Origin of the sequence: Legionella cincinnatiensis (assembly GCF_900452415.1) — a bacterium.
GTDB classification, from domain to species: Bacteria; Pseudomonadota; Gammaproteobacteria; order Legionellales; family Legionellaceae; genus Legionella; species Legionella cincinnatiensis.
On the sequence record NZ_UGNX01000002.1, the window covers coordinates 1 to 57,671 of the forward strand.

Here is a 57,671-nt window from a genome sequence, read left to right on the forward strand (position 1 = left end):
ATGTTTAAAAAAATAAAACGATGGCTGACGCTAAAGCCTCAAAACGCCAATAAACTGGCTAAAAAGGAACAATTGAAGCACGCGGCCATTTTATTACTAGTGGGTGGCGCATCCTATGGATTTTATTGTTACTCATCAGCTGAGAAAAAAAAACCAGTCCACCAGGAAGAAGCTCCGTTCGAGAGTATTTTTGAAAGTACTTTTAATCAGGGCAGTGACGAAGCACTCCTTCTGCAACAGCAGCAACAAATTGATTCTTTAAAAGAGTTAGTGGCAGAACATCATAAAAATCAGCAGAAAGCAGCACCTGTGAATACAGAAGATTCGGAAACAAAAGCCTTGGTACAGGCCATGAAAGAACAGCTTGCACACCTTGAAGAAGAAAATAAAAAAATGAACGAACAATTACAGGTTGCACTGGTTTCTACCCGTCAGGCAAGCCTGGTCACCGTTAGGCCGCCAACTCGTGAAGAAATGGAAGCACAGCAAAAGAAAAAGCATCTGGCAGAGCGCGAACTGCTAGCAAAATCAGGACTGGAAACAGTGCAATTTAACAACCGGAAGAAAAGAAACAAAGAAGTACGAACCGCTAAAAATTACGTTTGGGCGGGAACCTTTGTTGAAGGGGTGTTGCTGACTGGGGTTTTAGGTGATGCAGGAATAAACGGCTCAAAAAACATGGGAACTGCTTTAATCCGCCTTACCAGCGGAGGAATCATGCCCAACAACCAGCATTCTCATCTGGAAGACTGTGTCGCCCTGGTATCCACTTATGGTGATTTATCAGGAAGTTCCGTGGTGATGCATTTAGAAACACTGTCTTGCGCAGGAAACAACATCAATTTTGAACAAAAGGCCTACGGCTCTGTATTTGATTTGGATGCCATGCAGGATTTACGCGGAACTTCCATTTTAAAAACAAAACCTCTGTTAACCTATTCGGCAGCGGCAGGCATGCTGGCAGGATTTGGTGATGGGTTAAAGAATTTAAATACCGCTCAAACAATCAATCCCGGGGCTGGCACCATTACAACCTATGGGCAGGCATCAACCCTTGCTCAATCGGCTGCTGGTGGTGCGCTTAGTAATCCTGCCAATCGTATTTCAGACTATGTAATGCGCATTGCTGATATTTATCATCCACTGGTTGTGGCACGTGCTGGTCGTCGTGTTTCAGTTTTATTTACTAAAGGCTTTTGGATAGACAAAGAACATCAGGTGTACGAGTCAGGACGCGCTATCAACGAAGGACATGCTCAAAACGAATCTGGGGTTACAACCACTGTAAGCCGTGCCTATGAATTAAATACACACCCTGTGAATGGCGCTTCATTGATGCAGTCCAATAATCAAGAGCCCATGGTTCAAACCGTTAATCCAGTTGAGAATCCCCTCTTAAATCAACCAGGACAACCCACTACCCCCTTATTTTCAACCGTACAAAATGAGGAGCCACTTCATGATTAAACCTCTATTTTTATTGATTACTCTTTTCTTAGTGTCGCAGTTATCTGCCTGCTCCAAATCCATCCTGGACAATGAGGATGCCAGATGTCCCTTTGCTGACAGGGGTGGTTGTCAAAGCATGGAAATGGTGAATCGCATGGTACAGGAAAAACGCTACACACCCGATGGTCAATTCGTGCAGCAGGCAAAAAGCCAGGTTCTTTATTCAGGTTATAAGTAGGCGCCGACCAGATCACAGGAGAAAAGCCATGTTTACAAACGCTATAGAATGGGTTCAAGATACTTATGAGTTGCTTAAGGATGCCTGGAATGACAAAGAGCTAACGGACAATGAATCTGATTTTGACCTCAAGGCACATCAATATCCTTCTTTTACTGAAAAAATAGTACCTTATCAATATTTTGATGAGGAATCGAAGCTGTTTTTTAATGAATACAACGCAGGATTAATTTATCGCATTATTCCTTTAACAGGTGCGAATGAACACATAGCGGAACAACTGGATACGCTGCTGCAATCTAAAGTGTCGCATGAGTTCACCTTGCAGTTGATTTGCGTCAAACACAATCAAGTTGGGAATGATATTGAGGCGTTTACTTCCCAGTTTTCAAAAAGCGAATTTGAAAATTTAAGTCTGTTAGGAGATAACCTTAAGGCCTTTTATCAAAAAGCCGCCATCCATGGTTTTAAAACCAACACGATGCTTTCACCTCGATTAACGCATACAGATTGCTATATCGTTATTGATAAAATCAAAAAAGAATCTGAGAGTGATTTAAAAGCCTGTTTTGGTCAGTTTCGCGTTTCGTTTGAAGCATCTTTAAGTGCTGCAAAAATTGGATTCAAGCAAGCAGATGCAACTGATTTTTTGCATTTGCTTCATTTTTACCTGGATAATTGTCCTGATGTCATTACTCCATGCCCTGTTATTTATGATAAAACCAAATTACTCAAAGAGCAGGCGCTGTCTCATGACTTTGATATTGAATTTAAAAATAATGAAGTAGTGATTCAAGGGGTTAATGAATCTGGGCATGCTTATGAAACAGCCGTATCAGTTCTGACCATTGATCGCCTGCCTCGCCAATATTGTTTATGGGAGAATATTAATAATACCAGCAATATCTTTCATCCTGATAAAAGAATATCCTGCAACCACATCATCTCGGTCATCTATCTGGTTGAAGAGCAAGGACGTGCTCAGGGTAGGGCGAACCGTAAAACCCGTGATTTGGATAAAAAATCTAAAAGTGATTACGCATTAAATGTGGCGGGAACGGAGGAGCAGGCACGGGTATGGCGTACCTTTCGTGATGATTTATCCTCACAAAAGACTCGCTCTGTAAAGATGCTTTATAACGTGGTTCTTTTTTCCAGACCTCATGAGAAAGAGCGTGATGTAGAAGCTGCTCGCACAGTATTTGCGTTTAATGACATTAAACTGGCATTGTGTAAACGCATGCAATGTCCCTATTTTTTAGTCTCGATGCCATTTTTTTTCACAGGAAATCTGGTTAAGGATTTTTCTCTTCCCACAATGATGTGGCCAATTTCTTCATGGAATGCAACCCAATACATGCCCATTCTTTCTGACTGGCGCGGAGTAGGTAAGGGTATCTTGTTGCCTACCATGCGCGATCAATTTGCCTGCATCGATCCTTTCTCTGGTGTATTTGGAAGCAATTACAACATGGCTGTCACTGGAACCTCGGGCGGAGGAAAAAGCTTTTTCATTCAGATGCTGATGCTCAATATCCTGTTTAATGGCGGAGATATTTTCATTATTGATGTGGGCGGGAGCTATAGAAAACTGTGTGAGGCACTCGGTGGGACTTATCTTGAATACAGCAATTTGGCGATGAATCCCTTTACCCATGTAACGGACATTTTACGGGAAATTGATGACATCATTGCCTTGTTTGAATTATTAACCTGCCCTACCAGCGGTGCTACAGATGACGACCGAGGCACTTTAAGAGAAGCTATTTTAACCGCTTTTGGAGCAACTCAGAATCAAACGCGCATTGATGAAGTTGCAGGAGTCTTATTGTCGTTGTACGAGCACGACCGCGAAACCTATCCTACAGCGCGCATTTTGTCTAAGAACCTCCAGCGCTACTGTTCTGCCTCAGAGCATGGCAAAGCGTTTAATGAGCCATCTCAACTATCACCTGATGCCCGTATGATTGTAGTTGACTTGAAGGAAATTGAAGACAATCAAAGCATTCGTGCACCGGTTCTTCTGTCCGTTATCTCCCAATTTCAAAGACGTATGTTCAACTCAGACAGGAACAAACAAAAGATGTGCATCATTGATGAAGCCTGGTCATTTTTTACAGGAGATTCAATTGCGGTGAACTTTATTACCAAAGGCTTTCGTACTGGTCGGCGACATAAAGCATCATTTGTCACGATTACCCAGGGGATTGAGGATTATTTCGAATTTTCAGAAGCGCGAGCCGCCTGGGAAAATTCCGCATTAAAGCTTGTTTTTTTACAAGAGGAATCACCGCTTTTAGAGCATCAAAAAAAGCATGAGACTTTTTCAGACTACGAGATGACTATTCTCAAATCATTCCCAATAGCGAAAGAAGCGGGTTTTTCTCAAGTTTTGCTGCGTGCTAATGGTATTTCCTCCTTTCATCGCTTGTTTGTTGATCCGTTTACTCGCGTGCTTTTATCTTCCGATGGTGATGATTATCAGGCAGTCATTAATTATGTGGCACAGGGACTGTTATTTCTTGATGCCGTATCGCGAGTGGCAAAGGAGCATTATGGGAGGTCTTATGCGGCTTAACCAGATCAAAACCATGCACTGGGTCTTTGCAGGAATTGGCGGATTAATTGGAATTCTGGCGGGTATTTTGGTGATGTGGCCTAAGCCTTTTCCTCTTTTGGTGGTTGACATGAATCGAGCCATTGAAGCGCCTTCGGTAATGCTTGCTCGTTCCAAACTGACTCATGAAGAACAATTAAAAATAATGGAGCGCTTTTCGCGCACCCTCCCAGAAGTCATCAAGGATTATGGAGCGTCACATCGGGTAACTCTTGTGAGTGCGTCCGTATTGGCGGGTTTCAAACCGTCCCCTGTGGATGTGACGGATGAGCTTATTGCCTTGACCATAACAAGGATAAAACATGAAGCGCGCTAGTAAACGATTGTTTCTCCTTATTCTAGGTTTTTTCTGTCTATTAGAACCTGTGGGTCATGCAAAAAATATAGGTCATTATGGTCAGACATTCCCTGTCAAGGAAGAGGATATAAGGAAAGTCATTATGAACAAACTCTATGCATTGCAGCAAAGCGGTGATTTAGAGCATGTTCAGCGCGATTTAGAGCAGAAAGCCGCACGTCAGGCGATGAGGCCAACCCCTTTGGCATTGAGCACGACTCGCAAGCCTAAGACGTTTCGCATTTCACCGGCAGTGACTGTATCTCATGATGTCTGGACACCTGATGGGCACTTAATTGCAAAGGCAGGAACTCGGATCAATCCATTTGAGCGCGTTCATTTCCTTAAAACTCTGATTTTTTTTAATGCAGATGATGCAGGACAAGTTGCCTGGGTTAAAAAACATTACACCGACTTTAAGCACGTTAAATTTATTTTGACCGGCGGGGATGTTCGAGTTGCTGCAGAGCTTTTTGGTCGAATTTATTTTGATGTGAACGGCAACATTTCATCCAAACTTCACCTTCAACACGTTCCAAGCGTAGTCAGTCAGGAAGGTCTTGATTGGCAGGTCAAAGAAATAGGAGTGAACGATGAATAAACGATTCTTCTATTCGATTGTTGTGGGCTTATTCTTCATAGGTTCACTACATGCATCACAATGTAAGGGGCATTTTGTCAATCCTATAACCGACATTTGCTGGGATTGTTTGTTCCCATTAACCATTGGCTCCTCCGAAGTGGTAAAGAGCCAATATCCTGATACGAAAAACCCTGGCAATCCTATCTGCTCCTGCCCAAACAAATTACAACTTTTAGGAGTTACCATAGGTTATTGGGAACCCTTTGCGTTAGTGGATGTGACACGAAAGCCTTATTGCATGGTGAATCTTGGGGTGCAATTGCACATTAAAGATCAGGGGCTGGGTGGTTCACAAATGCCTGATACTGATGGGCGTGGCGCATTTTATTACGTGCATTGGTACAAATACCCACTGATGTATTGGCTGCAGGTACTCACTTCCATCGGCTGTATGGAGACAGAAGATTTTGATGTGATGTATTTGAGTGAACTTGATCCAACATGGAATGACTCTGAGTTTGCTTTTGTTCTTAATCCTGAAGCCACCTTATTTACCACACCGCCAGTGCGTGCGTCTTGTGCTGCAGATGCAACCAAAGCATTGGCAGGGACGGCCATGGATTCTTTATTCTGGTGCATGGGCGCTCAAGGCTCCACCTATCCTCTCAATGGTTTTGTTGCCAATCAGGCAAGTCCCATTAGTGCCGCAACGCTTCTGACAGAACGCACCGACTTTAAGCTTCATCGCCTTGGAGCAATTAAAGATTCCGTTGGTAAAGATTGGCCTGCACTTTGTAGCACTTATCGCTCTTCCATTTTACCTAAAAGCCGGTATCGCTACCAATTAGTCAACACATTACCTGATGCAAAACGCTGCCAGCCCTTTGGCCGTTCAGTCATTACCTGGGAAGCCGGACATACCTATCCTGGGGACGGGGATAATTTTGGTTTCATGATTTGGCGCAAGAGAAATTGTTGCTTTTTATAAGGAGGCCTTTCATGGCGCACTACATTAAAATCATTATTCTGTTTCTAACTGGGATTGGCGGATGCTTTGCAAACACTAATGATGAGTTAAGGCATTACCAAGAAGAAGGGGCTCACCAGGTATCAACCATTTCGAATAAGACAATTGAAACGCTAAAGCGCACGTCCTCACGGAATCAATCAGAGCATCAATTATTAATTGATACACTCATGCAACGCAGCACAGACGGTTTACAAAGCAATCAAAAACTGCAGGGGGCTGAAGGTGCCATTTTATTTGTATCCTTTTCCATGCCCGACTCACTTTTATTTGCATTAAGCGATGAAGCAGCACGGTTTCATATTCCTGTGGTCATTAATGGGTTAGTGGATGGGGATTTTAAACAAACCATAGAAACATTTAAACGCCTCAATAGTGAAGCCCAAAAGCAGCATTTAAACTTTAGGGGAATTTCTATTGATCCAGTCTGGTTTAATCAATTCCACATTACAACGGTTCCAGCGCTTGTAGTAACAGAGCCCTCCAGGTCTTGCGGTTCAGGGCAGCCCTGCGCCAATCAACCGTTTGATGTAGTGTATGGCAATGCAAGCATTAAAAAAGGACTTGAGCTCATCGTCCAGAAAGGAGACGCAGGAGCGACATTAGCGGCCACCATTTTGGAGAAAGGCCATGTTTAGAAGTATGTTGGCTATCGCCTGTATTTTTGGCTTTTGCACTTTCTCGGCTGCCAATACAACAGCCCAGGACTTTCAGAAGTTAAAAGAATACGCAAAATCTTTGGGGAATCAACCGCTGAGCGCCATGAATGAATTTAAGCCCCAGAATACCTTCAAAGACTATACGGAAACTCCCTCGCAATCGCTTCATTATCAGGGGGTTGAGACAGAAAAAACAGATTTAAGTACCTTTGCTGCCAATGCCTTACAAAATGATGCCGGTGGACATACTGTGACCGAGCATTTTGGTCAGCGCCAATTTGAAATCAATACTAAAAATGAAGCGATTAAAAACGCTAAATTAATTGAAGAAGAAAGTTATGCAATTACTCATGGACAATCTAATGAGCGAGTCAAATGTGATGAAAAGCCACAGGCTTGTGACATTAAATCGCATGAGGAAATCTGTCATACATCAAGGCAATTGCCCGAGCAGCAGTGTTTTAAAAAACGCAAAGTAACCGTGAACACCGAGCGTTTAAGTCAAAGGGCTGATTTTGAGGTTTGGGTTCATAAAAAATGGACGGGGTTCATTGCGGTTAATCTTATAACGGGTGCCATGACCAATAGCGCAGGCGGTCACTTAACCAATCCAGTGAAATTAAATCATCCCTGTGAAGAAATGAAAGCCACGGTTCACTCCATTTTAAATAATGGTGGCTCTGCTCATTGGGTGCGTGTTGTGGGACTTCCAACCTGCCAAAATGGAGGCGTAATCACTTTGTATATTTCAGATAAGTTCAGTCGCTATTACCCAATTCAGGTGGCATTGACGATTAATGCTCATTCGAAATCCTATGTGGAAGAAGAGCACTGGGATAATGAATGCGCCACTCTTGAGACAAACAACCTATGTCAAAAAACACAAGAACAGTGTACTGATTCCAATCCAACCCGTGTCATTAATGGCCTGCCTGTCACCCGTGATTGCTGGGAGCTTAATGCACGATACCAGTGCGCATCCGCTGCAGCCGATGAATGTAAAACGCAACGTGAAAAAGGATGTTTACAGGCAAGCTCGCGCTGCATATTAATGAACAATAATGCCTGCTCACTCTATGAGCAGGTATATCGTTGCGATGAGACAGTCTGCCCACAGCCTGTGCCCTGTGTGCGTGATCTCTTTTGTGCCGATGGAGACTGTACGGAACATACAGCAACTCAGAATGATGGTTTTGGAGAGGCGATGGCACCCATGGCCGTTGCAGGGGCTGCTGGCGCTGAGTTTGGTAAAACGCAAGCCACCTTATTTTCAGGCCATCCCGTGCAGTGCAAAATCTGGGTTTGGGACATTATTGATTGTTGTTCGAATGAAGGCTGGGCAGACAAGCTCCATATCGATTTGTGTCGTGAAGAAGATAAGGCTTTAGGCAAAGCCAAACTCAATTATCTGGCTCATTATGTAGGCGAATTTTGCAGTCAGAAAGATCCCATTTTTGGCACCTGTCTGGAGCACAAACGAACCTATTGTGTTTTTGACAGCAAAATGGCACGCATTATCCAGGCCGAAGGACGTTTAAGACAATTAAATCCCAATGCTTTAGGAGATGCAGAGCATACACGCTGCGCGGGGCTCAGTGTGAATGAATTACAAAGCCTTGATATGGGGCGCATCGATTTTTTAAACCCTGTCTATCCATTTCCCCAAGGACAGCCAACAAAAGAAGCAGGAATTGTAGGCGATGTCGTTTTAAATAGCCCAGATCCTTCAAAAGCCATGGATGAAATCAAACGGCGAGTCCAGAAAAAGGCGGAACAAAAATGAGATTATTCACTATTATTTTAATGTTACTTTCCATGCCGGTCATGGCTGATTTAGTAAGTCCACCCGCTCATGGGTTTCATTGGTACAGTACAGAAAACAAAGAGCCTCAGATGAAACCTGTTCAAAATCCAAAGGTGCCAAAGCCTTCGCTGACTCCTTATGAGCAGCTCATGGAAGTCCGCAAAGCCACAATGAATAAGCTCGCATCGGCATTAATTGCCCCATCATTTGATGCAACTTATGAGTACATGAAAGCCCAGCAGGTGTATGCCAAAAACAATCAGAAATTTGTCCAGTACTGGCAACAGGTGCTGTTGTCTCATCCCGAGCTGGATCATTCCTTAAATTTTCCAACCGACAATACGGCTGTGGCCATTCGCAATGATTCAATGAATCTTTTAATGGAGAGGGTAGTCAGAGAAGGGGCGAAACGTTATGGATTAATCCTTTTTTACAAAGGGAACAGTTCCATTTCGCAAAAATTCATCACTCATCTTGTGCCATTCGTCAATCTGACCCACTTTTCCATGATTTCGGTCACGACAGATGGACAACCCATTGAAGGTCTTCCTAATCCTAAAAACATACCTCTTCATGAAATACAAAAAACAATGAATTTGCAGTCACGCTACATGCCAGCACTGTTTCTTGTTGATTTAAAAACACAACAAATGTTGCCCTTGTCCTACGGTTTTGTCTCCACAACCGAATTAAAGGAACGTCTGCTGGATGTGGCGACTCATTACAAACGATACAGCTATGAGGGGTTTGAAGCATGATTGTCCGCATCATTTTTTTACTGCTTTGTTCTGTAATTAATCCATTGCACGCCAATGTCGCAGTTGAAGAACTCAATGCATTGTTATTGAAAAAGCAAGCCCCTAAAGCTTTTGCACAGAAGGAATCAGCTGAAGCTAAAGATTTATCTAAAAATTATTATTTTGCATTTATTTATCGAAGCACCTGCCCGCATTGTAAAAAATTCTCCCCTGTTTTAAAGGATTTTTCAAAAACATTTCATATTAAGGTTCGTGCTTTTAGCCTGGATGGAGAATCCCTGGATGGACTCGATACCACACCATTAACACCTGAACTTTTTCAAACGTTCTATGTATCAGGAGGGTATAAGCCTACGGTTCCCGCCTTGTTTTTAGTCAATCGACATACCCTGGAAGCCTACGCTGTCTTGTTTGGAGAGGCAACACCTTATCAGCTGGCACAAAGAGTTCATGAATTAAAGCAACACATTGAGGAGAAATTTAATGATTAGAGCTCTTGTGCTAACCGTTGTTGCGTCTTTTACTTGCGTGGCAGGAAATGGTGTTCATGCATCAGCCAGTACCGATTTAAATCATTTTTTTAATAATCTTGGTTATTCTGCGAATGTCACAGGTAGCCATTCCTATGAATCACAGGCAGCAGGATTTGCATCATTAGGTTCTGTCTATGCCAGAAATCAGGTGCGCTCCATTCAGATAGCTCACGTTGATGTACCTGGTTTTCGCTCAGGATGTGGCGGAATTGATATTTTTGCAGGTGGTTTTTCCTTTATTAAATCAGAGCAGATTGTTTCATTCATGCAGAATATTTTAAGTAACGGGGCAGGCTATGCAATGAACCTTGCACTCGAGACCGAACTGCCTGAAATTGCTCATGCCATGCAGTACATGCAAAAACTGGCAAATGATATTAATGGGACTAATTTTAATTCGTGCGAGATGGGAGAAAATCTGACTGCAGCGCTTTATCCTAAAAATAGAGCGGCACATCAGCGTTTGTGTGAGGACATCGGGCGTAATCGTAATGTATACACCGATTGGGCAGAAGCCCGACATAAATGTTCGACAGGAGGGGAGATTGAAAAGCGATTAGAACAGGCAAAAAACGATTCGGAATATAAAGACAGAGCTCTTTTGGATACCAATGTCGTTTGGGATGCATTACAACTGAATGAATTCATCAAATCAGATACAGAAATTTCAGAAGTCTATATGTCAATTTCAGGAACGCTGGTATTTGATGCCAAAGGAGGGATGCAAACGTATCCCTCTTTAGCGACTAATCAGGATTTTGTAAAAGCCTTGCTTTATGGAGGCAAATTACCCAGCTATAAGTGCACTGATTCGAACAAGCCTATAAAATGTGTTGCCATCAATGTGAAAGGAAGCCAGGAGATTAGCAGTAAAGATGCACTGGTATCTCAAGTACAAGCCATCCTGCAGGGAGTTTATGAGAATATCAAATCAGGGACTGCCTTAACGCCCCAACAAAAAGGGTTAATTGAACTCACCCAGCCGTCCGTATTTCAGCTTATTTCAGCCAGCGCACAGCAGAATATTGGCATACAAAGTAGTTATGAGCTTGCCCAGAGTGTAGCAACGGATTTGCTTGCCCAATATCTTGCAAACTCACTTGAAGTGATTCGAGCATCCCTTGCAGGGCGTGATATAGGAAATGCCCATGAAGAAAAACTATTTAAAAATCTGCAGGTGGCACAACAATTTGTAGATAATTTTAATAGCGAATCAAGAGCACGTTTTAATGCGGCACTGACCACCAATCAATTGGTTCAAAACAATGTGAAGCAGGCACTTAATGCCCTTAATCCCATCTTAAGACAATCCTATACCGGAGGAGCACAATGAGCCCATTATTAATCTATACCCCACAAAATGGGATTTATTTAAAAGAGCTGCTTGATGGTATGGCCACTTTGCTTACTGAATCTACCTTTAGTACGGCGTGTGACATTATTATGATTCTATCCGTTGGTATGGTCGGTTATCAGTATGTGATGGGTAAAAAGCTCGAATCATTAACCCGCTTTATGCTGACCACCTTTTTAGTCATGTATTGCGTGCTGGGCATTAAAGTGCCTGTGGCTATTATTGACATGCAGACAGCCGAAGGAGCAGGAGAAGCCTTAACGGTTGATCATGTACCTCTAGGCGTTGCTTTACCTGCCTCATTGATTAGTGGCATGGGGTATGGAATTACGACCGCCTTTAGTGATGTATTTCGCATGCCAGATAGTCTGGAGTACAACAAAACAGGAATGATTTTTGGTGCAAGGACTTGGCTTGCAGCAACTCAGACAAGGCTCTCCATGTCGCCTGATTTAGCACAAGACCTATCGTCCTATATCCGCCAATGCGTGTTTACGGCAAAACTTTTGGCAAGCCATCAATTAAGCCCTCAAGAGCTTACCCAAAGTGCTCATCTTTCTAAAACCTATTTTGAGGAGCCATCACCCATTTATCGGGTGATTCTGCATAATGGAGTCAATTTAAGTTGTGGTGATGCAGCAGCCAATTTGAAGACTCGACTACCCATTGCAGCGAAATTGGAGTTGGAACGTCTTAATCATCTGGTAACCACAGGCGCTTTAACATCACGCAACACAGACAGCAGTTCGTTGCCTGGCGAAAAGACTTTTGGTGACAGGTTGGAGGCCGCTCACAAATATTACATGAACATTACCGAAGATGCTGCCGAAACGCTCACCCAAAATATCTTAATTAATGCGACCCGAGATGCCGCAGCCGATGCTTTTGCTTTCTCAGGAGCTGATGCCGCACTCATGAATTACACCAATACGGACAGCACCCAAAAAATGCACATCGCTGAAGCCAATAGCTTTTGGCTTGCAGGATTTCGCCTGCCTTACTATATGACCGTGATGTGGATGTTGACGCTGTGTATCTTTCCATTAGTTGTTTTGATTTCTTTTTTTCCGACCCTGAGTAATGCTTATTTCCTGTGGGTGCAATCTCAAATCTACCTTTGGTCATGGCCGCCGATGTTTATTATTTTTCATTGGTTTGTTTCCATGGCCTCAAGTACCACCATTACTTTGTTTGGTCAAAAAACAGGAGGTGTGACCTTCTCTAATATCGATTCATTAGCCAGCATGCACAGTAATTTTGCCTATACGGCAGGTGCATTGGCGGCAAGTGTTCCTGTTATTGCCCTGTACATCACGAAAGGATTGGGACAGATTTTGAGTACATCCTCCCAGCATTTTGGTGGTATGGCACAATCTTTGTCAGTTAGTGAAGCGCAATCTGCAGCTGCAGGTAACATCTCCATGGCAAGTTACAGCGGTTGGAATATGAACTATGAAAATACCAGCGCCAATAACGTTTCGGCTAACAAGCACGATACCAATTGGACGAACATGCATGGGATGCACACGGAGCAATTGGGAAGTGGTGTGCTTAAGACTACCACAAGCCATGGGGATGCTGTTTATGACGTAAATCCTGGGATGTCACGAGGCCCCGTGCACATTTCAGATACAAAGGCCCTAAGCGGCTCTTTAAATCAGGCTTTTGAAGAATCCAGACAGGCTGCAGCCAATGAAAGTCAGCATTATCAAACGTCCTTGTCCAGTTTTGCGCACAGTGCCGTGCAGTTATCTAAAATGCAGGGTCATGATATGCGTTTGGGCGATGGAGTATCGACAAGTGAATCCGGTCAATACAGCCAGGCATTATCGACCATGACGCATATTGCCTCGGATGTAGCTAAACGCGAAGGGATAAGCCAAGAGGATGCGCTGGCTCATATGACCGCTGCTGGATTAAATGTCCATGCCGGAGTTGCAAGTGAAAAAAGCATGCTGGGAAGCATTGGGCGGTTTGCTTTTGGAGCAACAGGAGGTGCTGATAGCCATGCCAAGTTCGATCGGTCATCAACGAGTAGTGATCGTTACCATGAAGGGACGGACAGCAGCATGTCAGCGAAGGAAGCAGAAGACTTTAATCAGGCGCTTAATTACGTGAGTCAGTTTGCACAAAACCATCATTTTGATAACAGCCATTCGGAAGGGGCAAGCCTTTCGAATCAAATGGGTACCGATTTAAGGGAGGCGCAAACGGCAAGCCAAAACTACGATGCCTCGATGTCTAAAGCGGCTCGCATTAGCACAGCCAGGAGTTATGTGGAATCAAACGCTGATCAAGTGACTACCGATCTAAATCAGGCCTTCTCGAAATATGTTGCCAGTCGAACTGATGAAGCAACTCGTGATGCGTTGTATTCCAATCCTTCAGATCTGGCTTCGTTAAAACAATTACAAACGTTAGCTAATGAGTTTATCCATGAGCAACGAGAAGGTTTAATCGCACGATACGGCAATGCTTCTAAAAATGCTCGGATTGACTCCTTTTATCAGGATGCAGCAAATCCATTAAGTACAAAAGAGTCACAAATGAGAGCTGACTACCACAAAAACAGTAATGCATTGGAGGATTCTGGAAGGACTATGGGAGTTGGCATGGATGCATCAAGAGCCAAAGGTATGCAGCAAAAAATTAATAATCAGGTCGATGCGGCGGTCAATAAAACAAGCAGTGGAGGAGGGCGTTTAAAGAGTCAATACCAGCAAGCGGTTGAAACAACAAACAACGATGTAGGCGAAGGTAAAAAACTGGGGCAAACCAACGTGGCTATACCCGCCTATTTTACTAAATGGGTTGATCATCATGATAAATCAGCCCCAAAGAAGGAGCTTATCCATGAATAATGAAGAAATGAATTCACAAGAATTAAAAGAGGCCATCGCCTTGGATATAGAAACATTAAAAACATTGGACGTGGATATTATGCCGGCCAAGGAGTATTACCAGGCGAACAGGCGTTTGTTTTTGCATGTTTTTTTTAAACTATATGGAACAATACTTCTAGGCTTTTTACTTCCACTTCCTTTTTATTGGAACGTGTTGATGGTGGAGACTTCAACGCACGAGCTCATCTACATTTTTTTCTGGCTGCCATTAATGGCTCTAGGATTGTGCCTTTTTGTTTTTCTATTCATTTACAGCTCATTAAATCAATACATTTTGATTGACTATCAATTGAAACACAAACTAAGAACAGGCTCATTGATAGTAAAGCAAATAAAGCGGGCTGGAACTATAGCCTATCGAATATTTGCGGGGATTGTTTTGATTCCTTCACTGTTCTTGTTTCCCAGTGCTGCCTTCTTCATATCCTTTGGCGCTTTTTTCATCAGCGGGATTTTAACGAGCATCCTTGTTGAAATGGAGCTCAATAGGATAGGCATCAGCGCGCTGTTTACTCTCATAAAGAATTATTTTGATAAGGACAAAAATGCCAGTGCGGCAATACCCTTAAAATAAACAAAACACATCAAAAAGAATAATTTTTAACCACAAATACAAGCAGTGGAAGCCGCTGCTTTGCCCAAAACAAGCAGGAGGAAGATAAAATGAGCCATGAATCCAATTACAAACATTATACCCGGGGAGGCCAGATCTCATTCCATAATCTGCGGATGTGGTTTCAGATTAACAAAGCGCTCTTTCATGTTTACTTATTCATTTGGGCAGGGTTAAGCATTGTATTGACCTGTATCTTTGCGCCACATGGAATGATAAGACAGACGGTGTCCTATCACGCGGCTCATTTTTATCACCTGGCAGGGGTGTCACATGTATTTTCTATCCCTGTTAAAGGGGGGTATGCATCACAAACTGTCGAGCAGCTTCTCCACAATCACTATTTTTCTGCTACCTCAGATCGTTTACTGACCTTCTTGTTACAGTCAACTTTATGGAGTTTTCCCTTATCGTTGATTGTGGCACTTTTTGTGAGCCGATATTTCATTTATCGAGGAAAGGTACAAACACAAAACCAATTTATACGAGGGGCGAGTTTAGTCTCATCAGAAACACTTAAAAAACAGATAATAAAGCAAAGAAAAGCATCTGATTTACATCTTGATGGATTCCCTCTTTTGCAAGGCTCAGAGGTACAGCATTTATTAGTACATGGTACGGTCGGTATGGGAAAAAGTCAGTTCATCATGAAATTGATGGATTGTTTACGTGCGCGTGGCGACCGAGTCATTGTTTATGATAAGGGGTGCACGTTTACTCAGGCGTATTTTCAGGAAGGTCATGATGTCTTACTCAATCCCTTTGATGCACGCTGCGCTAATTGGGATTTATGGCTGGAAGCCCCAAAAGATGAATTACTGGAAAATATGGCAGAAAGCCTCATCCCCATGCACGGAGAAAACGATCCGTTTTGGGTTAATGCGGCACGTACCGTGTTTTCCTGTCTTGCAAGTCAAATGCGTGAGGATAAAGAACGTTCCTTATCCAAGCTGTTAGGGTTACTTGTAACTGGCGAGTTTAGCGAGTTGGAACCTTATCTCAGCGGTACAGCTGCAGCGACTTTGGTCAGTAATAAAATAGAAAAAACAGCCATCTCCATTCGCTCCGTCATTACAACTTACCTTAAATCAATGCAGTCGTTAAGTGGGCTTGATGAGTCTGGGAAGCCTTCCTTTTCCATTCGTGATTATCTGTTAAATAAAGATTTGGAGGGCTGGCTTTTTATATCAAGCAATGGGGAACAACATAAATCTTTAAAGCCGTTGATTTCGATGTGGATTGCCATGGCATCACTGACACTCTTAAGTTTGCCAGAAGACGCGAACAGGCGAATTTGGTTTATTTGCGATGAATTACCAAGCCTGCACAAATTGCCCTTATTGGGTGAAACCATTGCTGAAGTCAGGAAATTTGGCGGCTGTTTTCTTCTGGGAATGCAGAGCTTTAGTCAATTAGAGAAGGTATATGGGCGTAGTGGGGCAGCTGAAATTTTTGATTTGCTTAATACCCGAGCCTTTTTTGCAAGTCCAAGCCATGAAATGGCGCAACTTGTCAGTAAAGAGCTTGGGGATGAAGAAATTGATGACACCCGAGAAAATTACTCTTATGGAGCAAACTCCATTCGTGACGGTATTTCATTAGGAAAAAACCGTATAACACGCCCCTTAGTAACCTATCCTGAAATTATGGGACTTGATCCGCTTACCTGTTATCTGCGATTGCCAGGTCAATACCCTATTACAAAGCTGGAACTTCATTATCAAAAAAGAAGTATAAAGGCCGCAGGTTTTTTACCTCGTGCCATATCGTCTCTCCCTCCGTGTGATGCACATCTTAAAAATGATTCTGCTGTTCATGAGCCCACCGGCAATCGTTTTGAGGTGCAAGCGCCAAGCAACATCAAACGTATCGAACGCGAGTCCGATAAAGAATTCATTTTTTGATAGAGGAATAAATCATGTTAAGTCTGCGAGTTAAACCCATTAAAAAGCCTGGTTATTATTTTGATCAGGAAAATTATTATTTTACGAACCAATTGGTTACCCAATGGTTTGGATTAAGTGCTGCACGTCAAAATCTTTCTGGAGAAGTTAACGTAAATACCCTTGAGTCTCTTGTCAGTGGCGAATTACCAAGTGGCGATCTGATTAAAGGCTTGAAATCAGCCACTGGTGAAATGAACAGGCGAGGCGGCTATGATTTAACTTTTTCTGCCCCAAAATCCGTGTCGTATCTTGGACTGGTTTGTGAACACAAAGAATTTATTGATTTGCACCTTAATGCGGTCAAGACAGTCTTAAAACTGATTGAGAAGGAGGCGGCAGAAGCCCGTAAATCAGGAAAAGATGGCATGGAATATGAAAAAACAGGGAATCTTTGTTTTGCAGCCATTCTTCATGATACCTCCCGAGAGCTTGATCCTCAGCTGCATGTGCACGCATTGTTGATGAATTTCACCGAGCGTCTGGATGGCAAATGGCGTGCTTTGGCTTCTGATATCAGTCGCAATAATGGCACCATGGAATGGATTATGAATAATCAAATCTTTTTGGGGCTTGTGTACCGATCTGAAATAGCTCTGGGTTTAAAAGAAATGGGACTCGAAATAGAGCATACGGGTGATGCTCATGGTTTATTTGAAATCAAGCATTTTGATAAGGCATTGTTGGAACAAATCTCTAAACGCCGTGCCCAGGTTGAAGAACATATTAAAGGGATGCACTCTCATTCATTAAAAGCGTATGACAGGGCAACTCTGGATTCAAGGAAATCAAAGGAAATGGTTTCTCCAGAGCAATTACGCACACGATGGAGCGCTGAAAGTGAAGCGTTAGGCATTAATCCATCCACCTATCTTGCCACCTTAAAAGAAAAAACTAAAGAATTGCATACGCCCAAAGAAGCCATGTCCAATAATCAAGAACTCGATAGAAGTGTTCTTGATGCAATTGAGCATTTAGAGGAAAAAAAACTAACCTTTACCTATCAGGAAGTGTTACAGACGAGCCTTTATTTTTCCTTAGGTGAACAGGGCTTTGAAGCGCTGATGTCACGGATTGATAAAGAAATTGATGCACAAAATCTGATTGCTCTTAATACAGAAAACTCCTCTTTTACAACGAGTAAGCTCATTAACAAGGAACAAGAGCTCATTAAAAAAATCGTGAACTTCACACACCAAAAAAAAGGCATAGAACGCAATACGGAAAAGGTTTGCAAACTCACGGAAAATGAGTCCATTCAAAAAGCAGTAACTCAAGCCTTATTTAACAAAGAAGGAGTTGTGCGCATCAAACAACAAAGCGCTGCCTCGCGTGAGCTCTTAAGCACTTTAATTGATTATTCACAGGATTCAAAAAAAATTCGTATTCTTTCTCCTTCTGCATTTTCTGCGCGGACGATGAATAAGGACATGACTAAATCAGCGCCTACCCTGTGGCAATGGATTTTATCTATTGGAAAACAGGATTTGTGTGAAACAGTAGCAGGCTTTAATTATCGTCATCGTTCAGAGCATAAATTACCTTTCTTTAACAGTAAAAAGGAGCGCGAGGTGCTGATTGTGGATGAATCACAGCGTCTGACACCTGACGAGATGAATACTTTATTATCTATTGCCGACAAGCGGAGTGCCAAAGTCATTTTGCTGGAAAAATCACAATCCCTTTCTGGTTTTAACTCCGATATTCCCGACTTGTTGAATAAAGCCGGCATAAAAACATTTGATGTTGATGACAGGAAAGCGCCTGCCACCAACATCAATCTCATAGAAGAAAAAACGATTGAAGGGCGTATTCTAAAAACAGCACAAATGTACAGTAACTTGCCGTTGAACCAGAGGCAGAATACAAAAGTATTAACTGTCTCAAAGCTCGAAGCGAAAGAGGTCAATGAAGCAATCCGTAAGCAGTTAAAAGAGCACGGGGAGATTTCAGTAGATGAAAAGAGCATAAATACGTTAACCCGTATGTCCTTGACCCTCAGTGAAAAAAAACTGGCCAAAAGTTATCAGCCCAATTGGGTATTAATCCAGAACACCCGTACAGAATCAAAAAAATTCACGGTAATCGGTGTCAATGAAAAAGACAATCAATTGATTGTTCGGAATCATTACGGGGCAAGATCACAACTTGCTGCTAAAAATATTACAGATTCCATGCAGGTTTATGAACAAACACCATTATCAGTAGGGATAGGAGATCAATTAATTGCTACGGGCAGTTTATCCTTTGAAGGATTAAAAATCGGCAACCAATATGAGGTCACTGCATTTACCCGCCATGGAATAAAAATAAAAGATGGAAAAAAAACTATTCATCTTATCACAAGTAACGAAAAGCATTTCCCATTGAGCCATGCCTATGCCAAAACCATTTATTCTGATGATATTAAACCCGTGAAACAAACCATTATGACACTACCGGCCTATGCGCTCAAACAAAATACCATGTCGGTATTATGCGAATCGAGCAAAGAAGAATTAATGATTATTACGGATGATGTGGACAAGGCTAATCGGTTTGCAATGAAGACTGCAACAAAATCCTCAGCGATATCGCTGACTTTGGATGCCGCCAAAACCAATCATGGTGCACAGATTATTGACCGTAGAACCACAGCTGATCTGCTCACGTCACTGGAACAGGCCTTAACTGTTTTAACCGCGGAAAAAACCCCGAAAAGTGATGCAGAAAAAGCGCTGAATTTTGCAATAGCGCATCTTTCGGAACGAGAAGCAGCCTTTACTCGGTCAGACTTGCTTAAGGTTGCTGTTCATCAGGCTATAGGAAAAGCAGGACTTAACGAATTAAATAACGTCTTGGATAAGGTCATAACTAATGGGGAATTAATATCAGGGGGGAACGAGATATTGACCACCAAAGAAGCAGTGGCATTTGAAGAGTCAATTATCAAGAATGTTAAAGCAGGCATTAACATGATAAAGCCGCTGATGAGTGGTGATGAAGCACGAAAACAATTAGAACTGACGCACCTTACCAAAGGGCAAAAAGAAGCCTGTGAGTTAATCACGACTACATCCGATCAGTTTATTATGATTCAGGGTTATGCAGGAACAGGAAAAACAACCATGACTCGAAGTGCGATTGACACCATCAGACATGTTCAATCGATGACTCATGAAAAGGTTGAGCTGATTGCGGTTGCGCCCACACACCAGGCTGTAAAAGAAATGAGGGCGCTGGGCATTGAAGCGCAAACATTAAAGAGTTTTCTTATTGAACAAGAACAGGAATCGACATTAAGCAAAGAAACACTTGTGCTGCTTGATGAATCTTCTATGGTCTCTAATCGAGATTGCGCAAGCCTCATCCAAAAAATTCATAATTCGGGCGCTCGTTGCGCAATGCTTGGCGATATTAGCCAGCATCAAAGCATTGAAAGTGGTAAGCCAAGCAAGATATTGATTCAAGAAGGAAGCATCAGAGTGGCCTGTATGGATGATTTGGTACGACAACAAGTCATCGGATACAAAAAAGCAATCGAAACATTAATCACGGGGGATATTGATAAGGCCTTAACTCAGTTAGCTAATCAACCCTTAGACTCAATCACCCGGACTAAAGCCGATAGTCCTTACAATGACATTACCTCTTCAATTATTGAAACAGGCCATTCGACCCAAACGAGCCTGGAACAGGAACACACTCAACAAGAACAGAGAGAGCTCTTCCAGGAAGAATTGAAACAAAAAAGCCCCATAGAAATGGCTGTAGGAGATTATTTATCACGTACACCCGCATGCCGTGATAACACCATTGTTATCATTCATGAGAATAAAAAAAGGGAAGTTGCAAATGGTCTGATTCGAAATGCACTGATGAAAGAGTCTAGCATAGGCCTTGAAAACAAAGAGTTTCCGCGGCTACTAAGCACGAATTACACCACTGCAGAGCTTTATTATTGTGAAACGTATCGGGATTGTTTAAAAAAGAAAGAAGACTATTTTTTAAAGAAAGGAGATCACTATTTTAAAGTGGTTTCGGTAGATGAGTCAGCGAAAGTAGTGGTATTAAATGATACGAAAGGAAATAAATGTCTCTTTGTTCCTGAAAAAGAAAATAAAGACTGGAAGATTGAATTGTTTCAATCCATGCCAGGAAGGGTTTCGGTGGGTGAAAAAATTCACTTTAAAAAATCTGATAAAACTTTGGGACGTTTCGCTAATGAAAGGGTGCAGGTGACGGAGGTAAATGATGAGTCATTTACCGTAAAAGACAGTAGTGGTGTGGCGCACGTACTGGAAAAAAAACAGCTGAAGGATTCCCATTGGGATTATAGTTATACTGCTACCAGTTACTCCATTCAAGGAGCTTCATCGCCATTTGTTATTGGAGTTGCTGAAACTAAAAATGCTCAAGTAAACCATCTGCGTTCATTTTATATCATGGTAACCCGAGGCTCCTTGCATGCGATGATTTATACAGACGATCATAAAAAACTAAAAAAACAACTTCGTGTTACTCCTGAAAAAACTTCTGCATTGGAATCGCTTGGCCGTCTGAATCCCCCAATAAAGACCAAAACGCTCAATGAGCCACCTAAATCACCCAAGCCAACGCAAAACATGCCCCAAATTAAGAACCAGGAAGCTCGCTATGATGCCAACGCGCTGTCACAACATTTATCCGACCAGGCTGAGCTTGTGATTGAAACACTACTTGGAGAACCCAATAGAGCGCTTTCTTCAAAAACAGAATATCGATACGGTACTAACGGCAGCTTAAGCATCTGTTTACGTGGAGAAAAAAGGGGTGTTTGGCATAACTTTGAAACAAGGGAAAAAGGAAACATGCTTCATTTGATTCAAAAAACATTAAATCTAAACTTTAAAGAAAGTCTTGAATATGCTGCAAAATTAACAGGTGATGACTTAAAGGAACAAATTAAATTAGTAGGCAAAAACCCTAATAAGATTCAAGCAATCGATTCTGATAAGAAAAGAAAAACATCAGATTATGGAATGCAATTAGCGCGAGAATCTAAGCCCATATCAGGTACAATAGCAGAGCGATATTTAAAAGAAATCAGAAAGATTCATAATGTTTCTGGAGAAAATATTCGCTTTCATCCCCATGTTTATACTAAAGATACCGAAGAAGTTCGCTACAGGCCAGCACTATTGAATATTGCGCGAGACAAAGACAATAAAGTAGCCTGCGTTGAAGCGGTATATCTGGATAATGAAACCACGAATAAAGCGATAATGAAGATGAAACCTAAGAAAACTTATGGCTCAAAGGCCGGCGCTGGAGTCATACTAAATGAGGGTACAGGGCATGAAAGTGTCACCTATATTGCAGAAGGTGTAGAAACAGGACTAAGCATCAGAGATGCAGTTCAAAATGATCGCGTTATAGCGACACTGGGAAAAGAAAATTTTGTAAATATCGATATGGGATTGCTCACTGATAAAATAGTCATTTGCATGGATAATGATGGTAAACCCATTAAAGAGGATAGGGTAATTATTCAAACCATTGAACGATTAAAACAGCATGGAAAGACTGTAGAAATTGCTATTCCTCTGCATCAAAAAGACTTTAATGATGTCAATAAAAGCGGAGGGATACAAGGAGTAGTTGATACATTAAATAAAGCAGTTAGTGTTGATAAATTGATTGGAAGCCTTAATAAAACAGATCTAAATCAAGAACAAATTAAGAAGTGCCTTGAAGACATTTCACGACAGATGAAACTTGAAATTCCTGAAATTAAAAACAATTCAATTGATAAATTAAAGACCCTTCAGCGAGAAGAAATGGAAATATATTAAAATCTGTTAATTGATCATAGGAATTTTTTATATGAAAAAAATAAGTGGAATAATCTCTCTTATATTGATAAATGGATCATCATCCTACCTTATTTATGTCTATGTATTAATAGCTTGTTCCACTAAAATGAATAACCTATTACAGGTTGCGTATGAGCCATCTGGAATGCAAATGTTCTTCTATTTTATATCGCTCCCGTTTTTTATCGTTTTAGCAATATTAAGTCGTATTCATTGTTTTTATTTCGATGTAAAAAGGGGATTGTCTCTGTGGTTATTTTTGATTTGGATATTGTATTTTTTATTTATCGAATTTATTGACCAAATAGTTCATTTTCCCAATGGAAATGATCTGTTTTATTATGGTAGTTTAGCTATTTCATTAGGCGCATTTACTTTAATTGGATTAACCACTCATTTCCAATTAAAACAATTAATGTCCAATTCTTGGTGAAATTTTTAGAATTAAAATTATCTATATTACTTGAAAATTTAACGGTAAATACCATTTATATCACTTAATTATTGATAAATCCTTCAATGAAATTATCTACCTTTTTCTTAAGTTCTGCGATATGTTCTTCGGCATTATTCGAATCACTTTGAAGTTTATTTTTATCATAAACACAACGAAAAATATCAGCACTGATTCCAAGCAATCTTAAAAGATGAGTCGTGTGTTGACGATTTAATTCCTCTTCTTTTTCTAAACGTCTTTTTTCATCCTCGCTTATCACTGGATTATCTTTATTATGGAGATAAACCTTTATCCCTAGCTCAATCATTTCTTTCATTGTTTGAGACGATGAATCATGGCCTTCATCTTTTTTAATGGATTCGAGTTGATCAATGATTTTTTGATTTAAATAACAATAAGCCTTGGGCATAAAATCCTCTTTTAAATTTAGAATGCAGGTTCAGTGCATTAATTTTAACTGATGCTGAATAATTATATCATTTAACTATAGGTGTCGAATAGGTGTGTATTATTGTTTTATAGACTATTTATATTCAATTGGTAGGTGTGGATTGGGTGTTGATATTTTATAAGTTATTGATTATTATTAAAGAGTGGATACACACCTATATAAAACAGAGGAGTTAGCAGAATTAAAAATGCAAATCTGTACGTAAGTTATTGAATAATAATAAATATGTTTTATGCAATGAACATTGCGAAGGGTGTGTTCTTTTTCTTTAGTTTTGCTTTTTTGTGCGTGTTTCACTGGCCGTTTTAGTATAGTTTATTTAAATTAATATATTGGTAAGCGCATAATAATTGCGTACTTGTGATTCATTGGATTCTCTTATTTATAATTGTGTTACTCAATAGGGATATTTATATCATGGGCATATTAAAAACAATTCTGAAAAAAATTGCTAAAGTCATTCATTTTCGACCATATAGCGAATGGACTGAAAATGAAAAAGCAAAATATGCTAAACAGCATTCTTTTCGTTCTTATTCCAAATCAAATAATACAGAAATTAATCCTGCTACAGGATTACCAATGATTGGCGCTTTAGACAGCATGGGAAATTCTTTTGGTTCCAGTGCATCCGATAGAGACAATTATTGGAATAATGATTATCATAATTATTCAACGTACAATAGCAGCAGTTATGATCCATTTAACAATCGCTATTAACGACACTAATTTTGATATTAAATTGAGGATTTATTATGGCTTTAATCAGCGCAAGAAAAGCACCTGAAAAAGAAAAAATTAAAATAGAAATCAGTAAAGACATTTACTCAGAAATAAAAGAATACTGCTCATGGGTTGGTATTGATGATATTAGCCATTTTTTTGAAGAATCTGCTTTTATGATTTTTTCGAAAGACAAAGAATGGAAACAACATAAAAAATCAAAAAAATTAAGCCAATCAATATAGATTCAGATTTTATAAATTTTCAAGATAATTCTTATGTCTATTTTTAATTAAATCAGTATTATTAGACGCTCTTAGAATCTAAAAAAAGCCCATGGACTTTGGGCTTTTTTATTGAAATTTTACTCTATTTTAATTAACTCCCAATCACCAAAGTACCCATCTTTAGTTTTAATTAAATCCTCATAAACACGCATCTCTAAACCATCAGCAATTTCATCCCACCCTGTTACTTCCTTGGCTATATTAAAATAATCATCATTAATAAAAAACACCCTAGGAACCCCGTATGTCCAGATAATGCCATCAACACCCAAAAGCGTTGCCCCTTCAAAGCCCCAATCATCCATTTCTTGTTCTGGGGTATTGCGTCCGTGGTATAGTCTTAATTTCATCAAATGTTCCTTTCATCTTACTATTGTTAACACGCTATTTTCAGAATGAGGCAAAGAGATTGTTCTTTGCCTCAAAAAAATTCTGTTACCTTTTTATTTCCATCATTTTTTCAGTAAGAGTCCACAAGGCACGATTTAATTTCACATTTTGATCAATGGCTTTTACTTCTCTCGTTTTCGTTCGAGTGGTGTAACCGTATTTATTTAAACGATGGCCACGGATACCGCCTTTAATTAAGTTTTCTTGCAGGACATTAAACACCGTAAACAAATCATTATCTTTTTGATCTACATAACGCCTTGGTTGCAATAAACTCTTAGGATTAACGATAATACCCCCCTCTGTATCAGAGAATTTTAGTGAATGTGCAGCTTCTGCAAAAATCATTTTTTCATCGTCATTTAAATGAATGGAAGCCATATCATCTGATACATCAAGCATGTTATTTGCTGTCTCAATCACTTTGTAGGTGCCTTCAATGACATTCCCAAGAACATCCCCCTGATGTTTGATTCTGATTTCGTTATACGCTTGTCCAGCAATCATTCCATTACTGCATACAACCCGAAAAAGACCCGCCATTAGACGATAAGAAGACAAACCATCATGAGAGTTAATAAGAACCAGTTCGGGGTAAAGCCCCTGATTATTTTGCATCACATCATGGCGTTGAAAACGGAGCATGTGTTTTGCAAATGCTTTCGATTCTTGATTATGACTTTTAGTCTGAGTTGCCCAAGTCGGAAAAAAACCTTCTGAGATTAATTTTTCAATGATTTGCTCTGTTGAGATTGGTGAGTACTGAGCACTTGTTTTATATGAACTATCTTGTGTGAAGATGGAAGGAGCTAATTTAAATAATTTTTCTTTAGATAAGATGGGTAACACGATTTCTTCTCCTATGTTTTCTTTAATGTTCCTAAACGAACAAGTACATTATGACAAAACTAGGAATAAAAGTCAATTAAATACGTCTTTTAATTAGATGTTTTAATATCATTTATATGTTGGAATGTGTAATATAAATGTTAATTTAAAAACCCTTTATAAAGGTCTTGCTCATTCTCAAAATGAACATATATTCCGCCATATGTACCAGTTAACCCAGTAATTCCGTTAATCGTTGGACCATCAAAACCCCAATCTTGCAAAGACTTATCAGATGTTGTTCTGCCATGGAATAAATGTAATTGCATGTTATATCCCTCTAATTTTATTCATCTCCTCTAAAACCCCACAACAAATGATCACTTTGTTGTGGGGAGGGATTTAATCAATTGCCGCAAAAATTTGCTTAAATTCGTGATGTTGTCCGGCAAAATCTAAGAGAGCGTAATATTTATCTATTATTTCATCTGATTCGGTTCGCCATGCGAGATTATTTAGGGCGTAGGTTGTAGCAATAATCCCCGCTGCATCGCTAGATACGCTTCCCTCGTAGCCATTACCATGAACAAAGATATTGAATGGCTCGCTTGAATGGGGCGCTATATAAAATCCATTGTTACTCAGCTCGTAAAAATCCCAATATCCACCATGATATGTGTTGCAAATAGTACGCATTGTTCGGTATACCGTGGATTCAAAGCTTAAGTATTCTTTATTTAAATGCTTTGGGAGAAAGGCTAATCGTTGGTTGTCTGAAATTAATTGAGATTGAATGAAGAATTGTTGTCTTTCAGTATTCATGTGAAGCTCCTTATTTTTCTATTATGTTCCTAAGTGAACAAATACAGTATCTCAAAATACCTCGATAATGTCAACATAAAACATCTATTTTAATGACGTTTTTTATTATTATTTTAGCTGGAACACTTGATGCCTAAATAATAATGCATCATTTTCTTTTTATACTTCCGCTTCTTAAGAGCATACGTAATATCCAAAACAAGAAAACAAAATCTATCTCCAATTTTTTTAATCATAACAATATCCTTATCAATTAATTTATCAACAGAAAGAGGCATATCCCCTTTCTGTTGGTATGCGCTTATATACGTCTTTTTATGCATAAGATGAGTAATAGAGCGCTTCACCAGACCAAATACTGGCTCTACTGACTTCATTAATCTTCACCGAACCATGAATGCCAATTCTTTTCCTAAAGGGCTGACCTATAAAATTACCGGGGATTGGCTTGGTTTTTCCACTAAAACCCGAGCCATCGGAAATAAGTTCCTGTCCTAGTTCTCGTAACTCTAGAGTGGTGCGACCGATAAGTTTGGTCACTTCGTAAAAATCTATATTTGTTTGGTCATATCCCCAGCTTGCATAAAGGATAGAGCCTACTTGAAGGGAGTAGTGATTCATGTTTTTTCCTTATTTTATCGTTTATGTTCCTAAGTGAACAACTATATTATGACAAATCAGCAATTAAATGTCAACATATAACATCTATTTAATAGATGTATTTTATACTTGTAATATATTGACATAGTGCTGACTGCTGCTAAAATAAAAAAGTCACTAAGGACAATAATGAAAAACCGGAGCCATAACATGATTACTACAAACCAAACGAAGGCACCACCTGAGCTTATTGCTCAATTGAACAACTTTGTTTGCTTACATGGCCAAAATACGAAAACACCTATACTAAGGAATTTTAAAACCTATTTTACAATAAGGCATGCGGTCTATCATTATCGACCACCTTCATCTAAAAAACCCGATAGTTCAGATATCAATTACTATTTTAATGATCATAATAATCGATCTGGAGCAAGGCACTGTCTTTATCAGATCAGCGAAAACTCTCTTTTAGAGGCTTATAATAAGGCCAGCAAAAGAAATGAAACTGCTATTAAAAAAGTAATGGGAACAGATTGTATTAGAGATTGTATCAAGACCCCTGTTTTTGCCTTTCGAGTAAAGTGCGCCTACAAACAGCCAGGGAACAAATACTTTATTAATTTAGCAACTCATACTGGATATAGCCGTATGAATGATTCAAAGAAAACCGCATCGAATTATTACATAAATCCACAACTTACCCTGATTGAGATAATAAAATGAAAAAACTATTACGACTTGAAATTAAACAAAATTTACGTAGACCTCCACGGGTTTACGTCAAATCAATCGATTTAAAAACAATTTATGGCTCTTTTCATGTGGATGCCCCTGATGGTTTTGAGGGATGGGACTTACTGTCTGCTGAGCAAGCCATTGAACTTAAACAATTCATGCAAAACGTTACAGCTGTTTATCAACACTTAAACCCTTCTCCTGCAAACACACTGACAGATTTTCGTTTTCGCCTTCCTTATGAATTTCTGGATACTTTAGAACAAATTGAGATCCTGTGTCATAAAGAAAAAGTGGAACTCAATGTGTTTGATTCGATGATTACAAGCATGATTCAGCAAATTAAAATAGCCACCAGTAAACTCTCAGGTCACTCCAAAGAACAAGCCCTTGCATTGCTAGATCGTGCCAATCTTGCTGAATATAAAAAAATTGATTTTAGCCATCAAATCAAAGCAATATTTGCAGAACTGCAAGCCATTCACAACCGTTCTGAAAAACTACACCTTAAAGCCAAAGATTTATATAACAAAGATAAAAGTTACTCTCCCCTGGCAATTAAAGGTATGGCTGAAGGTGAAACCACACCATCAAAGTGGTTGGTGTCCTGTGCTATAGATATTCTTATGGATGAACGAACCGCACCTCTTGATTCTATGCTGTCGAGTGACGATATTTTTATGCTTTGGGCAAAGCCTTTGCTGAAAGAAGCGTTCTCAAAAGAAACACTGATTAGTAAAGCGCAAAAGCTAGAGAAAAATAAGTCACTTATTGATAGAATTACACAATTTAATCAAATGAATTAATAATTTGTTCATAACTGTTCTGAGGACTTTGACTGTCATGCACCATTTTAAATTAAAAATGACTTTGTTCTTTTCTGCACTGATGATAATTCAAAGTTTAGTCGGTTATGCTTTGTTTCAACAAGTTAAGGATGATGATCAATTGATGCTTGCAACAATTCAGGCAATGACGATTATATGACCAAATCAAACTTGACTAAGAATAGAGCATTAATCACTACTTAATAGCAAATTACCCCCAAAAAATGTCTTACATAATAAACAGCATCTTGGCTAATGCCTTAATAGTGACGAAAAGCTATACTGAATTTGTTTGGCGCAGCTGAGATGTTGACAGGATGTTGAGACACTAGAGAGTTCAAGGATGAACTCAAATCAATGGCATTTACAGCTGCGCACAGGCACAAAACAAAAACCACAGTTAACCAACTAACTCTTTAGCCTTATCCCAAATATGCATCAATTCATCAAAGGGCAAGCCTTCCAGGTTAATCAACTCACGCTCTTCAGCAATCAGTTTAACCGCACGTAATCGCCTTTCAAATTTAGTTAATGATTGCCCAAGGGTTACTCGGGGACTTAACTTGCAAAAAATACACAGGGAAAACACTGCATGGAGTAAATCGCCAATTTCTTCTTGCAAAGCAGTTTGATTCGCTTTAGAAGGATCATGTTCCAGATGCTCTTTGATTTCATCACACTCACTGTGAATTTGATTCATGATTTGGTCTGCACTTTGCCACTTGAAACCAAATTGAGAGGCTTCTTCCTCCAGAGCACTAATTTTATCCAAAAGATCCATGTTCAGCCTAAAGGTGATTTGATGAGTACTGTATGTTGTTTTCAACCACCAACCATGAGCCCTTCATCATAATATTTGATAACTAAATCTGATTTTACAACGGTTAATAGCTGCGCGTAAAATAGCATAGCTCAACCAATAAGTATCTTTAAAAGCTATTTTTCAACTCGAATAGAGAATATATTTGACACTATTTTCAAAAAATGAAACAATCTTGCCAGGTTTGAAACTGACCCATCCGTCTGCATCCTATAAAGGAAATGGTAAATAGTTTAATCAACAAGTTTATTGGTAGTTATCTTTATTCTGAATCATAAAGGGAATCCATAACGCAGACACTGGTATTTTTTCCCAATTGATGAGGAACTTATGATGTTGTCTATAGAATCCGTTAAAAAACAAGCCAACCTACTTAAAACATTCCTAAATGAAAAGCATAGCAATATTTCACACTCATCTTGCTTACAAGCTATAGCAAAGATAAATGGCTACAAAGATTGGAATACTATGCAATCAATGCTTGATCACCAAGAAGAGATTAATGATATGTCCTATGATAATAACCCTAAATCCTATGTGCATGATGTTGCAGACCGATTACATGAGCTAGAATCTTATGTATATGAATTAGCTAACCAGGTAGATAAAATTCAGTCTAAAGTAGATGAACATGATCCCTATATTTTGATGCAACAAGGAATAGATCCCTGGAACCCACCAGATTAATACAACCATCTCAAGTGCCACCAAGAACTTATAATAATTATCAGGAATACTTATATGTCATACTCTATGAATATCGAAGTTAATGAATTCCCTTTTCAATTTGGACGAATGGGCTATCAAACCCCTTCTATAGGAATTTTTATTGATTTTTCTAATGTTAAAATTAAAGAAGCAATAGAGACAGGAAATGAAAATTTTTACAATGCTATTAAATCAGTTTTAAGTCAAGGTGATGAAATAGATGCTTTGTATGAAATGACTAATTTTGAACATTATGCATTACAAGGCCATGGATGGAGAGCACTAACGGAATACTACGATTTTGCCTCTCTTGAAAAATTTAAATTTCAGGCTGAATTAGTACTTGCCAGCAAACATGCAAACGAAGAGCAACTCCGAGTTGCTAGAACCATCATTGATGTTTTAAATGGAACATATAAATTTCCACCACCACCTGAAAAGTCTCCTGAAGAAAAAGCAAAAGCCGCTTTTGAGCGTAAGAAACCAAAACTTAAATTGAAATTGACAATTGATAGAGGTTATAAATGCGATCAATGTGGTAATTCAACTGAAAACAGTCTTTGTCTCATCCGAAGAGATAATTCCATTCTTAATTATGAGATTGATAACTTAGTGTTAAGATGTAGAAAATGTATGAATAAGATGAGAAGTAAACAATAAATTTGTATCGCTCTGTCTCCATCTGGGTATCAAAAAAAAACCAGATGGAGACAGGATAGAGTTCATTACCCAACCACAGCAAATCAAATGAAAGCCATTAACCGCCAAATACTATAGCTACTGTAACACATAACGTTGATAATATTTTTTGACTAAATTTTGAGATTCTCTAGAGTTTGCGAACCATGTTTGAAATCAAAATAGCCGAACCCTCTTCCCTGTCATAATATCCACAAACCCATCCTATTATGAAAAGGGGTATTAATTACACCAACTATTTTTGTACCTATATTATTGACATGTTTCCAAGTTTGATTAAAAATATGATTTTGGTTAGACAGAAACCATGCGTCTGCGTACTAAAGCTTTCACGAGTACTGTCATTGAACAAACGTTCTCTAAATCATAATAAACCATAGCTTATAAATGTTATAGGAAGCAGACGACATAACGTTAGTGAGCGCAAATGAGGTTTATATGATTACTCCAATTTCACCAACATATCTTAAGCAAAAAGCAAAAAAACTAAAGAAAAGCGATAACTTATCAATGTGCGTAGCTCTCGATGAGGTTTCAAAGTTTTATGGATTTTCTAATTACAGACACTATTTAAATGTTTTTGAATCTAATCAAAGGCAATCGAAAAATCCTATCTTAGATTATATTGAATACTTCAAAATCCAAGCAAATAACCTAATCGAGGATTACAAAACCCAAACACCTTATTTTGATGATGTAATTGAAGATTATTTGTATCAATACAACCCACAGCACTTTGATATAGATGAAATTATAATGTCATTTGATGTAGACGAGAAAAATTTTAACCTAACAGAGGCTCAAGACATAATCGCGTATTATGCTGGCTATGAAAAATGGCAGGATATGTTGAATATTTCTGAAAGTGACTTAATACTTGCCAAATTATTATTCGATAACAAAAATATCATAGATATTGAAGATTGGCATATGTATATCGCAAACGCCGAAGATGATAACCATACAACCTTTGATCCCGAATCGAAAATTGAAATATTAAATAAAATTTTCCTTAATATTTGGTAATGCAAACTGGATCTGTTCCAAATAGAAATGCTGTTAGATATCAAAAATAATAGGCTTTAAAATGAAAATTGAAATTATTGAGTCAAAAACTTATAGAAAACAAACTTACAATATTTGCTTTGACGGTCGAGAGTATTTCTTAATGGCTATTAACTCGATTGGAATTCCGGAGGTCATGACTTACCATCCCACCCTTGAGGATGCAAGTGACTCATACGATCAATTACCGGGCAAAAGAGGATGTGCTCAGTGCTAGCAAGAATTATTAAGCGCTATGTTTGAAATAACATCCTAATTTAATTGAAAACATTATGGATGGTTACAAGAGTAGTTAAAGGTGTCTGCTAAAGTCCATCGATTGATGCAACACCCGAATAACTGCAATACCATAATGAGTCATTTTGAAGAAAATAACATGAGAACCTACGTTGAAAGCCCTCAAATCCTGACGGACATAATCACATGTTCGAGAAATAAGTGGATCATCTGCAAGATACTGGAAGCTTGTTTGAATTGCCAAAATATAATCTTCTGTCCTTTTGATCCCAAACTCTCTTATACTGTATAAATAGATTGACTCAAGATCCTCTATAGCCTTTGGATAAAGACGATATGTTTTATTTGGCATGAGGTACTTTCTTCATTCGCCCAAGAAATTCTTCCGCATTCCACATTAATGGATCACCGCTCCCCTCCCCTTCATCGATAAGATGACGCAACTGCTCAAGCTTTGATTCAGCTTGTTTTTCACGAAGAAGACGTAATGATTCTCTTAATACTTCGCTATTACTTCTATAATCTCCTGAATCCACAAGAAACTGAACATAATCACGAAGTTCACAGCCCAAATCCACTGTCATTGTGCGCGCCATAAATACCTCATCAATGTAAGTAAATGTCTTACATTTAGTATATAAGACATTTGCTTACATTTCAAATCAATCATAGCTATCGCTAGAGTACACCTCTGTGATAAATTTTACCCTTTTTTTAAATCCCTTGTTTTTACTATCAATAGAATATGGTTTTTATTTATGATAAAGTGCTATCACTACTCTTAAATATTATATTTGGAAGGTCCAAAAATATCAGCCAGTCTTCCTGAAGTTGCTACATCATAATTCCATATAAATCATCAAAAAAATAATCTTTTCGGGAAATTTTTATTTGATTTAATAGCAAATAATACGGGGGCTGGTATTTCAGATCTCGATCAGCCACAGAATGAAAAAATAAAAACCAAATTACTAACCCACACGATCAATTTTTTCGAACAGCTATGGCAGACCTTCGGTTTGCACGTGATTTTTTGAACGCTTGGTTGCCACATGATAACGCGAGCGCATTGATTTTTCTAAATTAGAAATGCAGCTTCGCTCCTATATTAATGAGGTACGTCAAGAGTCTGAAGTTGATGTGTTATAAAACAACGATAGACAATAAAAAAGCCTATCTTTATTTTCTTTTAGAGCATCAATCCAAACCTGATCCATTAATGCCTTTTCGATTGCTTAAATACCCAATTATGTATACTACTCCGTTGCAGTCAAAAATTCATATTGACTTTAGTGATTATTTTGCTTTAAAATTTGAAATAATATGAAAAACCGTCAAAAGTAGGTTTATAACGCCATGAAAATTACATCTTAGGTAGGCCCTTTTACAGGGCAAAGAGAGAAAATCATTTTTGATTTTCTATTTTTTATTGTCCTAAAAGACATGCTTAAGAGTAAACCATGCACCATAAACCGATTCAATTTAAAGACCTAGGTCTTATCTATCCGCATAAAATCTGTTTTCACGAATTCAGTGGTGAAATCCATTTTGGTGAGCGTATTGCATTGATTGGCCGAAATGGCTCAGGAAAATCAACCTTACTTAAGATACTTGCTGGTCTTTGTTCAGCCTCTGCTGGCGAAATTAAAATACCACAGGATGTTCTTATTCGGGCTTGGGGAGCAATGGAACAGCCAACCGACTTAAGGACTATATTGGTCTTTTAATATCTATAATTCGGTATGTTTCATTTTATAGGATTGTAAACTGTGAAGTTGTTCAAGTATTTTCATTGAATACAGATAGATAACCAATTTTTTTCATCATTAGTAATTAAGTTTTCAAATTACCTATAATAGAACAAATAGTTTTATTGTTTTATTCAATATCTATGATGAATTCTTTAAAAACCTTTATTTTTAGGTAACAATGACGCTTTAACATTACGGCTCTGAAGAAAACTATGAATAAGGGGTATAAATAAATGGGCTGCTCCACTTGTCCTTCTCACAAAGAACCAATGCCCAAACTGTGGCATAATCCTAAAGTCATTACGGCAGCAATAGCCGGTATATTATTAACTATTGGTTTTGTAGGCTCATATTTGACACTACCAAGGATAATTGCTAACGGGTTTTACATAGGCGCGGTGTTAATTGGTGGATATTATTTCGCACGGGAAGCTATAGAAGAATTTTTCAAAGAACATGAAATCGGTATTGAGTTTTTGATGTCTACCGCTGCTATTGTTGCTGGTGTGATGGGACAATGGGCAGAATCGGCAACACTGGTTTTTTTATATTCTATTTCTGAAGCAGCAGAGGGTTATGCTGGTGAAAGGGCGCGACATGCTATCAGAGTATTGATGGAACTTGCCCCAAAATCCGCATTAGTCCGACGTAATAATAGCGAGTTCCTAATACCTTTAGAAGACATTCAAATTGGAGATGAGTTTATTGTTCGTCCTGGTGAAAGCATCGCTACAGATGGAGAGGTCATATCTGGACATTCTAGTGTAAACCAAGCGCCTATCACGGGTGAATCAATTCCTGTTGAGAAATTTGTGGGAAATAAAGTATTTTCTGCAACTATTAACGGCGAGGGGACTCTTACTATTCGCGCTACCAAAAAATTTGCTGAGAACACGTTATCTCGTATTATTTTTCTTGTTGAAAAAGCACAGGATAAAAAAGGTCGCAGTCAACGATTTATAGAGCGTTTTGGCAATCTCTACAGTCCATTCGTTCTTTTAGCAGGGGTACTAATAGCTACCCTACCTCCCCTATTTGGGCTGCATTGGCAAGAATGGGTGCTACGTGCAACGGTGTTTATTGTTGCAGCTGCACCATGTGCTTTAGTAATTTCTATCCCAATTACCCTTGTAGCTGCTCTTGGTACAGCCAGTCGAAACGGAATATTACTTAAGGGTGGGATATATTTAGAAAAATTGGTTCAAATAAAGGTTATTGCGCTTGATAAAACAGGAACCTTAACACAAGGACAACCCAAGGTCACCGATATCATTTCGTTAAATAATTATACTCAGAACCAAATATTAAATGTAGCTGCCACCCTTGAATCGCGTTCCCAGCATCCACTGGCACATGCCATTTTACAACAAGCAAAGGCAGAAAGTGTTGCATATAAACCTGTTGAACATTTTAAGTCATTGACTGGTTCAGGGGTTCAGGGTTTTATAAATGGAGAACAATTTTATATTGGCAATCCAAAATTATTTATTGATATGGGTCTATTGGTAGAAACTGTAATTCAAGAAATAAATAAATTACAGACCGTTGGAAAGACTGTCGTATTAGTAGGAACAGATAAGGAAATTCTCGGTTTAATTGCAATTACTGATCCTCTAAGATCTACAGCAAGGCAGATGGTATCGTCCCTAAAATTGATGGGTATTGAGCGTGTTGTTATGCTCACTGGAGATAACTCGATAACTGCCGCGTCAATTGGAGTTCAAGCAGGTGTAGATGAAGTATTCTCTGATTTATCACCAGAAGATAAGACACGAAAAATTGAGGAACTGGAAAGACGTTACGGTAAGGTAATGATGGTTGGCGATGGAGTAAATGATGCTCCAGCACTTGCAGCAGCACATGTAGGAGTTGCAATGGGCGCCGCTGGAACCGATGTTGCATTAGAAACTGCGGATGTAGCATTAATGGGTGATAATTTATTAAAATTACCTTATCTCATCGAGTTTAGTCATCGAACCTGGAATATAATTTTACAAAATTTAGGACTATCTATAATTGTTATTAGCTCTCTTATTGTCGGGGCGGTAACTGGCTATTTTACGTTGCCAATAGCAGTTTTAGCCCATGAAATAAGTGAGCTTATTGTTATTGCAAGTGGTCTTCGTATGTTAAAATCTTAACTGTAGATGAGCGCATTACAATGCGCTTAATACTCTCTCCAGTTTTTGTCTTACTTCTCCAGCGACCAGATTGATCTCAGGATTGCCGACCAATTCTAATACTGATTTTGGATCCATAAATTCAATATGCACTTTGCCTATATCATCCTGGCGTACAACCACATTACATGGTAGAAGCAAACCTATAGATGGCTCCTTTTCTAAAGCATGATGGGCAAATTGTGGATTGCATGCACCAAGAATTTGATAGGGAGGCATATCTTTATTTAATTTTTTTTTCAAAGTTGCTGACACATCTATATTTGTAAGAACTCCAAATCCCTCTTTTTGCAGTTCTTCAGTAACTTTTTTAATTGCATCATCAAATGAATACAATACTTCTTTTCCAAATCCATATTTTATATTGATCATTTTTTATCCATAAAAATTAACTCAAACCATACCAGATGTTATCATTAATAAATAATTCTTAATATTAAGAATACCATAGGATTGGGGATCTGTAGTGAATTATTCTTGTTGTAAACGATAAATTGTTGCTTTATGGACATTAAACGTTTTTGCAATCTCACTTACCGATTTATCTTCTTGCAAAAGCCGCTTGGCCAATGACTTTTGTTCTTTATTCATTTTTTCAGGTCGTCCAAAACGAACTCCACGTTGCTTTGCAGCTGCGCGACCCGCACCAGTACGTTCACGAATTAAGTCACGCTCAAATTCTGCAATACCTGCGAATACGGTCATGATCATTTTACCGGCATGAGAAGTGGTATCTGCCCAAGGCTCGGAAAGCGAACAAAAGGAAGCCTCTGTTGTTCTTATGCAGTCTATTAATTCTAATAAATGCTGGGTTGAACGCGCCAATCTATCCAATTTCCAAACAACGACTACATCTTCAGGTCGAAGCTGATCAAGTAATCGTTGTAATTCTGGACGATCTCTTTTTGCACCAGAAATTTTTTCCTGATAGATACGTTTACAACCAGCTTCTTTTAGTGCAACTAATTGCAACTCTAAATTTTGATCCGTGGTTGAAACGCGAGCATACCCAATTTTCATAACCAATCCTTAATATTTTATTTGCAAATCATATCGCAAAACAATAGACTTTTGCATCTGATTTTTGCAACGAATTTAAACCTTTAAATAAAGGCATTCAAATTCCGTTGCAAAACTTCTAAGTTTAGCAACAACACCTATTGATTTTGGATAAACATGCCTGTTAGTTTTCTCTCCCCAGTACAATGTGACAATTACGCTAAATATCCTACTGACCTACCACCAGATATCGTAGATAGCCTTTTTTTCCTCGATGATCAGGATATGGAGTGGATTGCAAACAAGCGTGGTGACTTTAGCAGGTTAGGTTATGCATTACAGCTGACAACAGTTCGATTTATTGGAGCTTTTATTTCCGACTTGAATCAGATTCCTCGTGTGGTAATTGAGCGAGTTGCTATTCAAATCAAGGTTAATGATCCTGAAAGTTGCATATCAATGTACATGAAAAGTGAGCAGCGTTGGCGTCATGCTGTTGAAATTCGAGCGCGTTATGGCTATATAGAATTTGCTGAAAAAGGTAGTCGTTATCGTCTTGGTCGCATATTATGTGCACTATGCTGGACTGGTACTGACAGACCTGGAGTGCTTTTTGATCATGCAGTGGGTTGGCTATCGACCAACAAAATATTGTTACCAGGTATTACAGTTCTTGAGCGTTTTGTTGCAGAAATTCGCTCCAGGATGGAGTCTCGCTTATGGCGAATGTTGATTAAAAATTTAAGCGCATCACAACAGGAAAAACTGAATGACCTCTTGGTGGTAGAGGATGACGAACATCTGTCATTGCTTGATAAACTGCGTAAAGGTCCGGTTAGCATCAGTAGCACAGCTCTTGTGCAAGCATTAAAACGGGTTGAGTCTGCCCGCAACATTAGTGTTGAATTACCACTGTACCGCATCCCCGCCTGTAAAATAGCAACACTTGCACGCTTTGCTAATACGGCAAAAATTACAGCCATCAACCGCTTGCCGTTTGAGCGTAAAATGGCGACGCTCGTTGCTTTTGCGAATCATTTTGAGTCAGACTCCCAAGATGATTCTCTGGACGTGCTCAGTATGGTATTGCGTGATTTATTCTCAAAGGCCAAGCAAGAAAATAAAAATACACGACTGCGAACTCTTAAAGATCTCGATCAAGCTACAGCCACATTGGTCGATGCATGTAAATTACTACTGAATACAGAATTATGTGATCATGAAATTCGGGACACAATTTATACAACAGTAGGTCATGAAGCGCTTGTATCTGCAGTTGAAAATGCCACTGCCTTAATCAGGCCGCCAAGTAATGTGTTTTATCATGAGCTTGAACAAAAGGAAAAAACAGTTCAGAAATTTTTACCTTCGCTCCTTCGAGTAATAAATTTTGATAGTAATCAAGCGGGAAAACCTCTTCTTGCCAGTCTTGAATGGTTAAAGGGAAAACAAACGGATGAACCGCCAATGGAGATTATTGGAACATCATGGAAACATAATATTGTTATTAAAAATGAATGTAGCGTTATCAATTGGCCACAAGACGAACCACGACCCACTTATCGCGTCATAAAGAAACTTGTAAAAACCCAAGATGGTATCATTTTGCATAACGATAAACTTTTATATGCTGATCTTATCAATAAAAAAATTAAGGAAATCGTTGTACCAGAGAAAAAACAATCTCAAGTTGAGAAATTGAAAAAATCCATTTTAAACATGAAGGAAGTTCAAAAAAACGCAAATAATAAAGAGCTTGCATTAATAACATCAATAACTGGCCGGGATAGCAATAGAACTACAATTGACCGAACAGCATATACATTTTGTGTTCTTGATAAATTGCAATCGGCACTGAAACATAGGGATGTGTTCATAAGTCCGAGTTGGCGGTATGCTGATCCAAGAGCCAATCTTTATTCTGGCTCAGAGTGGGAGGCAATACGTCCTATGATTTGCCGCTCATTAAATTTAACAATTGACCCAACGTTAGCCATAACAAGCCTTACAGATGAACTACATCAAGTGTATCGGTTAGTTGCTGCAAATATTGATAATAACCCTGCTGTTCGATTTGAAACAGTTAAGGGTAATGAGGAGCTGATTCTAACTCAGCTTGATGCACTTGATGAGCCTCCATCATTAAAAGCATTGAGAGCTGCTGTAAAAGCCAAATTACCACGTGTCGATTTACCCGAGATGGTACTTGAGATAGCCACACGTACTGGATTTGCGGATGGATTTACCCACATCAATGAAGGAAGTGCGCGTGCTGAGGATCTATTAATCAGTTTATGTGCTGAATTGCTAGCAGACGCTTGCAATACTGGACGAGAACCGTTTGTTCGTGAGGACATACCTGCTTTAAAAAGAGATAGATTGGTATGGGTTGATCAAAATTATATTCGAAATGAAACGATAATGGCGGTCAATGCCATTTTAGTTTCTGCTCAAAATCAAATTCCATTAGCTAAGAAATGGGGCGGAGGCGATATTGCATCGGCTGATGGCATGCGCTTCGTTGTACCGGTTAGAACAGTGCACGCTGCTCCAAATCCAAAATATTTTAAATCAGGTCGTGGTGTCACTTGGTACAATCTAATCTCTAATCAACGAACTGGCTTAAATGCTGTAACAGTACCTGGCACTTTACGTGATAGCCTAATATTGTTAGGCGTTGTTCTTGAGCAACAGACGGAATTACAGCCAACGCGGATCATGACAGATGCAGGCGCATACAGTGATATTGTATTTGGACTGTTTCGTTTGTTGGGACTTCGTTTCAGTCCGCGATTGGCTGATATGGGTGGTGCTAGATTCTGGCGGATTGATCCGTTGGCTGATTATGGAAAGCTCAATGTACTTGCAAAAAGTCGTATAAATATAAATCTTGTTCCTCCTGAGTGGGATGATATTTTACGTTTATTGGCTTCATTAAAACTCGGGAGAGTTCCCGCAGAAGGCATTATGCGCACTCTTCAAGTTGCTGATAAACCAACTCGTTTAGCCAAAGCAATTGCCGAAATTGGGCGAATTGACAAAACTATCCACATGCTCAATTATCTTCATGATGAGTCATTCCGTCGTCAGACTTTGGTACAACTAAATTTGGGCGAAGGCAGACACAGTTTAGGTCGTTCTGTTTTTCATGGTAAGCGAGGGGAACTTCATCAGAGGTATCGCGCCGGGCAAGAAGATCAGTTAGGCGCCCTTGGATTGGTTTTAAATATTATTACACTTTGGAATACTATTTATATGGATGCTGCCATTAATCAATTACGACAAGAAGGCTTCCCTGTATACGATGAAGATGTAGCCAGATTGTCCGCATATGGTTATGGTCATATTAATATGCTCGGACGATATTCCTTTGCCATGCCAGATGAGGTAAAACGTGGTGAGTTAAGGCCATTAAGAACAACAGAAAAGCCTTAAGTCGGTTGGCTGTTCCATTGCTCCCCAAGCCCGCACGAGACAAACCCTTATTTCAGACCCAACGCAAAAGTCGCTTTACGCCTAATAGTTTGCAAAAATGGTTCAAGTCACTCTATGATAAGGCAGGAATCATTGGGGCAAGCTCCCATTCTGGTCGACGTACTTTCATTACCCGCTTAATTGAACAGGGCGCGGATATTAAAGCTGTCTCTCGTCTTGCAGGTCATGCCAACATTGTCACCACAGCAATTTATGTTGAAGACAACCCTGATCGCCTAAAACGCATTGCTAATTTGGCTATTTTCTAAATGACGCCAAGGCTTACCGTTTTGCCTTAACTGACTATTTAATATACAGAGTTATCATAAACGTGTTTTAATAGCGCTTAATAAAGCGACGTTATTTATGTAACCAAAACCATTGGTTGTAGTGAAAACGACGCTTAAAACTAAAATATGGAAGTTGATTTTTTTACTTAAACGCATAAAAATTGCCCTTCGGTGATATTTTGCTAAACAGCGCTCCCTCAAACAGAAATCATTCAATCAAAGTCACTTAATAATTGCTTTTTATTTCTTTCTCTTTTCTAACATCGGCTTCATCCTATTTTTTATTTTTAGATAAATCTTCTAATAAAATTTTTCCCTTTTTGGATAAACGATATTTTTGCAATCTACTTTTAGGCTTTTCTGGGATAGTACGCTCGATTAACTCATCCCTGAGCAATTGATCAAGATAATTACGTTGAAAAGTTTCTCGATGCCTAATACCTGCTACCTCTTGTAGCTCTATACTTTTCAGCTCACCTTTTAGCTCACATGCTCTTAGTACCCGCTCAACCCATGGATCGACTTGTCCGGTAACTTGTCCGGTAACTTGTCCGGTAACTTGTCCGGTCATCGATGATGATTTACGCCAAATGGTTGTCTTGAATCCATCGGAGATAGAAAATTCAGGCTCTGGCAGTCCAACCTCACGGCAACGACGAATCATATCGCCTGTACCAGTTCCCATACGCTCGATATATTTCGTTAAATACAATGGCTCAGCAAGCAAGGGATTTCTTGGAACAGAACCATGTGGATGACGTAATTTCTCTAAGGTCAATGATGGAGGGAGTCCTCCTGGATTCCAAATTTCCAATCGATCTGCAAACAGCATTACCTGTACACTTCCATTACTATCATAGTCTCGATGAGCAACCGCATTCACAATCGCTTCTGCGACAACTTCCTGGGGAATTTCATAGGCAACAGGCACTTCCGCCCCGCTCTCTCTGGTTCCCACCCAAAGATTAATTTTGGACATTACGAAATCAATCGCCTGATCGACCAGTGAAAATAACGTGCCTTTATATACTTGATATGAAGGAATGGGTTTGGCTACTTCTGTCCCGTGAAAATGAGCACATTTTACCTCGGATGACATAACAAACCGTTGTGGTTGCTTTCCAAAGAGTAACATTGCGGCATGTGTAGGCTTATCCTCATCTAGCAAATTCAAATGGGACAGTAATTCAAAAGAGGTCGCATCGATAGGCAGTGGAAATCCACGTCCTCGTTTTGCTCGACGTAAAAAAGCCGTCATCCCCTCTTCATCTAAGTCTAATAATGTTGCCCCTCGACAAGGAGCGGCATCAAAAGGGCTATTTCTGATTAATTTTCGTTCTTCTAAATCATGTATTAAAGCCGCATAAACACTGGAAATAAGCTCGGAAATAGATTGATAACGCCTTCTGATTAATTCAGTTCCAACACGAGTAATAAGATTTTTCATTTTAGGGTGACGTTTACTTTCTTCATTTCCCTTTATAAAAATTAATCGGGTCTTATGTTCCTCGGAAGCTAGATTGTATTCTTCCTCAGTAGGGGAAACACCTTTTGCATTCTCAAAGCCATAATCATAGCCAAAAAGACCAATATAGATATCACAAGCACTTACTTGTTCTAGATAAACTTGATCTGCCCTCCTATCATGAGCTGGCAATTCTTCGAATAAAAATGGATCAAAAAAACGACGCATTAAGGGATCATTTTTCAACCAATGGCATATCTCTAGACGATCTTCTTTAAATTCTTGTTGTACGCTACTGATAAAAATACGCAATGGTCTCATCATTAATCCAAAATCCAAAAATTAAACACGCTCTTCTTTCTCATTAACAGGCTTAATTACGTTATAACCCACGATTATCACACAACGTTATCAACAGATTTTGTGGATAACTATCCTCTTTCGCTCATTAGTTTGATCAACCAATCAACCTCACTAGCAGAATTCACCTCGATAATCACTTTTCCCTTACCTTCAGCATTTACTTTTACAGAAACATTTGTTGTAAATTGTTGGGATAGATAGGTACTCCACTCCTCACACTTGTCATGGCGTGTAGCTGAAAAAAAAGTCTTGTCATGTTCCTTATCCCCTGATGACTTCAATCGGTTTGCTAATGCCTCCGTATCACGCACATTGAGCTGTTTCTCAATAACGGCACATGCAACTTGATATTGATGTTCTGGCGAAAGTTTCAAAATTGCTCGGGCATGTCCCATATCAATCTTACCCTCGTTTAGCATCTCTATTACTCTAGAATCCAAAGATAGTAAGCGAAGCGTATTAGTAACTGAAGCTCTAGAGCGCCCTATCATTTGTGCTATGTCTTCATGAGTCATATGGAACTCTTCGCGAAAACGGTTTAATGCTAGCGCCTCTTCAATTGGGTTGAGATTTTCACGTTGAATATTTTCAATCAGTGAAAATGCGAGAGCAATATTATCATCAACATTTCTAATAATAACAGGTACATAAGTTAATCCTGCTTTTTTTGCCGCTCGCCAGCGTCTTTCGCCAGCAATAATCTCATAACGTTCTTCTGCAATCTTTCTAACAATAAGTGGCTGGATAATCCCTTGAACTTTGATGGAGCTTGCAAGCTCATCTAAAACAGTTTCATCAAATTGTTTTCTAGGCTGATATTTTCCAGAATTTAATAACTCAACAGCTAAATGAGTTATCGATTCACAGGGTTTCGATTTTCCATCCTGGAATGAATTGTCTAGAGCTCGAAGCAACTTCAATCCCTTCAATTCTAAATTTGACACGAGTGTCTCTCCTCAATTATCCCTGCAAACGTCCCACCCGACCTGTAAACGTCGCACCTTTAGTTATTATTCTTATTTTTACTTCCTGAAAACGTCTCACCTTGTCCCGTAGCAGCCTCACCCTTACCCGCAAATGTCCCTAATAATCCCCGTAAAAGTCCCTCTGACTCTCTTATAACCCTTAAGAAGATTGACTGACTTAGTTTCTAAACAACTAATAAATAGATCTTAAAAAAATTAAAACACGTTGTGTTTCTATAGTAAATAGAAATTTCATTTTTCTGTTGCATTTTCAATAAATCATAGATAAATTATAAGAAATGTGAAAATTACTTATTTTAATAAAAGGGAAATCATGCTTGATCCTCAAATCATTACGTATGGAACAGATAATCCAGAACAGTTAATGGATAAGTTCTATCAAGCAGGTAACGAAATGTTACTAACACTAAGAAATTTTGTGATTAGTCCTGAGAAAAGAAAAAAACCTAGAACTTGGGGAGCTATTGAGGCCGCAAAAATGGTTAAAGTTTCCGATCCTACGTTCAGAAAATTGCTAGAATCATCAGATGATATCCCTGGAATAGTAATTGAAGACTCTGAAAATGGCAGGAAAATTAAAAAATATACTTTGGCAGCTATTAATGCGCTTAGAGATAAAGCAGAAACTCGATATAAAAGACCAAAGGGCTCAAAGTGTTTAACCATAGCTGTTTCTAACTTAAAAGGTGGAGTTGGAAAAACTGAAACCACAGTTGATTTAGGAAAAAAAATTGCTATAGAAGGTTTAAAAGTCCTACTTTTAGACTTTGATGCACAAGGAACAGCAACTTTAATTAGTTCAGGATTAATACCTGATTTAGAATTACGTTATGAAGATACAATAACCAATGTGTTAATATCCAATCCTAATAATATAAAAAATGTAATATTAAAAACTCATTTTGATGGTCTTGATATCATCCCAGCTAACTTAGCGATACAAGATTGCGATCTGATTTTACCTAACGAAAAAGAAAACAATCATGAGCGCCTAGGTTCACCCTTCATACGATTATCAGAGTCATTAAAAATTATTAAAAATCAATATGATGTAATTCTAATTGATTGTGGACCAAATCTTGGTTTACTAACACTTAATGCAATCATTGCGTGCGATGGGATCATTATCCCTATTCCTCCAAGTATGAATGATTATTCAAGTTTTATTATGTATACAGCTACCTTACGAAACATGTTCAAAGAATTACCTTCAAAAAAATTGGAATATTTACGAATTCTCATTTCTAAACACAGCGGAAGTAATGAGGCGTTACAGATGGAGAATATGATGCGAGAGCAGTTTGGCAGATATATTCTCACTAACCATATGTGTGAAACAGTAGAGGTTGCAAAAGCAGCTAATGAGATCGGAACCATCTATGATGTTTCAAAGCCCCGTGGTAGTCGAGAAGCTTATCGTAGAGCCTTGCAACATTTGGATGATGTCAATCTTGAAATTATTAATAACTTTAAAGAAATCTGGGATAAACAAGCTAAAGCATCCTTTGTAAGTGGAGAGCAACATGGATAATAGTAAGCGTAACGTTCATAATTCTGGCCCTTTAGGTATGCTCATGAAAAGTGGTCAAGTAAAAAAAATAGAGACTACTGAAGAAGAAATTATTTTAAAACCAGCTACTCCCAAGACTCCATCTTATTTTAAAACTCAATCTGGAATTGAATTTGCTGAACAGGAATTAATTTATGTTAATCCAGAGGAATGCGAACCATGGAAATACGCTAATCGCCAAGAAGGTGAATTAGGTGATATTGATGGTCTAATTGATTCTATTAAATCAAATAAGCAGTTGCAGCCAGCTTTAGTAAGAAGTCATCCTAATCCTCATGGAAAAATAAAATATGAGGTTATTTTCGGTCGAAGAAGACATATCGCCTGCATGAGATTAGGAATCCCCTTTCTTGTAATTAGAAAAGATATTCCCAACGTTCAAGACGCTATTGCATCGCAAGATGCAGAGAATAAATTACGGAATGATGTTAGTAATTATTCTAATGCGATGCTTTATAAACGATTGTTATTAGATAATGTATTTAAAACAGAAAAGGAACTTTCTGAAAAATTACGCATCTCCTATTCTACATTCAACGAATTGATGGCTTATTCTAAAATTCCAGACGATATAGTGAGAGCTATCCCTGATGTACATGCCCTTTCAAAGCAGCTTGCTGTAACGATTGTTCAAATACTTAATAAGTCTAAAGAAAACTACAGTAAAATGTTTTCTATTGCCAATCAGTTAGGTAAAACAATCACCTCACAAGCTAAGTTAGAAAAAATTTTTGAAGAGAACGAGTCACGACAAAAAAATAAAACTAAAACTGTCAGTAATGCTAAGTCTTATATCTCTGTAAATGGGAAAAAATTATTTACTTGTAAGTCAGATTATCGAGGACTTCCATCTATTGTTCTTAATAAAGAGATTGCTAGTTTTGTTAATGTGGAAGATATGTGCGAGCACGTTTCAAATTATTTAGAGCAAATTATAGCAGAATCCGAGTACTCGGATTGAGAGTGAATCCGAGTACTCGGATTACTTGTTTGGTAGCATGGAGAAACGTATGGGAAGCGTAGCAATAAATAATAAAAGTCTTGAACTTAAAAAACATGTTAACGCGATACATTGTTCTAATAACTTGTCATTAGTTCAGCGAAAGCTTTTTAATGCGTTGCTGTTTAATGCGTACCCAGATCTGCCTTACAAACAGCAATTCGAAATCAGAGGAAAAGATCTATATCAACTGATTGGCTACAATAGCAAAGATACTGCAAAGCTAAAAGAAGCTTTACTTGGATTAATAACAATAGCTATTGAATGGAACGTTATTGACTGTACAACTGGGCAAGAAAAAAGGTGGAAGGCTAGCTCAATATTGGCGTCTGCGGAGCTTTCTAACGGGGTTTGTATCTATGAATACAGCCAGGTAATGAAAGACCTTATGTATCAACCCGAAATTTATGGCCAAATCAATATTGATCTGATTTCAAAGTTTAAATCAGGTTATGGCTTAGCACTTTACGAGAACTGTATTCGATACAAAGGACTTGCACAGACACCATGGTTTCCAATAGAGATTTTTAGAAAGTTAATGGGCGTATTTGATGGAAAATATCAAGTATTTAAGGATTTTAAGAAAAGAGTACTTGATGTTGGCGTTAATGAAGTAAATGCCGTATCACCTATTCGTATTTTACCTGAAATAGAACGAGTTAATCAGAAAGTAACTAGAGTTCGATTCAAACTAGAAAAACAGTTTGATGAGTCTCCAATCCAACTTAATGACTTATCGATTGACGAAGGATTAAAACAAATATTGATTAATACATTTGGATTTTCAACTCAAATGATTGATGAGACATATGCAAAGTATGACAGTGAGTACATTCGAGAAAAAGTAGAAATTATTACTCAATCAGAAAGTTTTGTTGCTGGAAAAATTAGAGGCTTAGCTGGGTATTTGATTGAAGCATTAAAAAAAGATTATAAGCTTAGCAGATCAAGCAAAGCTGTAATTAATGAACGTCGCAAGATCTCAGAAGCTAAAGAAAAAGAAAAGAAAGAAAAATTGGAAGAGCAATCAGATCGCTACAAACAGTATGTAAACAAAAAGATAAACACATACCTAGAGAAACTAACAGAACATCAAAAAATCGATTTAAATAATGATTTTGAGAAATTCATAAAGGTGCAAAGTAGTATTCTCAAAAATTGGTATAAAAAGCATGGTCTGGATCACCCTGCAACCAAAGCTTCTTTTCATAGCTTCATTAAAGAAAATAGATATAGTGAAATAGGTACTATCATATCAATGGAAGATTATATTGACTTAGTTCAATAGCAATTAAGAATAGCTATAAACTTTAAGGGTGGGACATTTACGGGGATATATTATTTTATTGATAGGTGCGACGTTTACGGGGAATGAGATAATTAGTAATGAAAACAATTTGTGTATATCTTGGTGCTAGTTCTGGAAATAATCTGGTATTCAAAGAAGCTGTTATTAAGCTTGCTCATGAAATAGCTGCTCATGGACTTACACTAGTTTATGGTGGGTCACGTCTTGGTATGATGGGTTTATTAGCAAGAACTGTAAAAGAGTTGGGCGGTAAAGCGATCGGGGTTACTACCACACATCTTTTAGACAAAGAAAAACCGTTAGACATTCTAGATGAACTTCATATAGTCTCCTCCATGCAAGAAAGAAAAAAAATGCTTCAATATCTGGCTGACGCATTTATCGTTATGCCTGGTGGTTTAGGAACACTAGAGGAAGCTGTTGAAACATGGAATGCAATAAAAATTGGAGGGCTTGACAAAAAGATAGGGTTTCTTAACGTTGATGATTACTTTATAAAACTATTTAGTTTTATGGATCATTGTCATAAAAATGGATTTATAACAGCTGAGCAAACAGCTATTCCCTCCGTGCAAGTTGAACCTAAAAAATTATTGAGTGATTTAGTCCAAGTAAAATCTGAAGAATTGTTTGTGTGATGTAACAGTAAAAGTTTTTAATAAGGAAATGAAATGCATGCTGTAAGGGGTGAGCGAAAAGGGGTAGTTTATCTACATTGGCTAAATGCAATAACTACATTCAGTTTTGCTATTTTATTTTCATCATTATCCCTTTATTTAACAAAGAATATTGGCTTAACTCAAATGCAATCCAATGGAATCGTAGGATTTTTTCTGGCATCAAATTTTATTTTACATGTTGTAGCGGGGTACATTGGGGATAGATTTTTAAGTAATCGATTGCTATTTGCCATTTCAACGCTTATACAAACTTTAGGGTTAATAGTACTTAATTTTTCTGATTCTATTGTGTATCTAGGGTTAAGCTTGTTTCTTATAGGGTGTGGATTAGGATCTACATGTATTAACTGCCTTATTACCCAACAATTTACAAGTAACGAAAATGAATTAAGAGAAAAAGCATTTTTTCATAATTACAGTGCTATGAATATAGGATTCCTCTCTGGTTATGTTATGAGCGGATTTATTGATATTCACGATAGATACGATCGTTTATTTGAAGTAAGTAATTTGATTAATCTAATTACGGTGTTTTTCATTATTAAATCGTGGAGATATTTCGCAAAAAATAAAGTAAATACCAGGGAGGAGATAAAGAGGGGTCGACTAGGTCTGATATTAATCATATTTATTATACCTATTCTTCTAGCAGGGTTTTATTATTCTTGGTTAGCAAATGGCCTCATACTCTTAATTGGTTCTGCGGCTTTATTCTATATAACATTACTTGGACGAAGTTTAAGTACACAAAATGCACGAAAAAAAATATATTCTTTTGTATTTTTAACGGTAAGTTCAATTGTATTTTGGATGCTTTATTTTGTAGGACCTATGGGTGTGACTCAATTCTTGAAGTATAACGTGAGTATTTACATAGGTACTTATTATATTCCTCCACAATGGTTAATGAATTTAAACTCAATTTTTGTAATTATTGGCTCACCTATAGCAATCACTCTATTTGATAAACTAAGAAAGAAACAAATCACCATTTCAATATCAAAACAATTTATGTGTTCCTTAGTGTTTATTGCATTGTCGTTTTTGGCATTGACTGTTGGCATAATGAATTGTGGTACTGAGGGATTAACTAGCATGATTTGGATTATTGCGCATTATCTTCTTCAGGCGATAGGGGAGTTGCTTATTGCTCCTGTTGGTTACGCGATGATAGGAAGTCTTGCACCAGAAAAACTGCAAGGACTTATGATGGGGATATGGATGATGGCTTCAGGAATAGCAGCCACATTATCCAACTATTTTTCTAATTTAATGACTCAATCGGAATCACTAAATCCGCTTATTAGCAATGAACATTATATGAGCGCATTTACCCAGCTAGGTCTTTATGCCATCTTTGGTGCACTCATTCTCTGGTTATGTTCTAAAACGATTGAGAATAGTATACAAAAAATCTCGGTCGAAGCGATCGAAGGAGTAGCATGATCTATTGTAACGATAACTCCGCCTGTAATTTGGATAATTTTGTTTCTTCTTGAGCTAATATTTTTAGAAAATTATCCAATACATTAGGGTTTTTTATTGTTTTGATATCTTTTTTAATGCCATTTATAAGACTTTGTTGAATTTGAAGTGACTTTTGTAATTCTATGTTAGTACATGGGGGATGAGCCAATTCATAAACATTGGATAAATGTTTATGTGTAGCGATCTCATCTAATCCAGAATATGTACATTCTTCCTTCTTCAATTGTAGTCGAACAGCATTTTCCAGGTCGTGCTTTTCCTTGTAACGTTTCCCTTCAGGAGAATATTTATCAAATCCTTTGGGTGTTCTCCAGCGATTTGAGCGAAGAAGTTGAGAAATGATATTAATTTTGTGTTGAAAAGTGCCAATGTTTTGGAATTGTTCTTGGTTACTTAATGAAAATACAACCTCATCCAAGACCTTTTGTGGTGAGGATAGTTTTACTCCGTGTTGCTTTTGAACATTCATCAACATCCCTTTAGCAATATGGAGCTCATTGAGTGGTAATCTGGTGTCTGACTGAGAAAAGGTAATATTATTAATTACTCTATTTTTTTCTTTATTAATGATATCTGTTGAAACAAGATAATCCATTCTCTCGTTTATATCTGGCTCAGAAACAAGCTCTTTTTCTTTTACCTCTATAGTGCTTTTGGGTTCTTTGGGGATCAGTTGTAATTTTCTTTGAAGCGTTTCTGTAAGGGTTATAAACGATCGAGGCACACCGTAATATTTAAATCGTTTTCTGATAATGAAGCCGTTTTCTTCTAAGTTTTTTAGGTAAATATATATTCTGCTTTCGCTAAACCCAAGCTCTGCTGCAAGTTCTGGAATTTTTTTTGTAAACCATAATCTATTTTCGCGCTTTAAAAGGGTACCTTGATGATGAAAAATTATTTTATCTAAGAGAAGTGCTTCTTTAGAGCATTTGGTTAATGAGAGAAGCTTGTTAAAGCCTAAATAATAAATCGAATTATTCATAATACATCCATGTGAAAAATATTACTTAATTAAACCTGATGTAGCCAGCATATAAATTAACTGCGGCGTGGTTTTACAATTAAAGCTAGTTTTTAAGTCACTGAGTCGGTAAAGAATGTATCTCTTTGACTTTTTTGTATCTTCTGCAATGTCATTCACATGACAGCCGCTGACTATCATTTTTATGATTTGATTATCCACATGATCAATTGTCATTTAAACTCCGTTTATATAAAAACGCGTTCCATGTGACATAATTTATAACTTGAAATGCATTAATGCAATAAAAATTGTTATTTTTACCAATAAATTTTATTACATGAAATACGGATTGATTGAATACCCTCATGTTCTCTTGTATGATTCAGTTAATTAATAGGATTTTAAATTGATGCCATATGAGTGAATTATCGTGGGATAAGGTAAAAACGGACATAGCTCGGGTTAGCAAACGCCTCTATGAAGTATTGGAAACCATAGATGGCATTGAAAATATGCTTTTTACTGTTCTTGAATATCAGTATGGGCAGATTATTGCAGATGAACACCATTTTTATTTACCAAATACGGGTGGCAGACTGTCTTCAGTTCCTTTCTCAATGGTTTTAGAAAAAAATCTTGAAATGTTTATTGAGTTTAAAGGGAAGTCAAGTACACATCAGGTCTATAGAGAGGGAGATTTTTTAAGCGTTAGTTCACTTTATAATGCTTCAAATACTCATCATCCAACAGATATATTGCAAATATCTTCCGGCGCAAGGAATACATTCTTACTCTGTCCTGTAGCGGATGCAAGGCCTCATGCTAGTTTAGAAAAATATTTTAAGGCGGATATTCCTGTTCCAGATGATCTTGGAAATCATTATTTAACCTTCAAAAGTTTGTGCGATGCAGCCAATTGTAGTTGGCGTTCAAGGTTATTGGTATTTCCCTCTGAAATTGTAACTTTAATAAAAGAGAATAAATTACCTACTCTTTTGAGTTTGGTGATGGAGTTTGATTCTAATCAAACAGGATATTACGCAAATCTGCCTTTTTATAATTATCTAATGGCCTATGTTCGTGCAAATAATCCAGAAATATCTCAAAATGAATTTACTAATAATGCGATTAGCCAATTAATTACTATAGGGACAGGACAAGTTCCTGGCTACGGATTAGCTGTTGGTGATGATTTATTACCTTTAGATTTTATTGTTGAGGTGTATCGCGATATATATAAATCCAAATACATTCCCTTTGTTATGGAGCCAGTGCATTTTGATAAAAATAAAAACAATCCTGTTTTTTATTCAATACTCAAAGAAGAGATGGCTTTTAAACCAACATCATTTTCAAATAAACCACAACGATGTGAATTAATATACGATACTTATTTGCAATATGCGGATCATATAAAGAAGTTAGGTCATTTCAAGAGTACCCCTTTTTTTGAAAGTGCTACTAATCTGGATTTAACACTTTTTCATGAAAAAAATAATCAAGTGACTAATAATCTATTTAAATTGCCTAGAGAGACAATTTTTTCTTATGATTCTCGGTTTTTAGAAGTAACAGATAAACTTGGTTATTCAGTAGATCAGTTCCCTTCTAAAACAACATTTTTAGTAGGATGCTTTGGTATTAAATACAATGAAAATAAAGACACTGTTATGCATTGATCCCCTCCAGGATTATGAGCTAATTGATTGTGATCTACTAGTTCAGCTAGGAATTTCCCCGATTTTTTTGATTAAAGAAGAATCTAAGTTTGTTAAGGACAGAGAAAATGTATTAGTAAGCTCATTTTCATTTGAAGATCTGCTCGCTATTTGTGATTCGATTCGCCCTAATTATATAGTCTGTTTTTCGGAAGATATGTTTGTTGATGTAGCAAGAGTCAGGGAAAAACTAAATATAGCAGGCATGGGTTTGAATACATCGATGCTATTAAGTCATAAAGATCTTATGTATCAAAAATTGGATGGTTTATTTTTATATCCTAAAACAACAACATTGATTGAATCTTCAAACCTAAAATCAATCAAAGAAAGGATAGGTGATCAAGAGATATTTATTAAACCTATTAATTCATCTGGCTCGTATGAGACATATCATATTAAAACCGAGAAGGATTTTTGTGATTTTTTGGCCAATAAAAAAGAGAGCGAGGAAAAGTATATCGTTCAAGCTTATGTTGCAGATGATTTATACCATTCAGAATTGGCAGTATTTGATGGGAATATATTGTTTGTAGAAGCCAGAAAATATACGCATCCAAATCATTTAATGGTCAGTAAAAATTTGCCTATATTTAGTCTGAATATTTTAGATGAGCATCAGCGACAATTAATTTTGGATGCTTCAGTTAAGATTTGCCAGTTATTAGAATTCAATAACGGGGTGCTTCACACCGAGTTTTTCATGAGTGAGGATGGTTGTATTCAGTTTATTGAAACTAATGCTAGACCTCCAGGTATTGGTCTAAATAAGTTATACCAAAAGAAATACTCCTTGAGTCTTGAAACAATTTTATGTTGTATTGTTTGTGAGGTTGACCCTCCTCGCTTGGTAAAGAATAAAAGCCATTACATTTGTGGTTATTTTCCTAGAAAGAACGGTGTTATAAAAAAAATTCACAAGCCAGAACTCCATGTACAAAACGAGTGGACACTTTTTGTTAGGCCTGATGATACCAGTGAGGAAATGGCGCATATGTCTAAGTCAGTGATGGTGATTTGTTGGGATGACTGTATTACTGAAATCAACCAAGCAGGTAGCTTTCTTGCAGAGCAAGATATTGTAGAAATATATTAATTCTAAAAATCGATTATAGCCTCATTTTGGCTGCTGATGAGTTTTTAGTAAGGTCTTTAAACAGTTGTTCGTTCATATTTTCGTCACAATTGTTAAAAATATAAGTAAATTATATATGTCGTTTATACAAAAATCTACAGGTTATAAGAATGCATGAATATCAATTAATAGAGTTTAATTCAGATAGAAAACAAACCCAATTGGTTTCCAGTAAATCAAACTTGCAACAAGTATTAGCAGAATTTTATAAAGAAAATTTTGAAAAGATGTTTGACGACTTTGGTTGTTCAAAAGGATACATTTCCGTATTTGTTAACTCAGAACAGATATCATCCATTAAAGACATTATTCTTAACCCAAATGATGAAGTGTGTATTGTGACTTCTATTTCAGGAGGGTAGGAGAGTGGATAGATATAAACGTCAAATTTCCGTTATTGGAGAGCAAGGTCAAAAAATAATAAATAACGCAACAATTATGATCGTTGGACTCGGCGGGATAGGAAGTCCAGTAGCGCAATATCTTGCCGCAGCTGGTGTTGGAAAGTTAATTCTTGTCGACGATGATAAAGTAGACCTTTCTAATTTGCATAGACAGATCTTATTTAATGAATGCGATATAGGGTTCTATAAGGCAGAAAAAGCGAGAGATGTTTTAAGAAAAATTAATAAAAATATTGTCATAGAGGTTCACACTAAAAGGTTTGATGTGGATTTCGGATATTCCTTAGTATCTGATATTGACTTGATTATTGACGGAACAGATAATTTTGAAACAAGATACCTTATTAACGATATTTGTGTTTTAAAGAATAAAGTATTTATCAGCTGTAGTATTTTGGTCAATATCATTCAACTTGCTTTATTTGATACAAAGCACTTTTGTTATCGTTGTCTATACCCAAATCCACCACCTATAGGTGTAATACCTAATTGTTCGGAAGCGGGTGTTTTAGGCACTGTGACAGGAATGGCAGGAACCATGGCTGCTAATTTGGCATTAAATTATTTACTCAAGATAGAGAATGAAAAAATACCACAGATACGAATAATAGATGCGAAAAACTTCAATATCTCTTCAATGCCTATAAAGCAAAATAATAACTGTTTTGCATGTAAACAAAGAAAAATCAGCTTAAGTTATCTGCAGAATCAGGGCGCTGATTATGGAATTTCCCTGGGGCAACTTGATAGAACCAAACATTTTCTAGTTGATATAAGGCAAAAAGAAGAACGAGAGATTACCAAATTAGAAGATGATCTATTTTTTCCTGTTAAAGAGAATACTGATTATTCATTTTTCTTATCCTATAAAGATAAGAAGTTGGTATTTTATTGTGCATCAGGATATCGAAGTAAATTGTTTGTATCAGAACTAAGAAACTTAGGTGTTGATGCCTATTATCTTAATGAAAGGCTTTCTAAATGATTTTTGAGCATCAAGAAACGTCTTTAAGAGCTCGTAATTACAGCGAAACACTAGGTTTATTGACTTCTTTAAAGAAACTGGCAGGAATTACACGCTTAGCCGATTTAACCCATTTAGATTACACCGCTCTACCTGTCTATACTGCAATAAGACCTAGAGCAAAATCGTTAACCACGAGTCAGGGAAAAGGATTAACAAAAGAGGCCGCTCAGTGCTCGGCATTGATGGAGTCCATTGAAGTATATTTTGCCGAAGAATTAATACCACAACTGACTAATAAGTCAGAGCTTGAGCTAGCTCAAGACAAAGCTATTTTTATACCGCTAAACGATCTTTCAAAGTCTGTACACTTTAGTGATTCTTCACGGCCAATGAATTGGGTACAAGCTGAATTAATATTTGCAGAAAAATCCATTCTTGTGCCTTTTGCTGAGTTCTCACTAAATTCTTATTTGCCAGAAGTATTGATTTACTCTCCTGATACCACTGGACTTGCGGGGGGAAATAACTTTAAAGAGGCCCTTTTACACGGAATTCTAGAGGTAATAGAACGACAAAATGCTCTAAAAATATCCGTAACTGCTTTTGTTAAGGGTGAAATGGTCAAAAATATAACAAAAAAATTTGATTATCATATTTACTTTCATGAAAATATTTATGAAATTCCTTCGTTTGAGGTATGGATTAAATCAAAAAATCCTTTTGAAAATCAAATTCTATTTAAAGGCGGTGGATGTCATCTCGATAAACAAATAGCTTTAAATCGAGCACTGACTGAGGCTATTCAATCGCGAGTAACTACAATAGCAGGTTCCCGTGATGACTTGATTCATACAAAGTATGATTTTCAAACTAGTGAGTTTCCTGTCGTCAAAGATAAGAAGGATTTTTCTGAGTTGCCTAATTATTCGGTAAAGACAATAGAAGATGCACTTTCAGCTCTGTTTGAAAAGATTAAGGGAAACAATCAGGATATTTTAGTTTATAAATACTATGACAAAGAAATATGCATTTTAAAAGTAAAACTAATTTCTATGGATTTGATAAGTCATGTATGAAACAGTAGTTTTTTTAGAAACTTCGTTAACCCACCAAGAAGCGATACATCTACTTCCCCATGCGGCGTATTTACCTTCAATCAAAAAGGGAGATGTACTTAAAGCAATAAAATCAGGGTATAAACGGATAGTTATCATCGATGGAAATTTTTCCTGGGTTCCTTCTGTGTGGCATAAAGAAATATTAACAGCATTAGACTACGGTATTGAGGTTTGGGGTGCAGCTTCAATGGGGGCTTTGAGAGCAGCCGAGCTGGATTCTTTTGGCATGCGTGGACATGGGCGTATATATGAGATGTATAAGAATGAAGAAGTAGATGGCGACGATGAAGTGGCAATTGCTTATTCTAAATTCAATAACGTGCAAACTATTCCTTTAATCAATATTCGTCTAACGCTTGAACGACAAAATAGTATTAATAACGGAACTGTTTTAAATTCAATACGATCCATTTTTTATGCTGAAAGAACTTGGGAGAAAATTGCTCAACACGTGTCAGAAGATCTTTATCATTTGATTAAATCTAATTATATAGATGCAAAAAAAGAGGATGCAAAGTCGTTATTGCTTTCTTTAAATCAACAACACATTCTTTCTACGGTTTCTGATTTAAATAGAAAAAAAAGAGAGTTTACTCTTTTTGAAAAAAAATTAATTGAGTCCACTTTGTCTCCTGTTTGGTTGCGTGCCCCGGTGCATGAGCAGACAGAATGTTTAGTGTCTCTAAAGAGAGTGGAAAATATTCTTAAATTACTATCAATTCCTGAAACAAAAAAGAATAGGCTCCGTTATCAATACTTACTATCTCTTCTTGATCAACAAACGTATGCAATTACACAATGCGAGCTTATATATCAAGTCGAACAATTTAGAGAGGAGCATAACTTGTTAAAAGGAGAGGATTTTTTTAACTGGTTAAAGGACATGGGATTGCATGAGTCTAACCTGGAACAACTCTTTACCGATTATGTAAAGTTGATGAAATATTTGATAATTACCTACGATTTCAATAGTTATTTTAATTAGTCTATTCATTCTAAGAAAAAATTTTCACTTTTTTCTTATCCTTGCACCTAGGTGAATGCACCTTCACTTAAATGATGGTTCAATAACCTTATCGCTCATCAAAATAATCCATTATGAATGTAGAACAAGAAGTATTTGATATTTTAGAGAGTTGTATTTCCTGCTTGCAACAGGCGGCCCTGAACATAGGTGGCTTTGATTTTGATAAGAATGCACAAGCAGCAATATATGCTTATTCATTATTAAGAAGGCAGCAGTTGTTTTTAATGTATCCGATTGAGAATGAAACAGTGCATTAACTGATAAAAATAAGCCAATAGAAAAGGGGTACTTTATGAACGCAATTAAAACACTCATGCTATCGATGACCTTCATGGTCGTAAGTGGAATTATTTATGCAGAGCCCGTAACACTGCCTGAAAATAACGTTAAGCTCAATCAGATACTTGCAGTTGATGCAGCAATGAATAAGGAACATGATTTCGAATATTTTAAACACGTTCTGACTGGTGGAGGACTTT

General features: G+C 37.8%; 55 protein-coding genes and 3 pseudogenes (1 of these 58 running past the window's edge). 43 read left to right on the forward strand and 15 right to left on the reverse strand.

Translation table 11 applies throughout. The features are described 5' to 3' along the window. The 16 genes from DYH34_RS17570 to DYH34_RS17645 form a co-directional block, all read left to right on the forward strand. Window positions 1-1,467: TraB/VirB10 family protein (locus DYH34_RS17570; protein ID WP_058464703.1), on the forward strand; the 1,467-nt coding region annotated here is incomplete at its 5' end. After that, a complete protein-coding gene (locus tag DYH34_RS17575; RefSeq protein WP_058464704.1) occupies window positions 1,460-1,687 on the forward strand; it encodes a hypothetical protein in 228 nt (75 codons plus the stop codon). The genes DYH34_RS17570 and DYH34_RS17575, both read left to right, overlap by 8 nt. 28 nt (window positions 1,688-1,715) lie before the next feature. Next, complete coding sequence (gene traC / locus DYH34_RS17580) at window positions 1,716-4,265, forward strand: type IV secretion system protein TraC (RefSeq protein ID WP_058464705.1); 2,550 nt, start codon at window positions 1,716-1,718, stop codon at window positions 4,263-4,265. Continuing rightward, entirely contained in the window at window positions 4,255-4,620 is a 366-nt protein-coding gene (locus DYH34_RS17585; RefSeq protein WP_083501232.1) for a TrbI F-type domain-containing protein, read from the forward strand. The genes traC and DYH34_RS17585 overlap by 11 nt, the downstream gene beginning before the upstream one ends. Then, on the forward strand, window positions 4,607-5,242 hold the full coding sequence (gene traW, locus DYH34_RS17590; RefSeq protein ID WP_058464707.1) for a type-F conjugative transfer system protein TraW: 636 nt from the start codon (window positions 4,607-4,609) through the stop codon (window positions 5,240-5,242). The genes DYH34_RS17585 and traW overlap by 14 nt, the downstream gene beginning before the upstream one ends. Continuing rightward, on the forward strand, window positions 5,235-6,212 hold the full coding sequence (traU, locus tag DYH34_RS17595) for a conjugal transfer pilus assembly protein TraU (protein ID WP_058464708.1): 978 nt from the start codon (window positions 5,235-5,237) through the stop codon (window positions 6,210-6,212). The genes traW and traU overlap by 8 nt, the downstream gene beginning before the upstream one ends. 11 nt (window positions 6,213-6,223) lie before the next feature. Further along, window positions 6,224-6,889 (forward strand): type-F conjugative transfer system pilin assembly protein TrbC, encoded by a 666-nt coding sequence (gene trbC / locus DYH34_RS17600; RefSeq protein ID WP_238585513.1) that lies wholly within the window; start codon window positions 6,224-6,226, stop codon window positions 6,887-6,889. Continuing rightward, entirely contained in the window at window positions 6,882-8,693 is a 1,812-nt protein-coding gene (traN, locus tag DYH34_RS17605) for a type-F conjugative transfer system mating-pair stabilization protein TraN (protein ID WP_058464710.1), read from the forward strand. Before trbC ends, traN begins: the two co-directional genes overlap by 8 nt. Continuing rightward, window positions 8,690-9,472, forward strand: coding sequence for a type-F conjugative transfer system pilin assembly protein TraF (gene traF / locus DYH34_RS17610; RefSeq protein WP_058464711.1), 783 nt, complete (start codon window positions 8,690-8,692; stop codon window positions 9,470-9,472). Before traN ends, traF begins: the two co-directional genes overlap by 4 nt. Further along, complete coding sequence (gene trbB, locus DYH34_RS17615) at window positions 9,469-9,963, forward strand: type-F conjugative transfer system pilin assembly thiol-disulfide isomerase TrbB (RefSeq protein ID WP_058464712.1); 495 nt, start codon at window positions 9,469-9,471, stop codon at window positions 9,961-9,963. The genes traF and trbB overlap by 4 nt, the downstream gene beginning before the upstream one ends. Next, a complete protein-coding gene (locus DYH34_RS17620) occupies window positions 9,956-11,338 on the forward strand; it encodes a conjugal transfer protein TraH (protein WP_058464713.1) in 1,383 nt (460 codons plus the stop codon). Before trbB ends, DYH34_RS17620 begins: the two co-directional genes overlap by 8 nt. After that, window positions 11,335-14,220 (forward strand): conjugal transfer protein TraG N-terminal domain-containing protein, encoded by a 2,886-nt coding sequence (locus tag DYH34_RS17625; protein ID WP_058464714.1) that lies wholly within the window; start codon window positions 11,335-11,337, stop codon window positions 14,218-14,220. Before DYH34_RS17620 ends, DYH34_RS17625 begins: the two co-directional genes overlap by 4 nt. Further along, a complete protein-coding gene (locus DYH34_RS17630) occupies window positions 14,213-14,836 on the forward strand; it encodes a hypothetical protein (protein WP_058464715.1) in 624 nt (207 codons plus the stop codon). The genes DYH34_RS17625 and DYH34_RS17630 overlap by 8 nt, the downstream gene beginning before the upstream one ends. A gap of 89 nt (window positions 14,837-14,925) precedes the next feature. Next, on the forward strand, window positions 14,926-16,779 hold the full coding sequence (gene traD, locus DYH34_RS17635) for a type IV conjugative transfer system coupling protein TraD (RefSeq protein WP_058464716.1): 1,854 nt from the start codon (window positions 14,926-14,928) through the stop codon (window positions 16,777-16,779). Window positions 16,780-16,793: 14 nt separating this feature from the next. Further along, a complete protein-coding gene (traI, locus tag DYH34_RS17640; protein WP_058464666.1) occupies window positions 16,794-22,631 on the forward strand; it encodes a conjugative transfer relaxase/helicase TraI in 5,838 nt (1,945 codons plus the stop codon). Window positions 22,632-22,662: 31 nt separating this feature from the next. Beyond that, complete coding sequence (locus tag DYH34_RS17645) at window positions 22,663-23,085, forward strand: hypothetical protein (protein ID WP_058464667.1); 423 nt, start codon at window positions 22,663-22,665, stop codon at window positions 23,083-23,085. A gap of 64 nt (window positions 23,086-23,149) precedes the next feature. Here the strand turns inward: DYH34_RS17645 and DYH34_RS17650 are convergent, their stop codons facing one another. Next, window positions 23,150-23,518, reverse strand: a complete 369-nt coding sequence (locus DYH34_RS17650; protein ID WP_042238349.1) for a hypothetical protein — start codon at window positions 23,516-23,518, stop codon at window positions 23,150-23,152. Window positions 23,519-23,950: 432 nt separating this feature from the next. On the opposite strand from DYH34_RS17650, the gene DYH34_RS17655 reads away from it, so the two are divergent. Further along, a complete protein-coding gene (locus DYH34_RS17655) occupies window positions 23,951-24,280 on the forward strand; it encodes a hypothetical protein (RefSeq protein WP_455727392.1) in 330 nt (109 codons plus the stop codon). A gap of 35 nt (window positions 24,281-24,315) precedes the next feature. Continuing rightward, the gene (locus DYH34_RS17660; RefSeq protein WP_058464669.1) at window positions 24,316-24,528 is read left to right on the forward strand and encodes a hypothetical protein; all 213 of its coding nucleotides are present in this window, start codon (window positions 24,316-24,318) and stop codon (window positions 24,526-24,528) included. Window positions 24,529-24,647: 119 nt separating this feature from the next. Here the strand turns inward: DYH34_RS17660 and DYH34_RS17665 are convergent, their stop codons facing one another. The 5 genes from DYH34_RS17665 to DYH34_RS17685 all read right to left on the reverse strand — a co-directional run bounded on the left by DYH34_RS17665 (window position 24,648) and on the right by DYH34_RS17685 (window position 27,231). After that, window positions 24,648-24,920: a hypothetical protein gene (locus DYH34_RS17665; protein WP_058464670.1), complete on the reverse strand. Its 273-nt coding sequence runs from the start codon at window positions 24,918-24,920 to the stop codon at window positions 24,648-24,650. Between the two features lie 85 nt (window positions 24,921-25,005). After that, complete coding sequence (locus tag DYH34_RS17670) at window positions 25,006-25,809, reverse strand: DUF932 domain-containing protein (RefSeq protein WP_058464671.1); 804 nt, start codon at window positions 25,807-25,809, stop codon at window positions 25,006-25,008. 140 nt (window positions 25,810-25,949) lie between these two features. Next, window positions 25,950-26,117 carry a hypothetical protein gene (locus DYH34_RS18145; protein WP_157061448.1) on the reverse strand — a complete coding sequence of 56 codons (168 nt, stop codon included), beginning with the start codon at window positions 26,115-26,117 and terminating at the stop codon, window positions 25,950-25,952. A 73-nt stretch (window positions 26,118-26,190) separates the two neighbouring features. Further along, window positions 26,191-26,610: an antirestriction protein gene (locus DYH34_RS17675; RefSeq protein ID WP_058464672.1), complete on the reverse strand. Its 420-nt coding sequence runs from the start codon at window positions 26,608-26,610 to the stop codon at window positions 26,191-26,193. A gap of 315 nt (window positions 26,611-26,925) precedes the next feature. Then, window positions 26,926-27,231, reverse strand: coding sequence for a hypothetical protein (locus tag DYH34_RS17685; protein WP_058464674.1), 306 nt, complete (start codon window positions 27,229-27,231; stop codon window positions 26,926-26,928). 189 nt (window positions 27,232-27,420) lie between these two features. Between DYH34_RS17685 and DYH34_RS17690 the strand changes: the two genes are divergently transcribed. From DYH34_RS17690 to DYH34_RS18150, 3 genes are read left to right on the forward strand one after another with little or no spacing between them, the layout of a single operon-like run. Continuing rightward, a complete protein-coding gene (locus DYH34_RS17690) occupies window positions 27,421-27,936 on the forward strand; it encodes a hypothetical protein (protein WP_058464675.1) in 516 nt (171 codons plus the stop codon). Then, window positions 27,933-28,754 (forward strand): hypothetical protein, encoded by an 822-nt coding sequence (locus DYH34_RS17695; RefSeq protein ID WP_058464676.1) that lies wholly within the window; start codon window positions 27,933-27,935, stop codon window positions 28,752-28,754. The genes DYH34_RS17690 and DYH34_RS17695 overlap by 4 nt, the downstream gene beginning before the upstream one ends. A 37-nt stretch (window positions 28,755-28,791) precedes the next feature. Further along, on the forward strand, window positions 28,792-28,935 hold the full coding sequence (locus tag DYH34_RS18150) for a hypothetical protein (RefSeq protein WP_157061449.1): 144 nt from the start codon (window positions 28,792-28,794) through the stop codon (window positions 28,933-28,935). 240 nt (window positions 28,936-29,175) lie between these two features. On the opposite strand, the gene DYH34_RS17700 is transcribed toward DYH34_RS18150, so the two are convergent. Beyond that, on the reverse strand, window positions 29,176-29,556 hold the full coding sequence (locus tag DYH34_RS17700; protein WP_058464677.1) for a MazG nucleotide pyrophosphohydrolase domain-containing protein: 381 nt from the start codon (window positions 29,554-29,556) through the stop codon (window positions 29,176-29,178). A gap of 369 nt (window positions 29,557-29,925) precedes the next feature. Here DYH34_RS17700 and DYH34_RS17705 point away from each other — a divergent pair, with 369 nt between their 5' ends. From DYH34_RS17705 to DYH34_RS17715, 3 genes are all read left to right on the forward strand, one after another. Beyond that, window positions 29,926-30,282: a glyoxalase superfamily protein gene (locus DYH34_RS17705; RefSeq protein ID WP_131775193.1), complete on the forward strand. Its 357-nt coding sequence runs from the start codon at window positions 29,926-29,928 to the stop codon at window positions 30,280-30,282. Between the two features lie 54 nt (window positions 30,283-30,336). Next, window positions 30,337-30,963, forward strand: coding sequence for an HNH endonuclease (locus DYH34_RS17710; protein WP_058464679.1), 627 nt, complete (start codon window positions 30,337-30,339; stop codon window positions 30,961-30,963). Window positions 30,964-31,440: 477 nt separating this feature from the next. Beyond that, the gene (locus tag DYH34_RS17715) at window positions 31,441-32,028 is read left to right on the forward strand and encodes a hypothetical protein (protein WP_058464680.1); all 588 of its coding nucleotides are present in this window, start codon (window positions 31,441-31,443) and stop codon (window positions 32,026-32,028) included. A 331-nt stretch (window positions 32,029-32,359) separates the two neighbouring features. On the opposite strand, the gene DYH34_RS17725 is transcribed toward DYH34_RS17715, so the two are convergent. Together DYH34_RS17725 and DYH34_RS17730 are read right to left on the reverse strand one after the other, a co-directional pair. Then, entirely contained in the window at window positions 32,360-32,656 is a 297-nt protein-coding gene (locus DYH34_RS17725) for a type II toxin-antitoxin system RelE/ParE family toxin (protein WP_058464682.1), read from the reverse strand. Continuing rightward, the gene (locus tag DYH34_RS17730) at window positions 32,646-32,900 is read right to left on the reverse strand and encodes a type II toxin-antitoxin system ParD family antitoxin (RefSeq protein WP_058464683.1); all 255 of its coding nucleotides are present in this window, start codon (window positions 32,898-32,900) and stop codon (window positions 32,646-32,648) included. Before DYH34_RS17730 ends, DYH34_RS17725 begins: the two co-directional genes overlap by 11 nt. Before the next feature lie 371 nt (window positions 32,901-33,271). Here DYH34_RS17730 and DYH34_RS18495 point away from each other — a divergent pair. The 3 genes and pseudogenes from DYH34_RS18495 (at window position 33,272) to DYH34_RS17750 (ending at window position 36,196) form a co-directional block, all read left to right on the forward strand. Next, window positions 33,272-33,631, forward strand: a pseudogene (locus DYH34_RS18495) (Rpn family recombination-promoting nuclease/putative transposase). 133 nt (window positions 33,632-33,764) lie between these two features. Next, window positions 33,765-33,968, forward strand: a pseudogene (locus DYH34_RS17745) (ATP-binding cassette domain-containing protein); the annotation flags it as partial. A gap of 320 nt (window positions 33,969-34,288) precedes the next feature. Next, window positions 34,289-36,196: a heavy metal translocating P-type ATPase gene (locus DYH34_RS17750; protein ID WP_012187540.1), complete on the forward strand. Its 1,908-nt coding sequence runs from the start codon at window positions 34,289-34,291 to the stop codon at window positions 36,194-36,196. 15 nt (window positions 36,197-36,211) lie between these two features. Here the strand turns inward: DYH34_RS17750 and DYH34_RS17755 are convergent, their stop codons facing one another. Both DYH34_RS17755 and DYH34_RS17760 read right to left on the reverse strand, forming a co-directional pair. Continuing rightward, complete coding sequence (locus tag DYH34_RS17755) at window positions 36,212-36,607, reverse strand: DUF302 domain-containing protein (RefSeq protein ID WP_012187539.1); 396 nt, start codon at window positions 36,605-36,607, stop codon at window positions 36,212-36,214. Between the two features lie 99 nt (window positions 36,608-36,706). After that, the gene (locus tag DYH34_RS17760) at window positions 36,707-37,255 is read right to left on the reverse strand and encodes a recombinase family protein (RefSeq protein WP_012187538.1); all 549 of its coding nucleotides are present in this window, start codon (window positions 37,253-37,255) and stop codon (window positions 36,707-36,709) included. 156 nt (window positions 37,256-37,411) lie between these two features. Here DYH34_RS17760 and DYH34_RS17765 point away from each other — a divergent pair, with 156 nt between their 5' ends. Together DYH34_RS17765 and DYH34_RS17770 are read left to right on the forward strand one after the other, a co-directional pair. Continuing rightward, window positions 37,412-40,669 (forward strand): Tn3 family transposase, encoded by a 3,258-nt coding sequence (locus DYH34_RS17765; protein ID WP_058464686.1) that lies wholly within the window; start codon window positions 37,412-37,414, stop codon window positions 40,667-40,669. A gap of 17 nt (window positions 40,670-40,686) precedes the next feature. Next, window positions 40,687-40,977, forward strand: a complete 291-nt coding sequence (locus tag DYH34_RS17770; protein WP_238589484.1) for a tyrosine-type recombinase/integrase — start codon at window positions 40,687-40,689, stop codon at window positions 40,975-40,977. A gap of 295 nt (window positions 40,978-41,272) precedes the next feature. Here DYH34_RS17770 and DYH34_RS17775 read toward each other — a convergent pair whose 3' ends face one another. Both DYH34_RS17775 and DYH34_RS17780 read right to left on the reverse strand, forming a co-directional pair. Then, window positions 41,273-42,784 carry an ATP-binding protein gene (locus tag DYH34_RS17775; protein WP_058464687.1) on the reverse strand — a complete coding sequence of 504 codons (1,512 nt, stop codon included), beginning with the start codon at window positions 42,782-42,784 and terminating at the stop codon, window positions 41,273-41,275. 110 nt (window positions 42,785-42,894) lie between these two features. Then, window positions 42,895-43,770, reverse strand: coding sequence for a ParB/RepB/Spo0J family partition protein (locus DYH34_RS17780; RefSeq protein ID WP_058464688.1), 876 nt, complete (start codon window positions 43,768-43,770; stop codon window positions 42,895-42,897). Between the two features lie 227 nt (window positions 43,771-43,997). Here DYH34_RS17780 and DYH34_RS18500 point away from each other — a divergent pair. The 6 genes and pseudogenes from DYH34_RS18500 to DYH34_RS17805 form a co-directional block, all read left to right on the forward strand. Next, a pseudogene (locus DYH34_RS18500) lies at window positions 43,998-44,069 on the forward strand (hypothetical protein); the annotation flags it as partial. A gap of 56 nt (window positions 44,070-44,125) precedes the next feature. Next, window positions 44,126-45,343, forward strand: coding sequence for an AAA family ATPase (locus DYH34_RS17785; RefSeq protein ID WP_058464689.1), 1,218 nt, complete (start codon window positions 44,126-44,128; stop codon window positions 45,341-45,343). Beyond that, window positions 45,336-46,343, forward strand: a complete 1,008-nt coding sequence (locus DYH34_RS17790) for a ParB/RepB/Spo0J family partition protein (RefSeq protein WP_058464690.1) — start codon at window positions 45,336-45,338, stop codon at window positions 46,341-46,343. Before DYH34_RS17785 ends, DYH34_RS17790 begins: the two co-directional genes overlap by 8 nt. A gap of 49 nt (window positions 46,344-46,392) precedes the next feature. After that, complete coding sequence (locus DYH34_RS17795; protein ID WP_238585514.1) at window positions 46,393-47,670, forward strand: replication initiation protein; 1,278 nt, start codon at window positions 46,393-46,395, stop codon at window positions 47,668-47,670. Between the two features lie 98 nt (window positions 47,671-47,768). Continuing rightward, window positions 47,769-48,329 (forward strand): LOG family protein, encoded by a 561-nt coding sequence (locus tag DYH34_RS17800; protein WP_065240098.1) that lies wholly within the window; start codon window positions 47,769-47,771, stop codon window positions 48,327-48,329. 33 nt (window positions 48,330-48,362) lie between these two features. Next, window positions 48,363-49,817, forward strand: a complete 1,455-nt coding sequence (locus tag DYH34_RS17805) for a peptide MFS transporter (protein ID WP_058464692.1) — start codon at window positions 48,363-48,365, stop codon at window positions 49,815-49,817. 1 nt (window position 49,818) lies between these two features. Here the strand turns inward: DYH34_RS17805 and DYH34_RS17810 are convergent, their stop codons facing one another. Both DYH34_RS17810 and DYH34_RS17815 read right to left on the reverse strand, forming a co-directional pair. Next, on the reverse strand, window positions 49,819-50,841 hold the full coding sequence (locus DYH34_RS17810) for a hypothetical protein (protein WP_058464693.1): 1,023 nt from the start codon (window positions 50,839-50,841) through the stop codon (window positions 49,819-49,821). A 21-nt stretch (window positions 50,842-50,862) separates the two neighbouring features. After that, the gene (locus DYH34_RS17815) at window positions 50,863-51,057 is read right to left on the reverse strand and encodes a hypothetical protein (RefSeq protein ID WP_019235293.1); all 195 of its coding nucleotides are present in this window, start codon (window positions 51,055-51,057) and stop codon (window positions 50,863-50,865) included. Window positions 51,058-51,239: 182 nt separating this feature from the next. On the opposite strand from DYH34_RS17815, the gene DYH34_RS17820 reads away from it, so the two are divergent. The 8 genes from DYH34_RS17820 to DYH34_RS17855 form a co-directional block, all read left to right on the forward strand. Next, entirely contained in the window at window positions 51,240-52,502 is a 1,263-nt protein-coding gene (locus DYH34_RS17820) for a hypothetical protein (protein WP_058464694.1), read from the forward strand. Then, window positions 52,474-53,637, forward strand: coding sequence for an ATP-grasp domain-containing protein (locus tag DYH34_RS17825; protein WP_058464695.1), 1,164 nt, complete (start codon window positions 52,474-52,476; stop codon window positions 53,635-53,637). Before DYH34_RS17820 ends, DYH34_RS17825 begins: the two co-directional genes overlap by 29 nt. Window positions 53,638-53,786: 149 nt before the next feature. Then, on the forward strand, window positions 53,787-54,038 hold the full coding sequence (locus DYH34_RS17830) for a MoaD/ThiS family protein (RefSeq protein ID WP_019235296.1): 252 nt from the start codon (window positions 53,787-53,789) through the stop codon (window positions 54,036-54,038). Between the two features lie 4 nt (window positions 54,039-54,042). Then, complete coding sequence (locus DYH34_RS17835; protein WP_058464696.1) at window positions 54,043-55,065, forward strand: HesA/MoeB/ThiF family protein; 1,023 nt, start codon at window positions 54,043-54,045, stop codon at window positions 55,063-55,065. Further along, on the forward strand, window positions 55,062-56,123 hold the full coding sequence (locus DYH34_RS17840; protein WP_058464697.1) for a YcaO-like family protein: 1,062 nt from the start codon (window positions 55,062-55,064) through the stop codon (window positions 56,121-56,123). The genes DYH34_RS17835 and DYH34_RS17840 overlap by 4 nt, the downstream gene beginning before the upstream one ends. Next, on the forward strand, window positions 56,116-57,150 hold the full coding sequence (locus DYH34_RS17845) for a TfuA-like protein (RefSeq protein ID WP_058464698.1): 1,035 nt from the start codon (window positions 56,116-56,118) through the stop codon (window positions 57,148-57,150). Before DYH34_RS17840 ends, DYH34_RS17845 begins: the two co-directional genes overlap by 8 nt. A 113-nt stretch (window positions 57,151-57,263) precedes the next feature. Continuing rightward, a complete protein-coding gene (locus DYH34_RS17850) occupies window positions 57,264-57,449 on the forward strand; it encodes a hypothetical protein (protein ID WP_058393350.1) in 186 nt (61 codons plus the stop codon). Between the two features lie 35 nt (window positions 57,450-57,484). After that, window positions 57,485-57,671 carry the 5' portion of a hypothetical protein gene (locus DYH34_RS17855; RefSeq protein WP_058464699.1) on the forward strand. The gene runs 185 nt beyond the window's last position, so only the first 187 of its 372 coding nucleotides appear in the window; the start codon lies at window positions 57,485-57,487; its stop codon lies off the right edge, out of view.

Excerpts from the sequence above, each read along its gene's own strand:
- DYH34_RS17585 (WP_083501232.1), top strand. The coding sequence starts at position 4,255 with ATGCGGCTTAACCAGATCAAAACCATGCACTGGGTCTTTGCAGGAATT.
- DYH34_RS17625 (WP_058464714.1), top strand. The coding sequence starts at position 11,335 with ATGAGCCCATTATTAATCTATACCCCACAAAATGGGATTTATTTAAAA.
- DYH34_RS17645 (WP_058464667.1), top strand. The coding sequence starts at position 22,663 with ATGAAAAAAATAAGTGGAATAATCTCTCTTATATTGATAAATGGATCA.
- DYH34_RS17810 (WP_058464693.1), bottom strand. The coding sequence starts at position 50,841 with ATGAATAATTCGATTTATTATTTAGGCTTTAACAAGCTTCTCTCATTA.
- DYH34_RS17685 (WP_058464674.1), bottom strand. The coding sequence starts at position 27,231 with ATGAATCACTACTCCCTTCAAGTAGGCTCTATCCTTTATGCAAGCTGG.
- DYH34_RS17840 (WP_058464697.1), top strand. The coding sequence starts at position 55,062 with ATGATTTTTGAGCATCAAGAAACGTCTTTAAGAGCTCGTAATTACAGC.
- traU (WP_058464708.1), top strand. The coding sequence starts at position 5,235 with ATGAATAAACGATTCTTCTATTCGATTGTTGTGGGCTTATTCTTCATA.
- DYH34_RS17845 (WP_058464698.1), top strand. The coding sequence starts at position 56,116 with ATGTATGAAACAGTAGTTTTTTTAGAAACTTCGTTAACCCACCAAGAA.
- DYH34_RS17755 (WP_012187539.1), bottom strand. The coding sequence starts at position 36,607 with ATGATCAATATAAAATATGGATTTGGAAAAGAAGTATTGTATTCATTT.
- DYH34_RS17715 (WP_058464680.1), top strand. The coding sequence starts at position 31,441 with ATGATTACTCCAATTTCACCAACATATCTTAAGCAAAAAGCAAAAAAA.
- DYH34_RS17665 (WP_058464670.1), bottom strand. The coding sequence starts at position 24,920 with ATGAAATTAAGACTATACCACGGACGCAATACCCCAGAACAAGAAATG.
- DYH34_RS17850 (WP_058393350.1), top strand. The coding sequence starts at position 57,264 with ATGAATGTAGAACAAGAAGTATTTGATATTTTAGAGAGTTGTATTTCC.
- DYH34_RS17785 (WP_058464689.1), top strand. The coding sequence starts at position 44,126 with ATGCTTGATCCTCAAATCATTACGTATGGAACAGATAATCCAGAACAG.
- DYH34_RS17765 (WP_058464686.1), top strand. The coding sequence starts at position 37,412 with ATGCCTGTTAGTTTTCTCTCCCCAGTACAATGTGACAATTACGCTAAA.
- DYH34_RS17790 (WP_058464690.1), top strand. The coding sequence starts at position 45,336 with ATGGATAATAGTAAGCGTAACGTTCATAATTCTGGCCCTTTAGGTATG.
- DYH34_RS17695 (WP_058464676.1), top strand. The coding sequence starts at position 27,933 with ATGAAAAAACTATTACGACTTGAAATTAAACAAAATTTACGTAGACCT.
- DYH34_RS17820 (WP_058464694.1), top strand. The coding sequence starts at position 51,240 with ATGAGTGAATTATCGTGGGATAAGGTAAAAACGGACATAGCTCGGGTT.
- DYH34_RS17730 (WP_058464683.1), bottom strand. The coding sequence starts at position 32,900 with ATGGCGCGCACAATGACAGTGGATTTGGGCTGTGAACTTCGTGATTAT.
- DYH34_RS18145 (WP_157061448.1), bottom strand. The coding sequence starts at position 26,117 with ATGCAATTACATTTATTCCATGGCAGAACAACATCTGATAAGTCTTTG.
- DYH34_RS17650 (WP_042238349.1), bottom strand. The coding sequence starts at position 23,518 with ATGCCCAAGGCTTATTGTTATTTAAATCAAAAAATCATTGATCAACTC.
- traN (WP_058464710.1), top strand. The coding sequence starts at position 6,882 with ATGTTTAGAAGTATGTTGGCTATCGCCTGTATTTTTGGCTTTTGCACT.
- DYH34_RS17815 (WP_019235293.1), bottom strand. The coding sequence starts at position 51,057 with ATGACAATTGATCATGTGGATAATCAAATCATAAAAATGATAGTCAGC.
- DYH34_RS17630 (WP_058464715.1), top strand. The coding sequence starts at position 14,213 with ATGAATAATGAAGAAATGAATTCACAAGAATTAAAAGAGGCCATCGCC.
- DYH34_RS17690 (WP_058464675.1), top strand. The coding sequence starts at position 27,421 with ATGATTACTACAAACCAAACGAAGGCACCACCTGAGCTTATTGCTCAA.
- DYH34_RS17795 (WP_238585514.1), top strand. The coding sequence starts at position 46,393 with ATGGGAAGCGTAGCAATAAATAATAAAAGTCTTGAACTTAAAAAACAT.
- DYH34_RS17575 (WP_058464704.1), top strand. The coding sequence starts at position 1,460 with ATGATTAAACCTCTATTTTTATTGATTACTCTTTTCTTAGTGTCGCAG.
- traC (WP_058464705.1), top strand. The coding sequence starts at position 1,716 with ATGTTTACAAACGCTATAGAATGGGTTCAAGATACTTATGAGTTGCTT.
- DYH34_RS17830 (WP_019235296.1), top strand. The coding sequence starts at position 53,787 with ATGCATGAATATCAATTAATAGAGTTTAATTCAGATAGAAAACAAACC.
- trbB (WP_058464712.1), top strand. The coding sequence starts at position 9,469 with ATGATTGTCCGCATCATTTTTTTACTGCTTTGTTCTGTAATTAATCCA.
- DYH34_RS17675 (WP_058464672.1), bottom strand. The coding sequence starts at position 26,610 with ATGAATACTGAAAGACAACAATTCTTCATTCAATCTCAATTAATTTCA.
- DYH34_RS17620 (WP_058464713.1), top strand. The coding sequence starts at position 9,956 with ATGATTAGAGCTCTTGTGCTAACCGTTGTTGCGTCTTTTACTTGCGTG.
- DYH34_RS17710 (WP_058464679.1), top strand. The coding sequence starts at position 30,337 with ATGTCATACTCTATGAATATCGAAGTTAATGAATTCCCTTTTCAATTT.
- DYH34_RS17775 (WP_058464687.1), bottom strand. The coding sequence starts at position 42,784 with ATGAGACCATTGCGTATTTTTATCAGTAGCGTACAACAAGAATTTAAA.
- traI (WP_058464666.1), top strand. The coding sequence starts at position 16,794 with ATGTTAAGTCTGCGAGTTAAACCCATTAAAAAGCCTGGTTATTATTTT.
- traW (WP_058464707.1), top strand. The coding sequence starts at position 4,607 with ATGAAGCGCGCTAGTAAACGATTGTTTCTCCTTATTCTAGGTTTTTTC.
- DYH34_RS17800 (WP_065240098.1), top strand. The coding sequence starts at position 47,769 with ATGAAAACAATTTGTGTATATCTTGGTGCTAGTTCTGGAAATAATCTG.
- traD (WP_058464716.1), top strand. The coding sequence starts at position 14,926 with ATGAGCCATGAATCCAATTACAAACATTATACCCGGGGAGGCCAGATC.
- DYH34_RS17660 (WP_058464669.1), top strand. The coding sequence starts at position 24,316 with ATGGCTTTAATCAGCGCAAGAAAAGCACCTGAAAAAGAAAAAATTAAA.
- DYH34_RS17750 (WP_012187540.1), top strand. The coding sequence starts at position 34,289 with ATGGGCTGCTCCACTTGTCCTTCTCACAAAGAACCAATGCCCAAACTG.
- DYH34_RS18150 (WP_157061449.1), top strand. The coding sequence starts at position 28,792 with ATGCACCATTTTAAATTAAAAATGACTTTGTTCTTTTCTGCACTGATG.
- DYH34_RS17760 (WP_012187538.1), bottom strand. The coding sequence starts at position 37,255 with ATGAAAATTGGGTATGCTCGCGTTTCAACCACGGATCAAAATTTAGAG.
- DYH34_RS17725 (WP_058464682.1), bottom strand. The coding sequence starts at position 32,656 with ATGCCAAATAAAACATATCGTCTTTATCCAAAGGCTATAGAGGATCTT.
- trbC (WP_238585513.1), top strand. The coding sequence starts at position 6,224 with ATGGCGCACTACATTAAAATCATTATTCTGTTTCTAACTGGGATTGGC.
- DYH34_RS17700 (WP_058464677.1), bottom strand. The coding sequence starts at position 29,556 with ATGGATCTTTTGGATAAAATTAGTGCTCTGGAGGAAGAAGCCTCTCAA.
- traF (WP_058464711.1), top strand. The coding sequence starts at position 8,690 with ATGAGATTATTCACTATTATTTTAATGTTACTTTCCATGCCGGTCATG.
- DYH34_RS17805 (WP_058464692.1), top strand. The coding sequence starts at position 48,363 with ATGCATGCTGTAAGGGGTGAGCGAAAAGGGGTAGTTTATCTACATTGG.
- DYH34_RS17705 (WP_131775193.1), top strand. The coding sequence starts at position 29,926 with ATGATGTTGTCTATAGAATCCGTTAAAAAACAAGCCAACCTACTTAAA.
- DYH34_RS17825 (WP_058464695.1), top strand. The coding sequence starts at position 52,474 with ATGAAAATAAAGACACTGTTATGCATTGATCCCCTCCAGGATTATGAG.